Genomic DNA, 57,671 nt, shown 5'->3' with positions numbered 1-57,671 from the left:
GCCGCTGGTAGGCCCATTCCTCGAGCAGGGTGCGGTGGAAGCGTTCGACCTTGCCGTTGGTCTGGGGCCGGTAGATGCGGGTCAGTTTGCCGGTGGCGCCGATCTGGGCGAGGGCGTGTTTCCAGGCCAGGCCCTTGCGGTAGGCCCAGGCGTTGTCGGTGAGTACGCGCTCGATGCGGGTGATGCCGTGCGCGTGGAAGAACGCGGCCACGCGGGTGAGGAAGCCCGCGCAGGTGGCGACCTTCTCGTCGGGGTGGATCTCGCTGTAGGCGAGGCGGGAGTGATCGTCGACGGCGGAATGGATGTAGTCGAACCCCATGCCGCTGCGGGTGGCCCGGCCGGCCTGACGGCCCAGCGTCTTGTGGCCGCCGCCGTCCGGGATCCGGCCGAGCTTCTTGACGTCGACGTGGACCAGCTCGCCGGGGCGGGCGCGTTCGTAGCGGCGGATGACCTGCCCGGTGGGCCGGTCCATGAACGCCAGCCGGTTCAGGCCGTGCCGGGCCAGGACACGGTGCACGGTCGAGGCGGGCAGGCCCAGGATCGGGCCGAGACGGGCGGGACCGAGCTTACGGTCCTGGCGCAGTCGGCACACTCGGGCTTCGACTGCGGCCGCCGTGCGGTGCGGTGTCGTCATCGGCCGGCTGGAGCGGTCGTGCAGCCCCTGCTCGCCCTCGGCCCGCCAGCGGCGGATCCACTTATGGGCCGTGACGCGGGAGATGCCCATCTCGGCTGCGACATGGGCGACCGGGCGACCGGCGCAGACACGTTCGACCAGCAGCCGCCTGCCGTGAACGGTCAGCCGGGCATTACGGTGGGACACGAAGACCTCCATGCGGTGCAGTCCTAGACAGCTCCACCACACCGGAGGTCTTCGCCATGATCAAGCCCGGCCAGCGTTAACAACGCTCGTGATCAATACACCTAGAGCCTGCCCTCCAAGGTGAGCAGCCGCACCTTGCGGTCGAGGCCGCCCGCGTACCCGGTCAGCGACCCGTCGGCCCCGATCACGCGGTGGCACGGGCGGACGACCAGCAACGGGTTGGCGCCGATCGCGCCGCCGACGGCGCGTACGGCGGCCCGGGAGGCGCCGATCCGGGCGGCGATCTCGCCGTACGTCGTCGTGGCCCCGTAGGGAACATCGTCGAGGGCGGCCCAGACCTTCTCCCGGAACTCGCTGCCGGCCGTGCTCAACTCCAGCCGGAACTCCTTGAGTTCGCCCGCGAAGTAGGCGGCGAGCTGCTCCTCTGCCGCGCGGAAGAGCGCGGGGTCGCGCCGCCACCCCTCCTGGACGGTACGGCCGCCCTTCTGACCGGGCACGGAGAGGGAGGTCAGGGCGCCTGTGGCGGGGTCGGCGGTCAGGAGGAGGGGGCCGAGCGGACTGTCGAGCTCGGTCCAGTGGGTCGGGGTCGGGGTGGTCATGGTTACTCCAACTCCCCTGCTGCACGCAGGTGTTGCGAGGCGTAAGAGCGCCAGGGGCGCCAGCTGTCGGGGGCGTCGACGCCGGGCGGGCCGACGTCCGGGTCGCCGAGGGCGCGGCTGCGGATGACGGCGACGGTACGGGCGTCCAGGCCGGGCAGGCCGAGCAGCGCGTCGTACGCCTCGTCCCGGTCGGCGCCCGGGTCCAGCCGTACGGCACCGTCGGCGAGGGCGGCGGTGAGCGCGCCGAGGGGGCCGTCGGGCTCGGCCTCGGCGAGGACGGCCGGTTCGGGGAACAGGTGGGTGAGGCTGCCGCAGGGCGCGTCGAGCGCCTTGCCGTACCGCCGCACCAGCCGCTCGGCCTCCACCGGCCCGACCAGTGCCCGCACCGCCAGCTCCTCCGCGTCGGCGGCACCGGGCGACCGCAGCCCCGGCCGGGCGGCGACCAGGGGGCCGAGCCGGGGATCGGCGCCGAGCCGCTCGTCGACGGCGTACGGATCGGCGTCGAGGTCGAACAGGCGCCGCAGCCGCTGCACGGCGGTGGTCAGGTCGCGCGGGTCGGTGAGGTGGAGGCGGGCGTCGAGCCAGCCGCCGGGGTGGGTGGCGCAGGCGGGGGCGGCCCGGGATGACGCCGCCGGGGTGGCGGGGGCGGCCGACGGGTCCGGTGCGCCCGGGGCCGCATCCGGCGCCGACCGCAGGACCGACGTGCCGGGATCCACGACGGGTGCCGACGCCAGGGACGCCGCCCTCGGGGCCGCGGATGCCCGCCTCCCGGCGCCGCCCAGCCGCTCCTCCACCGCCACGATGGCGGTGCCGTGCGGCAGCCGGAGGGTGCGCCGGTACGTCCGGCGTCCGGGCGGCCCGGCGAGGTCCTCGACGCCGGGCACGGCCTCGCGCTCCAGCAGGTCGAAGACGAGGCCGGCCTGGTACGGCCCGCGGTACGCGAGCCGTAGCGGTATCCCCGCCGACGGGGTGTCCGCACGCCGGGCGCCACGCCCGCCCCTCGGTGCGGCGGCGGCCCGCAGCTCGCTCGGCGTGGACGCGTACACCTCCCGCATCGTGTCGTTGAACTGCCGCACGCTGGCGAACCCGGCCGCGAACGCGATCTCGGTGATCGGCAGCTCGGTGGTCTGCAGGAGCACCCGGGCGGTGTGCGCCCGCTGGGCCCGGGCCAGCGCGACCGGACCGGCGCCGAGCTCGGCGGTGAGCTGCCGCTGGACCTGCCGCGCGCTGTATCCCAGCCGCGCGGCGAGCCCGGCGACGCCCTCCCGGTCGACGATGCCGTCGCCGATGAGCCGCATGGCCCGCCCGACGACATCGGCCCGTACGTTCCACTCGGCGGAGCCCGGCACGGCGTCCGGACGGCACCGCCGGCAGGCCCGGAAGCCCGAGCCCTGCGCGGCTGCGGCCGTCGCGAAGAACCGCACGTTGCGCCGCTTCGGCGTGACGGCCGGGCAGCTGGGGCGGCAGTAGATGCCGGTGGTCTCGACGGCGAAGAAGAACTCGCCGTCGAACCGGGCGTCCCCACTGCGGACCGCTTCGTACCTGGTGTCTTCGTCCATCACGCCCTCCAGTCTCCGCCAGTGCGGAAGGTGCGGCTGGCGGAAATCGGACGTGACGCTGCGCTACCCCCGACGGCCCCGCTTCGCCTCCATGGCCGCCCGCCCCTCGGCCCCCTTGCGCTTCCAGTCCTTGCGGATCTCGGCCCGAAGCCGCGCATCGGTCTTGGCCACGATCCGCTGGTTCTCCCGCAGCAGCTTCCGATAGCTCTCCAGCCGCCGCTGCGGCAGCTCACCGGTGTCGATGGCATCGAGCACCGCGCACCCCGGCTCGCTCTCGTGCGCGCAGTCATGGAAACGGCACCGCTCGGCCAGCGCCTCGATCTCGGAGAAGACCTGCCCGACCCCGGTCCCGGCGTCCCAGAGCCCGACGCCGCGCAGCCCCGGCGTGTCGATCAGTACACCGCCGCCCGGCAGGGCGAGGAGGTTGCGCGTGGTGGTCGTGTGGCGGCCCTTGCCGTCGACGTCGCGCGCGGCCTGGACCTCCATCACGTCCTCGCCGAGCAGGGCGTTCGCGAGCGTCGACTTGCCCGCGCCGGACTGCCCGAGCAGCACGGACGTGCCACCGCCGACGACCGCGGCGAGGACGTCGAGCCCCTCCCCCAGCGCCGCGCTGACGGTCAGCACCGGCACACTCGGCGCCGCCGTCTCCACGTCCTGGACGAGATGGGAGAGCGTCACCGGGTCCGGCACCAGGTCGGCCTTGGTGAGGACCACGACCGGCTGGGCGCCCGACTCCCACCCCAGGGCGAGGAAGCGCTCGATACGGCCGAGGTCGAGCTCGACGGCCAGCGAGACGGCGATGATCGCGTGGTCGATGTTGGCGGCGAGGATCTGCCCCTCGGACCGCTCGGAGGAGGTGGAGCGCACGAAGGCGGTACGGCGCGGCAGATACGCGCGTACGTACTGCGGGTGTCCGGCCGGTTCGACGGCGACCCAGTCGCCCGTGCACACGACCCGCATCGGATCGTGCGGGGTGACGAACGCCGTGTCGGCCCGTACGACCCCGTCGGCGGTGACGACGTCGCACTGCCCGCGGTCGACCCGGATCACACGTCCGGGAAGGAGCCCGTCGGGCTCGTAGGGGGCGAACTCGTCCGCCCATGCCTCGTCCCAGCCGTAGGGAGCGAGAGCGGAGAAAACGGATGAAGCAGCGGAGCTGGAAGTCAAGGGTGACCCTTCACAAGGGCGGCCCCGGCCGTCGCGCGCACGGGCGCGGAAGGAGTGGGTGTGTCAGCCGGTGGCCACGGAGGTGGACTTGATGGATTCCTGAGTGCGGGCAACGCACATCGCAAAGACAGCCATCGGTCGACACCTCCTCGTTCACATCCACTCGACGGCGGCGGCCACCGGCCACCGCCCTGATCCGCCGTCACTCTAGCCCGGCCCCACGAAGTCCCGTCAACCGGTTTTCAGGCGCAGTCGTGCCCGTTCAACGTGAAGTCGTACCCCGGCGAGTTCTTGCCCTCCCACGACGCCAGGAACCCGAAGGCGAGCTCGCCGTCGGCGGGAACCGTCCTGTTGTAGTCGGCGGCCTCGGCCGTGACGCGGGAGCCGTTCTGGGCGAAGCTCGCGTCCCACATCTGGCCGACCTTCTGGCCGTCCCGGAAGGACCAGGCGACGCGCCAGTCGTCGAGGGCCCGTTCGGTGGTGACGGTGACGGTGGCCTGGAAGCCGTCGGGCCATTCGTTGACGAGGTCGTACTCGACGCTGCAGGTCTCCGGTTCGCTCGCGGAGGGGTCCGGGTCGTCCTCGCCGGCCGTGGACGACGTGGTGCCCTGCGGTCCCGGGGCGGGGTTCGTCGGCCCGGGCGAGTCGTCACCCTTCGTGCCGCTCTCCGACGGCTCCGGGGAGCCCGAGGAGGGCCGCGTGGCGGCTGTGACCGGTAGGGAGAACCCGGGGTCGGCCACCGGCTGGCGGTCGGACGGGTCGCCGCCCGCGGTGCCGCCGTCGCCGGTGGGGCCGGCGGGCATCATCGACACCGCGAGGGCGAGCGCGGAGACGAGGACGGCGGCGACGAGGAGGCCGTTGCGCACGACGCGCGCCTTGTGCGCACCGGAGTTCGGCGGGCCGGCGTCCGCGTCCACCGGGTCGGGGCGTCCGGCACCGAGGCGCACCTCGGCGGCTCTGCGGCGCCGCTCCAGATAGGCGAGACCGCCCCAGCCGATCACGCCCCCGGCGAGGGCCCCGGGCAGCCCGCCGCCGTGCAGCCGCAGACAGGCGGCGGCCTCGGCGCACTGCACGCACGTCGCGAGGTGGCGGGAGAGGTCGTCCGGGGTGTCGGCCGCGGTGGAGCGGGTGACCGCGTCGAGGAGGCGCGCGTAGCTGCGGCACTGCGCGTCCATCGGCGTGTCGAGGTGGTTGCGGTGGCAGCGGTCCCTGAACAGGCCCCGGACCTGGATGAGTTCCTCGGAGACGGTGGCCGGGTCGAGGCCGAGCCGGCGGGCCACCACCTGCAGCGGCAGCGCCTCCACCTCGCTCAGCCACAGCAGGGCCGCGTCCGGTTCCTGCATGTCACGCAGTCCGCGCAGCGCGATCGGGCGCTGCAGCGGGGGCCCGGTGTAGCGGGCGGCCTTGTCGGAGTTGAGCCACAGGCGCAGATCGGGGTCGAGCTTGTGGCCCTGCCCGCTCTCCTCCCAGGCGGCCGCCGTGGTGCGTACGGCGGTCAGCAGCAGGGGGATTCGGGGCAGGCGGGCCGGGCGGCGGCCCGCACTTCTGAAGGTCCCGGTCTCGGCCTCGCGGGCCTCGCGTATGCCGGTCGAAAACGCCTCGGCCGCCAGCTGGTTGGCAGCGGCGGAGCCGGCCGTACACAGGTCGGCGTACGACAGCACGGCGTCCCAGCACTCGGAGAACAGCGCGGCCTCGGAGGCGTCCTGGGGAGTCGGCAGGTCGGGCATGGGTCTCCTGCATCCACATGCGAGGTCAACTCGCCATATTGGCAATGGAGTTGGGGGGAACCTCGCGGCAGGACATGAGCCTTTCACGTATTCAACACAACTGACAAGCGCCGTGTTCAATTGTCATGACAGGCCGCGCGCCCCTACAACTCCAGCCACTTGTACGGACGCGGGCCCCGTCTGTCTCACCTACACCGTCGTGGAATCCTCCACCGCGGGCTCCCGCTCCGGAAGGCTGTCCATGAAGGAGCTCACCGAGAACACCGCACGCCCGGGACCGGGCGGGCCGTAGCCGGGGGGCGAGGACAGGCCGAAGTCGTCCATGGTGGCGCGGTAGGCCTCCAGCAGGCGGATGTGGTACTCCAGCGGCGCGCCCTGCGGGTTGGCCTTGCCGAGCGGGGTCGTCGGCTCGGGGCACCAGGTGGTGAACCGGGGCGTGATGCCGTGCGACATGAAGAAGCGCAGGCCCTCGGTGGTGGACGCGATGGCCTCGTCGACGGTCGTGAAGCCGAAGGGCTCCGCCATCTCGACGCCGGCCACGAAGTTGGGGATGACGTTGCGCGCGCCGAAGACGTCGGCCGAGTCGAGGATGCGCTTGTGCCACTCGTCGCGGCCGACGTAGCGCTCCTTGCCCGGGCAGTACATCTTGAAGAGGTACTCGTCCCACACCTCGTAGTTGGGGTGGTAGATCTGCACGCCGTAGTCCTTGAAGCGCTGCACGTCGTCGCGCGGCAGCGCCTGGGCGACGACCTTGCCGATCCAGCGCCCCGGGAAGCGTTCCTCGATGGCCTTGGCGTAGTGCCCGTAGAAGTCGGCCTCGTCCCGTCCGGAGACGGTCTTGGTGATCGCGCCGCCGGTGAGCGTGTAGGCGGTGGAGGCCTTGGCGGTGTCGTACCGGTCGATGATCTCCAGGGCTTCGAGGACCTCCTCGACGTCCTTCACCCCGGTGTAGGGGCGCCCGGCCGCCTTGTGCTGGCGCCAGTTGTGGTTGATGTCGCAGTACTGGCACTCCTCCTTCGCGCCGAAGTACTGGCAGACCCGGAAGACGGTGAGGTAGATCAGGTAGCCCCACTGGATGGTCGGGGCGACCTCCATCACCGACTTCCCGCTCGCGAGGGTGTGCCGGTAGTACTCCGGCATCGGGGGCACGCCGACGTCGGCGATCCGCTTGCCGTCGAGGTAGAGCCCGAGCACGCCCTCCTCGTCGGCGGCCACCCGGTACGGCGAGGTCGGGTTCACGCGCACGGAGACGACGGTGCGCCGCAGGTCGTACGGCCCGCCGGTCAGGATGATCTCCTCCGGCGGGCGGCGCAGCGCGGCCTCGCCGAGCTCGGGCAGGGTGCCGTGGTCGAAGGAGAAGATGAAGTACGACTTCGGCTTGACCTCGCCGTCCTCGTTGTCGCTCAGCGCGGAGGGGTCGAAGGCCACCCCGCCCCGGAGCAGATCCTCCTTGAAGACGGCTTCCCGCGGAACGTGCGGGAATCGCTCCATCAGGTCCTCGACCAGTGCGGTGCGGCTGCCCATCCGTAATCTCCTCCCGGCTCAGGCGTACGACTCCTCACGGTATGCCCCTGCCTGAGCCCGGGCCGCATCGGGTCCCCTCCGGGACGAACGTGTCAGGTGTGCGCGTCGGTCCAGGTCAGCCCACCGTCGGTGGAGCCGCGCAGTGCGGTGCCGGTCGCGCGGGTCGCGCCGGCTGTGGCGGCGGCCCCGCGGACGCTTACGCCTCCCGCTCCAGCGCCGCCGGGTCGACCGGGTACGCCAACCCGCCACCCGCCAGCAGGCGTTCGGCCTCCTCCGCGACCGCCAGGCCCAGGCGGGCAGCCTCGTTGCCCTGGGAACCCGCCAGGTGCGGGGTGATGAAGGCGTTCGGCAGGTCGTACAGGGGGGAGTCGGCGGGCAGGGGCTCGGGGTCGGTGACGTCGAGGATCGCGGAGAGGCGGCCGGTGCGCAGTTCGGCGGTCAGGGCGTCGTGGTCGAGCAGGGCCCCGCGCGCGGTGTTGATCAGGACCGCTCCGTCGGGCATCAGGGCCAGCTCGCGGGGGCCGATGAGGTGGCGTGTCTGCGGGGTCTCGGGGGCGTGCACGGTGACGATGTCCGACGTGCGCAGGAGGTCGTCCAGCGGCAGCAGCGGTACGCCGAGCGCGGCGGCGTCCGCCTCGTCGACGTACGGGTCGGTCAGGCTGAGGGCCAGGTCGAAGGGGCGCAGCAGCTCGATCACCTTGCGGCCGATGCGTGACGCCCCGATGACGCCGACCCGGCGGCCGTGGTTGCCGATGCCGGGGACGAGCCCCCAGCCGGGGAAGGCGCGTTCGGTGCGCAGGCGGTCGCGGGCGGCGAAGAGGTCCTTCCCGGCGAGCAGGATCATGGCCAGCGTGTATTCGGCGACCGGCACGGCGTTCGCCACCGCCGCCGAGCTCACCGCGATACCGCGCCGCCACAGCTCGGGCGTGGCGAGGCCCTTGACCGAGCCGGCCGAGTGCAGCACCGCGCGCAGCTTCGGTGCGGCGTCGAGTACGGCCGCGTCGAGGCGGGGGCAGCCCCAGCCGGTGACGAGGATCTCGGTGCGGGCGAGCGCGTCCTTGAAGCGCGGGTCCGTGAAGTGCTCGCAGTCCTCGGCCACCAGGGCCGGATCGATGTCCACCGACTCCCGCAGCCGCGCCAGCACCTGAGGCGGGAAGACCTGCGGCACGTTCTCGGCGGACATGGCGAACATGGCGTACGGCCGCTGGGTCAAGGACGTGGCCTCCGGCTCGGTGAGTTGGTGGGAGAAAACGGTCTCTACCGTAGGCACCCGCGAATGAGAGGGTCAACGCACACGCACTCACCTTGAAGGACGGCGAGGATGACGGAGACGATCACCAACTGGGCGGGCAACATCACCTACACCGCCAAGGAGCTGCACCGGCCGTACTCGATCGACGCGATCAGCGCCCTGGTGGCGGGGAGCGAGAGGGTGCGGGTGCTGGGCAGCGGGCACTCCTTCAACGAGATCGCCGAGCCGGGTCCCGAGGGCGTCCTGCTGTCGATCGCAAGTCTGCCGCCGGTGATCGACGTGGACCGCACGGCCCGTACGGTCCGGGTCTCGGGCGGCGTACGGTACGCCGAGCTCGCCCGCGCGGTGCACGCGCGCGGTCTCGCGCTGCCCAACATGGCGTCCCTGCCGCACATCTCGGTGGCCGGCTCCGTCGCCACCGGCACGCACGGGTCGGGGGTCGGCAACGGCGCGCTGGCCAGGTCGGTGCGGGAGGTGGAGCTGGTCACGGCGGACGGCTCGGTGGTGACCGTCGGGCGGGGTGACGAGCGGTTCGGCGGTGCCGTGACCTCGCTGGGCGCCCTCGGTGTCGTCACGGCGCTCACCCTCGACCTGGAGCCGTCCTTCGACGTCGAGCAGCACGTCTTCACCGAACTGCCGCTGGACGGGCTGGACCTGGCCGCCTTCGAGACGGTGATGGCGGCGGCGTACAGCGTCAGTCTGTTCACGGACTGGCGCGAGCCGGGCTTTCGGCAGGTGTGGCTCAAGCGGCGCACCGACCAGCCGCTGCCCGGCTTCCCGTGGGCCGCACCCGCCACCGAGAAGATGCACCCGGTGCCGGGGATGCCCGCGGTCAACTGCACCGACCAGTTCGGGGTGCCGGGGCCGTGGCACCAGCGGCTGCCGCACTTCCGGGCGGAGTTCACGCCGAGCAGCGGGGCCGAGCTGCAGTCGGAGTATCTGCTGCCGCGCCGGTACGCCGTCGACGCGCTGCACGCGCTCGACGGGATCCGGGAGACGGTCGCGCCCGTGCTGCAGACCTGTGAGGTACGGACGGTCGCCGCCGACGACCAGTGGCTCAGCCCCTCCTACGGACGGGACACCGTGGCCCTGCATTTCACGTGGGTCGAGGACACGGCTGCCGTCCTGCCGGTGGTGCGGCGACTGGAGGAGGCGCTGGACGCCTTCGCGCCGCGGCCGCACTGGGGGAAGGTGTTCGCGGTGCCCGCGGAGGTGCTGCGCGGGCGGTATCCGCGGCTGGCCGACTTCCGGGCACTGGCGCGGGAGCTGGACCCCGGTCGGAAATTCGCCAACGCCTTCGTGCAGGACATACTGGGTGACTGACACCGGGTGGACTTCGTAAACCCCCTTTCCTAACCCCTTGTCGAAAGCCGACGCACGTCATAGCCTTGCGCCGCGCCGGTGCCGACGACGACCCGGCATGAGCGAAGGGACGGGGCACGCCCGGTGCTGTGTTTTCCCGGGGGACAACCCCCGGACCCCCGGCCGAACCGACAGCAACGGTGCTTGTCAGCGAGGGGAGTTCGATGAAGCGCGGCACATCACGCGACATCCGCACCGCGAACCGCTATGAGGTGCTGCGCCAGATCATCGCCGCGTCGCCCACCTCACGGCAGGAGCTGGCGGCCGCCACCGGGCTCAGCCTCGCCACGGTCGCCACCCTCGTGGGCGAGCTGCTCGACCTGCGGATGATCACGGAGGTCGGGTTCGAGGACTCGGCCGGCGGCCGCCCCCGCGGGCTCGTCGCCGTCAACGCCTCCGGCGGCGCCCTGATCGGCGTCGACATCGCCGAGACGTACGTCCGGGTCGAGCTCTTCGATCTCGCGCTGGACGTCCTGGCCCGCGCCGACGAGGACATGCGCCCCGGCGAGAGCCGCCCCGAGCAGGTCGTCGGCCATGTCGCCGCGGCCGTCGGCTCGGTGGTCGCGCAGGCCGGCGTGGAGGGCGCGCGGGTGCTCGGCGTCGGGGTGAGCGTGCCGGGGCAGGTGGACCGGGACACCGGCGTCTCCGAGTACGCGCCCAACTGGGACTGGCACGGCGTGCCCCTGCTCGACCTGCTCTCCGAGCAGATCGCCTACCCCCTCTACATGGACAACCCGTTGCGCGCCTGCGCGGTGGCCGAGCTGTGGTTCGGTGCCGCGCGCGGCAGCGGGGACGCCGTGGTGGTCAACCTCGGGACCGGGGTGGGCGCCGGGCTCGTGCTCGGCGGCGGGCTGCACCGGGGCGTGAGCAACAGCGCCGGCGAGTGGGGCCACACGACGCTCGTGCTGGACGGACGGCTGTGCCACTGCGGCAACCACGGCTGCGTGGAGACCTATGTCGGCGCACCCGGGATCATGGTGAACCTGCGGGAGCTGGCCGCCGACAGCGCGCTGCTCCACCCCGAGGACCAGACGGCCACGATCGACGCGCTCGCCCGTGGGGTCGCCGCGCACGATCCGGTGGCGCTCAAGGTGGTCCGGGACACCGCCCGCTATCTGGGCGCCGGGATCGCCGACCTGGTGAACCTGTTCAACCCCGAAGTCGTCGTGCTCAGCAGCTGGGTCGCCGCCACCCTGGGCGAGCCGCTGCTGCACGAGGTGCGCGAGGCCGTGGCCCGGCACGCGCTGCGGCGGCCCCTGGCCGCCACCGAGATCGTCCTCTCCCCCATCCCCACCGACCCGGTGTGCCTGGGCGCGGCGACGTTCGCACTCGAGGGTGCGCTGCAGTCGGCCCCGCAGAAGAGGACGCAGCCTGCCGCGAAACGCATCACACCTGTGAGGAGCCGTACCGCACCGCCTTCATGACGGACGTGATTCCCCCTTCCTGAAAGGGAGTTGCCGGTCGCTGGTGCGGCGCCCCGCAATCCCCTCACGTCCGGTATTCCGAACGTTGCACAACGCTTCGTGCAGACTTCGTCCAACCCCTTGCCGAAGCCTTAGTCGAAGGTTAACGTCCCGCACCGCAACCCCATTTGAGCCAACTGGCGCTGAGCCGCTCCAGCCACAGGCACGGGCGCAGAGCCGCAAGCCGTACTCGAGACAAGGACGTCAGCATGTCGGCATTGAGCAACAGGAACTTCGACCGCCGCACCGCACTGCGGGCCGCGCTGGGTCTGGCCGCCGCCGGCGGACTGGCCGCGTGTGGCGGCAACAACGGCCGCGGTGGCGGGTCCGGTTCGGGCACGAACCTCGTGCAGATGTTCCACGCGTACGGCGAGGCGGGCACCGAGCAGGCCATCAAGCGGTACGCGAAGGCGTACAAGGACGCCAACGTGACCACGCAGTGGATCACCAGCTCGGACTTCGAGAGCAAGCTCTTCTCGGCCCTGCTCACCGACAACGCGCCGGATCTCTTCGAGTTCCACCCGCAGATCCAGATGGTCAAGAGCGGCCAGGTGGCGGATCTGACCGACATCATCGAGCCGGTCAAGGACGACTTCAATCCGGCCGACATCAAGTCGCACACGGTCGACGGGAAGATATACGGCGTCCGGATGATCGACGACCCGCAGTTCTTCTTCTACCGCAAGTCGATGCTGGAGAAGGCCAAGGTCGAGGTGCCGACCACGCTCGACGAGCTGATGGAGGCCGCCGCCAAGCTCACCACCAGCAAGGTCAAGGGCCTGTACATGGGCAACGACCTGCACAGCGTCAACGACACGTTGATCTGGTCGGCCGGCGCCCAGCACCTCGACGAGAAGAACCAGATCGCCTATCACACGGACGGCGTCGTCGAGGGCCTGAAGAAGATGCGCACGCTGTTCACCAGCGGCGACCTTCTCCTCGGCGCCCCGACCGAGTCGTGGGACCCCTCCTCGTTCAACCAGGGCCTGTGCGCCATCCAGTTCTGCGGTATGTGGGCGATGCCGGCGATCCAGGACGCGCTCGGCGACGACTGGGGGGTCTTCCCCTTCCCGAAGGTCACGGACTCCGGAAAGGCGTCGGTCTACAACGGCGGCTGGTCGATGTTCGTCAACGCCAAGGGCAAGAACGTCGACGCGGCCAAGGAGTACGTCAAGTGGCTGTGGATCGACCAGAAGGAGTACCAGGAGGACTGGGCCACCTCCTACGGCTTCCACATCCCGCCGCGCACCTCGCTCGCCGAGTCCGCCACCAAGCTCAAGTCGGGCAACGCCGCTGAGGGCGTCAAGCTCTTCAACGAGTTCGGGCACTTCGACAACATCGGCTGGACCCAGGCCATGCGCACCGCCTTCGAGGACGTCTTCGCCAACTGCGTGCGCAAGAACATGGACCCGGAGAAGGCTCTCGACAGGTGCGACGCGGCCGTCAACCGCGAGCTCAAGAAGCTGTTCGGATAGGCCGCGGGACGGACCACGACATGTCGACGACCACCAAGCTCGACCTCGCGAGCTCCGCCACGGCGAAGGCCTCCTCGGCCAAGCCGCGGCGGGGTCTGCGGTCCAGCCCCACCTTCACCTTCTGGCTCTTCACCGGGCCGTTCCTGATCGGTCTGGCGATCTTCGTCTACGCGCCGATCCTCTGGAGCCTGTGGCTGAGCTTCTTCGAGGCCCGCTTCACCGTCACGCCGGACAAGTTCGTCGGGTTCGACAACTACAAGTACATGCTGACGAACGACGACTTCGTCGGCTCGCTCGGCACCTTCACCGTCTTCGCCGCGTTCATCGTGCCCACCACCTGGGCGCTCTCACTGGGTCTGGCCCTGCTGGTGAACCGGATGCGCTTCATGCGGGCGTTCTTCCGCTCGGTCTTCTTCCTGCCGACCGCGGTCAGCTATGTCGCCGCGGCCCTCATCTGGAAGATGTCCATCTTCAGCGGGGTCCGCTTCGGTCTGATGAACACGGTCCTCGGCTGGTTCGGGATCGAGAACATCGCCTGGCTGATCGACCCCAACCCGCCCTGGTACTGGCTGGTCATCGTGACCGCCCGGCTGTGGCTGCAGTCCGGCTTCTACATGATCCTGTTCATCGCCGCCCTGCAGAACATCCCGGACGAGCTGTACGAGGCCGCCGCCATCGACGGCGCCAAGTCGGGCTGGCAGACCTTCCGGTACATCACCCTGCCCCAGCTGCGCGCCACGTCCACCGCGGTGATCCTGCTGCTGCTCGTCGCCGCCTACCAGGCCTTCGACGAGTTCTTCAACCTGCTGTCGAAGACCACCTGGGGCCGCCCGCCCCTCGTCGAGCTGTACTACAAGGCCCTGGGCGAGAGCCAGGACTACGGCGCCGGCAGCGCAGGCGCGCTGATCCTGACCGTGCTGATCTGTGCCGTGACCCTGCTCCAGGGCAAGATCATGGGCTTCGGAAGGGGGGACGAGTCCAAGTGACCACCACCATGCCCAAGGTGCGCAAGTCCGCACCGAAGTCGGACACACCCAGCCGGGTCAAGCGCGGTGGCGGCGTGATGAGCTCCACCGGCCTCTACATCGCCACAGGGGTCGCCGCCTTCCTCTTCCTGATCCCCTTCTACATCCTCGTCCGCAACGCCCTCTCCACCGACGCCGAGATCACCGGAGAGAACTGGAAGTTCTTCCCCACGGACATCCAGTGGGGCAACATCAGCGAGCTCTTCTCCGACGAGACGGTCCCCTTCGCCCAGTCCCTGTGGAACTCGGCGGTCGTGGCCACCCTGCACACCGTCGGCGTCCTGCTGGTGTGCTCCCTCGCGGGCTACGGCCTGGCCCGCATCCCGTACAAGCACGCCAACAAGGTGTTCTACGCCGTCCTGGGCACCCTGATGGTCCCGACCGCGGTCACCTTCGTGCCGAGCTTCGTGCTGGTCTCCTCGCTCGGCTGGGTGGACACCTACCGGGGCCTCATCATCCCCGGCCTGTTCAGTGGTTTCACCTGCTTCCTCTTTCGGCAGTACTTCCTGGGGTTCCCCAAGGAACTGGAGGAGGCGGCACGCATGGACGGCCTGGGCTACTGGGGCGCGTACTGGCGTGTCGTCGTACCCAACTCGCTGAACTTCTTCGCGGCGATGGCGACCATCACCTTCATCGCGGGCTGGAACGCCTTCCTGTGGCCGCTGGTCATCGGGCAGGACCCGAGCTCGTGGACCGTCCAGGTCGCGCTCTCCAGCTACATGACCAACCAGACCGTCGTCTTCCATCTGATCTTCATGGCCACGGCCGTTTCCATCCTGCCCCTGGTGTTCGTGTTCCTCTTCCTCCAGCGCTGGCTGGTGCAGGGGATCGCACAGACCGGCATCAAGGGCTGACGCCCTCTTCCCAAGAGCTGGAGACCGATGTCTTTCCGCACCACCCCCTCCGTCGACTACGTCGAGGACGTCTCCCCGGGCCGCGGGGCCCTCCCGCCCCGCGCCTGGTACGCGTCCTCGGACGCGAAGTCCCTGTCCCTCAACGGCAGCTGGCGCTTCCGGCTGTCCGCGACGGCCGACGCCGAGGACGACTCCTTCGCCGCGGAGGGGTACGACGGCAGCCCGTGGGCCGAGGTCACGGTCCCCGGTCACTGGGTTCTGCAGGGCGACGGCGCGTTCGGTTCGCCCATCTACACCAACCACCTCTACCCCTTTCCGGTGGACCCGCCCCGCGTGCCGACCGAGAACCCGACCGGCGACCACCTGCGGGTCTTCGACCTGCCGGCGGACTGGCCGGCGGACGCCGGGGCGGTCATCCGCTTCGACGGCGTGGAGTCCTGCGCCCGCATCTGGCTGAACGGCACGGACATCGGCGAGTTCAAGGGCTCCCGGCTGCCGCACGAGTTCGCGGTCGGGCAGCTGCTGAAGCCGACCGGCAACGTGCTCGCCGTCCGCGTCCACCAGTGGTCGGCGGGCTCGTACCTGGAGGACCAGGACCAGTGGTGGCTGCCCGGCATCTTCCGTGACGTCACCCTGCTGCACCGCCCGGCGGGCAGCGTGGGCGACTTCTTCGTGCACGCCTCCTACGACCACACCACCGGCGAGGGCACGCTGCGCGTCGACTCCGATGTCGACGGGCGGGTGTCCGTGCCCGCCCTGGACATCGATGTCGCGACCGGCGAGCCGGTGACGGTGACGGTCGAGCCGTGGTCTGCGGAGACGCCGAAGCTGTACGACGGCGAGTTGGTCACGGCGGGCGAGCGCGTGCCGCTGCGCATCGGCTTCCGTACCGTCGTCCTCGAAGACGGTCTGATCAAGGTCAACGGCAAGGCGATCCTCTTCAAGGGCGTCAACCGCCACGAGTGGCACCCCGAGAAGGGCCGCGCCCTGGACCTTGCGACCATGCGCGAGGACGTGCTGCTGATGAAGCGGCACAACCTCAACGCGGTGCGCACCTCGCACTACCCGCCGCACCCGGCCTTCCTCGACCTGTGCGACGAGTACGGCCTGTGGGTCATCGACGAGTGCGACCTGGAGACCCACGGCTTCACCGAGCAGGCCTGGCGCGACAACCCCGTCGACGACGACCGCTGGACCCCGGCCCTCCTGGACCGCGCGGCCCGCATGGTCGAGCGCGACAAGAACCACCCGTCGATCGTCTTCTGGTCCCTGGGCAACGAGGCCGGCACCGGACGCGGCCTGACCGCGATGGCCGAGTGGATCCACGGCCGGGACTCCTCGCGGCTCGTGCACTACGAGGGCGACTGGGACTGCCGGGACACCGACGTGTACTCGCGGATGTACGCCTTCCACGACGAGGTCGAGAAGATCGGGCAGCACCTCGACGGCGGCACCCACAAGCGCCGCGAACTGCCCTTCATCCAGTGCGAGTACGGACACGCCATGGGCAACGGCCCGGGCGGACTGGCCGACTACCAGGAGCTCTTCGAGAGGTACGACCGGCTCCAGGGCGGCTTCATCTGGGAGTGGATCGACCACGGCATCAAGCACCCCGAGCTGGGCTACGCCTACGGCGGTGACTTCGGCGAGGAGCTGCACGACGGCAACTTCGTCTGCGACGGCCTGATCTTCCCCGACCGCACGCCCTCTCCCGGGCTCGTCGAGTACAAGAAGGTCATCGAGCCGGTCCGTATCGAGGGCGACGGCGCCGACGGCACCGTACGGGTGACGAACAGTTACGACTTCGCCGATCTGTCGGGGCTCGCCTTCGAGTGGTCGTACCAGGTGGACGGCGAGACGGTCGAGGCGGGCGCCCTGTCGGTGCCGGCCCTAGCCCCCGGCGAGTCGGCGGACGTGAAGCTGCCGGAGCCGCCCGCTCACGAGCGCGCCGGCGAGACCCAGTGGACCGTACGGGCGCTGCTGGCGGCCGACACCTCGTGGGCGCCGAAGGACCACGTGGTCGCGTGGGGCCAGTTCCCGGTGTCCGCACGGCGGTTGCCGTCGATCGCGGCGAGCGACCGGCCCACCGTGGGCGAGCGGCTGATCACCCTCGGCCCGGCCTCCTTCGACGCCCGCACCGGCGCGCTGAGGACCATCGGCGGCGTCGAGCTGACGGCTCCGCGACTGGACGTGTGGCGGGCGCCCACCGACAACGACGACGGCGCCGAATGGCAGACCGACACCCGCTACGGGATGCTGTGGCGCAAGTACGGCCTGCACCGCATGCGGCACCGGCTGGACGCCGTGGAGCTGGGCGACGACGCGCTGACGGTACGGACCCGGGTGGCGCCCGCCGCCTGGGAGGTGGGCCTCGCCACGGTGTACCGGTGGACCTCGGACGGCACCCGGCTGAAGCTGACCGTGTCCGTGACGCCCGAGGGCGACTGGAAGGTGCCGCTGCCCCGGCTCGGCATCCGGTTCGGGCTGCCGCAGGCGGACGCCGTGCGGTGGTTCGGCGGCGGTCCCGGTGAGGCGTACCCGGACACCGGGACGGCGTCGATGATCGGCCGCTGGCACTCCACGGTGGACGAGCTGCAGACGCCGTACGTCCGCCCGCAGGAGAACGGCGCCCGGGCCGACGTCCGCTGGCTGGAGCTCGGCGGGCTGCGGATCGAGGGCGACCCGGAGTTCTGGTTCACCGCCCGCCGCTGGACCAGCGAGCAGTTGGAGGCCGCCCGGCACCTGACCGACCTCACGGCCGGTGACACGGTCTGGGTCAACCTCGACCACGGCCAGCACGGCATCGGCTCCCAGTCCTGCGGCCCGGGCCCGCTGCCGCAGTACTTCCTGCGGGCGGAGCCGACGGAGTTCTCGTTCGTGTTCTCGACCACCGAGTGAGAAACCTGTAAATCGATTGACCGATTGATCGACTTTCCGACAGTGTCGGAAAGTCCACCCGCGGCCGGTCGGCGCTCATGCCGACCGGCCGCAACTTGCTTTCGGTACAAGGGAGTTGATGTCCATTGAGTGACGCCATCGAGGTTCGCGGCCTGTCCCGAACCTTCCACACCACCGTCCGCCGCCCCGGTTTCGCGGGCGCACTCCGCTCTCTGGTCAACCCGCAGAAGGTCGCCAAGCACGCCGTCACCGACGTGAGCTTCTGCGTCGCCGCCGGCGAACTGCTCGCCCTGCTGGGCCCGAACGGCGCCGGCAAGTCCACCACCATCAAGATGCTCACCGGCATCCTCACGCCCACCGCGGGCGAGGCCCGGGTCGCGGGCGTGGTGCCGTACGAGGAGCGGGAGCGCAACGCCCGCAACATCGGCACGGTGTTCGGGCAGCGCACCCAGCTGTGGTGGGACCTGCCGGTGCGCGAGTCGTTCGCGATCCTGCGCGACATCTACGAGGTGCCGAAGGCCGAACACGCGGCGCGGCTGAAGGAGTTCGACGAGCTCCTGGACCTCTCCTCCTTCTGGGACACCCGGGTCCGCCATCTCTCGCTCGGCCAGCGCGTCCGCTCCGACCTGGCCGCCGCCCTGCTGCACGACCCGCCGGTGGTCTTCCTCGACGAGCCGACGATCGGCATGGACGTGGTGGTGAAGGAGCAGGTGCGCGAGTTCCTGCGGCACCAGGTGGAGCAGCGCGGCCGCACGGTCCTGCTCACCACCCACGACATGACGGAGGTCGAGCGGCTCGCCGAGCGGGTCGTCCTGATCAACCACGGGCGGCTCGTCCTGGACGGCACCCTCGACGAGATCCGCCGCAAGTTCGGCTCGACCTGGCAGGTGCGGGTGACGCTCGCCGACCCGCAGACCGAGGTCGGCTCCCTGCCGGGCATCGCGCTGCTGCGGCACGAGGGCCCGCAGGCGGTCTTCGGCCCGGACGGCCCCGACGCACCGACCGTGCACCAGGCCCTGAAGCAGGTCATCGAGCGGTACGAGGTGACGGACCTCGCCCTCGACGAGGCGGACCTCGAGGACGTGATGCGGGCCGCGTACGTGCACGCCGAGCCCGTCGCAGAAGGAGCCTGAGATGGCCGCCGTACTGCACGGCTGGCGCGCCGCCCGCGTCACCCCGCTCGGCGAACTGCACACGCCGCCCCGGATGACCGCCGTCCTGCTCCGGCTGACCGTGCAGGTGGTCCTGGTGGCGTCACTGTGGCGCGGCCTGTACGCGCAGACGGGCACCACCGCCGGGCTCAGCCGCGACCAGGCGGTCACCTACGCCGTCCTGGCCGTACTCGCCTCCCGGCTACGGGAGTTGGACCAGTCCGCGGGCCGGGACATGGTGCTGCAGCACATGCACTTCGGCACGATCGTCTACTGGTATCTGCGCCCGCTGCCGCCCCAGCGCTACTACGCCCTGCGCGCCCTCGGCGAGCAGCTGTACGGGCTGGCGTGGGCACTCGGCGGATACGTGGTCTGCCTCGCCGCGGGGGTCGTGGAACCCCCCGAGTCGGCCGCCGTGGCAGGGGTGTTCGCGGTGAGCATGCTGCTCGGCCAGTGGGTCCTGTACTACGTGATGCTCGTCCTCGACCAGCTGTGCTTCTTCACCATCCGCAACAACTCCGCGATGCTGATCCTGATCTTCGCGCAGAACCTGCTGTCCGGGGTGTACGCCCCGCTGTGGTTCTTCCCGGACTGGTTCATCACCCTGAGCGGCTTCCTGCCGTTCCAGGCGACGCTGAGCGTGCCGCTGTCGATCTACGTCGGCCGGATCGAACTGTCCGACGCGGGAGCCCAGTTGGCCGTCCAGGCCGCCTGGGTCGTAGTGCTGGCGCTGTTCACCCGGTGGGTGTGGCGGCGCGCCGCGCGGCGCGTGATCTCGCAGGGAGGCTGATGTGTCGGTGAGGGCTGTGAAGTCCCTGCGCATCGTGTGGCGCATCACGCTGCTCAACATCCGTGCCGCGATGGAGTACCGCACCGAGTTCCTGCTGAACATCGCGATCGGCGCGATCTGGCAGGTGTCGGTGATCGTGTTCGCGACGGTGCTGCTGGCGCGGTTCACCGGGATGGGCGGCTGGGACAGCTCGGACGTGCTGCTGATCCCGGCGATCAGGATGCTCGCGCACGGGCTGTTCGTGCTTCTGCTGGGGCGGATGCACTTCATCGGCCGGCAGATCCAGGAGGGAAGGATCGACATCTATCTGCTGCGCCCCATGCCGGTGCACCGCCAGGTCCAGCTCGCCTTCTTCCCGACCAACGCGATCGGCGACCTCACGGTCGCGGCGGGCCTGATGGTGGGCGCGCTCAGCCGCAGCGACCTGGACTGGACGGCGGGCCGGGTGTCGTACCTGATCGCCGCGATCATCGGCGGCATGCTCCTGGAGGCGGCCCTGTTCACGGCGGTGGCCGGTGCCTGCCTGCGCTTCCCGGCCGCGGACTACTGGAGCCGCTGGCTGGAGGAGCTGCTCGGCACGTTCGGCAACTACCCGCTGAACGTGCTCCCGCGAGCGGTGGGCGGCTTCCTGACGTACGCCCTTCCGCTCGCGTTCGTCGCCTACCTCCCGACGGCCGTGCTGACCGGCCACGACCACGACATCGGGGTGCCGTACTGGCTGGCGGCGGCCTCTCCGCTGCTCGGGATCGCCGGGTATCTGGCGGCGCGGCTGGTGTGGCGGTGGAGCCTGAAGCGCTACACCGGCGTGAACGGATGACGGCCGAGCGCCACCCGGCGTGCTGTGCCGGGTGACGCTCGGGTGTCGCGTGCGGCTGTCGGACCGTCGGGGCTACGGACAGCTGATCCGTGTGTCCCCGGTGTCCGTCGTGCAGGTGTCCGTGCCCGGGCCGCCGTTGGCGGTGTCGTTGCCGGAGACGTTGTCGACGGTGTTGAGGCTGTCGTTGCCGTAGTAGCCAATCAGGTTGTCGTTGCCGGGGCCGCCGTTGAGGGTGTCGTTGTTCAGGCCGCCGTCGGCGCGGTCGTTGCCGAAGTTGCCGTACACCGTGTCATTGCCGGCACCGGCGTTGATCGTGTCGTCGCCGCCGAGGCCGCAGATGATGTCGGTGCCGCTGGTGCCGGTCATGGTGTCGTTGCCGCTGGTGCCGATGCGGGTGCACAGGCGGGAGTTGTTGACCGTGGTGGTGACCGTGGCGGTGTTGTCGGCCGTGGCCGGGTCGGTCTGGGTGGCGCTCACGGTGGCCCGCTGGGTGAGGGTGCCGGTGGCCCTGGGCTCGACGACGACGCTGACGGTCGTGCTCGCGCCGGTGGCGAGGGTGCCGAGGGCGCAGGTCGCGCCGGTGGCGGAGGTGGTGCAGGTGCCCTGGCCCGGGGTTGCCGAGATGACGGTGGCGGCGGGGCCGGTGAGGGTGTCGGTGAGGCTGACGCCGGTGGCCGCGATCGTGGTGCTGTTGTTGGTGACCGTCAAGGTGTAGGTGGCCCGGTCGCCGATGCTGACGGTGCCGGGGCCGTACTTGGCGACCGACAGGTCGACCTCAGTGGGCGGCGGGGGTGGCGGCGGGGTGCCGACGCCGCCGAGGTAGCGGGCCAGGGCGCGCAGGCCGTCGCTGTTGCTGCCGAAGGCGACGATCTTCCCGTCGGGCTGGACGGCGAGGCTGTTCACGCGGTCGCCGACGCCGAAGTCGGTGGTGATGCGGCCGTCCGTGCCGAACCCGGTGTCGAGGCTGCCGTCGGCGTTGAAGCGGGCGAGCGCGAAGTCGCCGACCGCCCCGCCGCCGCCGGCGATGATCCGGTCGTCGGGCTGGAGCGCCAGGTCGTACACGCCGGCTGTGCTGCCGAAGTCCGCGGTCGCGACACCTCCGGTGCCGAAGCCGCTGTCGCGGCTGCCGTCGACGTTGTAGCGCACGAGCGTGAAGCGGCCGCCGCTCGATCCGGAGGCGACGATCTTGCCGCTCGACTGCACGACCACGGTCTCGCCCCAGTTGTATCCGCCCAGGTCCGTGGTGACCCGGCCGTCGCCGCTGAAGGTGGTGTCCAGGCTCCCGTCGGAGTTGTAGCGGGCCAGGGCGAAGTCGAAGTTGGTCTCGCCCGAGTAGCCGACCAGGACGATCTTCCCGTCGGGCTGGAGAGCCATGTCCTGCGCGACGGCGCCGCCCACGTCGGAGAACGAGGTGATGCTCACGCCGTCACCGCCCCCGAAGGCGCCGTCCGGGCTCCCGTCGGGCAGGTACCGCACGACCGCGAACGAGCCGCCGGCCCGGGCTCCGGCGACGATCTTCCCGTCGGGCTGCACCGCGACGCCGGCCGCGTCCTCGGCCCCGCCGGCCAGGCCGGGGCTGACCCAGCCGTCGCCGCCCCCGAAGGCGGTGTCGACGCTGCCGTCGGCGTTGTAGCGGGCCACCGTGAACCAGCAGCAGCCCGCGAACTCGTCGTCGGTCTCCTGGTGACGGCCGACCACGACGATCTTCCCGTCGGGCTGGACCGCCACCCCCTGGGCCACGTCCTCGCCGTTCTCGAAGTCGGTCAGCACCTCGCCGTCGCCACCGCCGAAGGAGGTGTCGACGCTGCCGTCGGAGTTGTGCCGCGTGAGGGCGAACTCGGAGTCGAGGAACTCCGCATCCTGCTCCCACCCGACCGAGATGATCCTGCCGTCGGGTTGGATGGCCATGTCCTGGCCCTCGGCGAAGGTGTCGGTGGTGATGCTGACTTTTCCGCCGGTGCCGAACGTGGGGTCCAGGTCACCGGGTGCGGCGAACGCGCCGTGCGGCACGGCGACGACGAACGCCAGCGCCGCGACCAGGGCGGTCACGGCGCGTAGGGATCCCCGTAGGGAAGGAAGGATGGGCATGCTGCCAGACTCCGGATGCGCGCGCGACACGGCGCGACGGCTGGCCAGCGAATCGGCTTACTGGTCCGCAGAGTTCCACCCTGCGGGGTGACCGGTCCGACGATAGTGACAGCCGGGTTTTAGGCCGTCCGGAACGCCGGTCAGGGGCGGCGCCATGCCGTGGTGCTCCCCGGCCCAGGTGAGGACGGCCCCGCCGAACGGGCCCGCCGAGTACTGCGGGGCCGGGACTGGAGGTCTCGGTCACGGACGGGCGTCCCGCCACGGCACCTCAGTGGTCCGCACAACACGGCGTCGGATCCGGCACCTCGAAAGGAACGAGGGTGCCGCCCACGGCCGGCACGGCGGTCAGGACGAGTTCGTCGTCCTGCCAGAGCGGGCGTACGTGGCCCCACGTGACCAGCGGTGTCTCCAGGGCCGGTCGAGTCGGTGAGCCCAGGACCGTCACGCGGTCGATCGCGGAGCGCGTCAGCACGTCCGCGATCGTCAGCGTGCCGGTGAGGGAGGCGACGCCGGGGTAGAGCACCGCCCGGCCCGTCGCGTCCGGCGTGCCGCGCGACACCGCGTGTCCCCGGGCGATGAGCCGCTCCTGGGCGGTACGCAGGAGCGGCTCGGTCGGGAGGGCGAGGGAGACGGCCACGCGTGGGCGGTCTCCCCGCACCAGGTGGGTGCAGCCGAACGTGCCCTCGGGGAGGGCGAGTTCGGCCGCGAAGGTGTGCAGCAGGTGGTCGGCCGCCGGGAGGTCCCGGACGTCTGCGTCCACGGTCAGGGCGTACGGCGTCACGAGGGCAGGACCCACACCGGGTTGGAGTAGAACCACAGGTCGCGCCACGGGTCGGCGTCGCCGACGACGTCGATGGCCGGGCCGGCCGGGTCGACGGCGGCACCCATCGCGCCGACGGCGGTGCGGTTGCCGTCGGTGCCGCGCAGGCGGACGTAGACGGGGTGGTCGACCCTGCCGAGGTCGTAGGTGAGGCGGACCACGCCGGCCGACTTGTTCACCTCGTAGGACTTGACCACCTTCGCCGTCGGCGCGGTGAAGGTGTCCTTGTCCGCGACCGGGCCGGTCACATCGCCCTGGATGACGTCCACGCGGGCCAAGGTGGGGACGAAGCCCGCCCAGTTGGGGCCGCCGGCCGGCGCCACGTCGACCGTCAGTGTGACGTTCGTGCCCTTTCTGACGTGCAGGGCGCCGCCCAGGGTGGCCCAGCGGCGGCCGCCCGTCACGCGGACGTCGAGGGCGCTGATGAGTTGGCCGTGGTCGACCCAGATGCGGCCCGCGCGGATGCCGTCCATGACGGCGGCGTAGGAGAAGCCGTCGGCACCGACATGCGTACGGCTGTACTGGCCGGGCCAGTAGTCGCCCTGGGTGATGTCGATCCGGCCGCCGTAGACCGGGTCCGGGTGGCGGCCTTCGGTGGCGAAGTCGCCGCCGGTGCCGCGCACCGCCGTGTCCGCGTACACCTGGTGGGAGTCGGAGTTGGCGGTGATCCACCACGGCTTGCCCTCGGCGAGGAGGCTGTCCCACAGGCCGCCGACCGTGGCCGTCATCCAGTCGAAGCCGCCCCAGGTGCGGTAGCTCTCCAGCGGGTAGCCGGCGAAGGAGTTGGCGCTGGGGTTGTTGTCGTAGATGCCGCGGGCGCGGGCCATGCCGAGGGGGGCGGGCAGGCCGGCCGCCTGGTGGCCCGGGGCGCCCTCGAAGCCCACGGCGATCTGGCGCGAGGCGCTCGCGTCCCGCCAGCCGCGGATCTCGTGCGGGGAGTCGACACCGCGCCGCGCCGGGTGGTTGGCGAGCATCAGCGCGTCCTTGACCTTGCGCCGTTCCACCTGCTCCGCAAGGAAGTTGAGGCCCGCGACGGCGAGCGCCTCGTTGGCGGGCGTGGAGTCGCCGGCGCCCTTCACGCTGCCGTCGTAGTCGGTCTCGAACTGCTTGAGGACCAGGACCTCGTTCCTGCCGGGGTGCACGAAGACGGTGCCGTGCTCGGCGGCCGGGATGTTCCACTCCAGGCCCTGGAAGACGAGCGTGTCCTCGTAGGCGGCCCGGGCGGCCTGGATGTCCGGGTTGACCTTCTCGACGCCGATCCTGGCGTGGGTCTCGCTGCCGTGGTCGGTGATGACCAGCCAGTCCATGCCGTGCCTGGCCCCCTGGCGGACCTGGTCGACGACCCGGTACTTGCCGTCGCTGCTGTACTGCGTGTGGATGTGGTGGTCACCGGCCAGCCACAGGAAGCCGTTCGCCCTACGGCCGCCGGGAGCGGCGGACGTGGCCGTTGCCGAGGCGGCGGCCGGAGTCGGGGCGACGACGCTGCCGGCGGCCAGCCCGGCGCCCAGCAGACCCGCCCGGCGCAGCAGCGCGCGGCGCGACTGCTGCTCGGGGCTCAGGGCCTCGTCGGGCACGGAGGTGTCGAAGGCGGCGGGCAGGGCGGAGGTCGCCGCGTCGTGCGAGTGGTCGTGGCCATGGTGTTGTCCGTGGTGGTGTCCGTGGTGGTGATGACGACCGTGCGCGTGCCCGTGTCCCATGTGCCCCTCCTGATGCCGCTGCCTTGTGCGGCCTGCCTCCTGCGGCGCTGCTGCGCCGCCTGTGGAGGATCAAGGCGAAACATGAACGTTGAACGAGCAGCGAGTGGCGGCCGGGCGCCCTGGACGCGGCAGAACGCCACGTCCCTCACTGTTTCCCCAACCGCCCTTGTACGTCACCCTGGTTGACACCGAACCTGAGCAGCGCTCACCTTCCTCCCTCTTCCTCACCTACCTCACCCACCCCACTCATCGGAGACACCCCCACATGAGAAGACTGATCGGCACGCTCGCGGCCGCAGCCCTGGCCCTCACCGGCCTCGCCACCACCGGCTCGACCCCCGCGGTGGCCGCCCCCACCGGCACCTTCAACGTCCTGACCTACAACGTCGCGGGCCTTCCGGAAGGCCTGAGCTCCGGCAACCCGGAGAAGAACACCCCGCTGATCTCGCCGCGGCTGGCGGCGTACGACATCGTGAACGTCCAGGAGGACTTCAACTACCACGCGGCTCTGTACGCGGGAGACAACCACCCGTACCGCACCGCGACCAGCGGCGGCGTGCCCTTCGGCGACGGCCTCAACACCCTCTCGGACCGCGCCTTCGAGGACTTCGAGCGGGTGAAGTGGAACGACTGCACCGGCACCAACTGCCTGACCCCCAAGGGCTTCTCGCTCGCCCGGGTCCGCCTCGCCGAGGGCGTCTTCGTGGACCTCTACAACGTCCACACCAACGCCGACGACACGAACGACGCGCTGGCCGCCCGCCGCGCCAACGTCGAGCAGCTGTCGGACTTCATCCAGGCGAACTCGTCCGGCAACGCGGTGATCGTCATGGGTGACACCAACACCCGGTACACCCGCAGCGGCGACAACATCCGCACCCTCGCCGACGAGAACGGCCTGACGGACGCGTGGGTGCAGCTGGTCAAGGGCGGCGTCCGGCCGACGCAGGGCGCGGACGCGCTGCTGTGCCCGACGACGGCGCCGCCGAACGGCTGCGAGGTCGTCGACAAGGTCCTCTACCGCGGCAGCAAGCTCCTGACGCTCGACGCCACCCGCTACAACAACGAGTGGGCGTCCTTCCTGGACTCCGCGGGCGGTAACCTCTCCGACCACTTCCCGCACACGGTCGACTTCTCCTACACCCTCAACTCCGCCCTGAAGGCGAGCGACTTCTTCGGCGGCCCGCACGGCACGGCCTTCAACGACGCGCACAACCTGCCGACGTCGACGTCGGCATCCCCGCGCACCCTGACCCTGCGCGGCAGCTCCCGCCTGGACGCGGTGTCCCTGACGCACGACGGCGGCACGGCCCTCACCCACGGCGGCACGGGCGGCACGGCGACGTCCCTGACCCTGGCTTCCGGAGAACACCTCACCACCGTGAAACTGACGCAGGGTCAGAAGGACGGACGGACGCGGATCTTCTCGGCGTCGTTCACGACGGACAAGGGCCGTTCGCTGTCCGCCGGCACGGCGACGTCGGACGCCAAGACCTTCACGGCGCCGTCCGGTTGGCAGATCATCGGGTTCACGGGGCGGGCGGGCGACGAGGTCGACAAGTTGGGAGTGCTGTACGCGCCGATCGGCTGACGGCTCGTACGACGGCCGCCCACCCCCGCAGCCGTACACGGGTGGGCGGCACCGCACCATCTGAACGGCCGCTGTCCGAACGGCCCTTGTCCGGTGCCGCGCACCTACCGGGTGAGGCGGCGCAGTGCGGCGTGGCCGGGAGGACCCCAGGTGGGCTTGCCTCCGGGCCGGCCCTGGACACCCGCCTCTCCGATGAGGATGCCGCCGAGGGCTCGCATCACCGCCCAGCCGCGGGCCCGGCGCAGGGTCGCGGCGTCCGGGGTCGGCTGGTAGGCGGCGTGGAAACGGTCGGCGGCGCCGTCCGGCAGCAAGACCCAAGCGGCGGCGAGATCGCAGGCCGGATCACCCGCGCAGACCTCGCCGAAGTCGATCACCCCGCAGAAGGTGCCGTCCGCGGTGAGGATGTTGGCCGGGTGCAGGTCGCCGTGGAGCCACAGCGCCGGGCCCGTCCACTCGGGCGCGGCGACGGCGTCCTCCCAGACCGCGCGGACGGCATCCGGGTCGGCGATGAGCCCCATCTCGGTGGCCGAGGCCAAACCTTTGGCGACCCCCTCGGCGTGGTCGGCCAGCGGCCCCCCGCGGCCACGGCCGGCCGGCGCCCCGTCGGGGGCGGGGCGGTGAAGAGCCGTCAGGAAGGCGGCCAAGGCGTCGGCCGCCTCGGCTGCGCGCGTGGCGGGCGCCTGATCGGCGGGCGAGCCCGGGACCCAGGTGGTGACGATCCACGGCCGCGGAAACCGCTCGGACGGCTCGCCGAGGCGCTGCGGGACCGGGACCGGCAGGGGCAGGTGCGGGGCGAGGGCGGGGAGCCAGGCGTGCTCCTTGCGCAGCAGCACGTCCGCGGTCTGCGTCGCCCAGGGCAACCGGACGGCGAGGTCGTCGCCGAGCCGCCACAGCTGGTTGTCCCAGCCCCGTGCGCCGAGCTTCACGGGGCGGTCGGCGAGGTCGGGGTGCTGGTCCCGCAAGAGGTCCCGGACCAGCTCCGCGGTGATTTCGATCTCTGTGGTGGTCATGCGGAGCAACGGTAGTCAGGGAGCCGCCGACGGCTGACCTCATTAGGATGCCCCCTAGGGTCTCCAGGGGCCTGAGGATCCCAGGCCAGGTCACGTATCCGGAGGTCACCCGCCCCATGGCCCGCGCAGGACTCACCGCCGACCGGCTCACCGCGGCCGCGGCCGATCTCGCCGACGAGGTCGGCTTCGAGAAGGTCAGCCTGTCCGCGCTGGCCCGGCACTTCGGGGTGAAGGACGCGAGCTTGTACTCGCACGTCAGGAATCTCCAGGACCTGCGGACGCGGGTCGCGCTGCTGGCCGGCGGCGAGATGATCGACCGGATCGCCGCCGCCGTCGCCGGACGCGCCGGCAAGGACGCGCTCGCCGCCTTCGCGGACGCCTACCGGGAGTACGCCCTTCAGCACCCGGGCCGATACGCCGCGACCCAGATCCGCGTCGACCAGGCCCTCGTCGCCGACTCCCCCGCCATGCGCCGCACCGCCGAGATCACCTACGGCATGCTCCGCGCCTACGGCCTCGAGGAACCCGACCTCACCGACGCCGTCCGCCTGCTGCGCAGCACCTTCCACGGCTACTGCGCCCTGGAGTCCACCGGCGCCTTCGGCGCTCCCCGGGAGGTACGCAAGTCCTGGGAGCGCGCCGTCGACGCCCTGCACGTGGCACTCGTGAACTGGCCACGCAGCGAGCACGACCGGCAGCCGGCCCAGTTGTCCCCCTGACCAGTTGGACTGGAAGCTTCGCGGAGGTCACACGCCGCCGCCCGGCCCGCTCCCCCAGACCTTCGCCTCCGCCCACGGCAGCCTCGCCGACCAGGTGTCCGTCGTGGACGACCCGGAGCTGGCGCCACACGGATGTGTTCACGGCGGCGGGCCCGCATCCGGGCGCGGTGGCGAAGGTGCCGCTGGATGTGCGGGGCTGTCTGGGGGCGTTGAGCGATGTGACGGAACGGCTCAGGGCCTTGTGACGGGTGCCTTGGGAAGGGCCTTGCGACGGCTTGCGGTACCCCGCCGCCCGGCGGCTCTGTGCGCCGGGCGGCGGGGGCGGCACGGGTTACGGGAGTTTCACGAACGGCGACAGGAAGGCTCGGGCGCCCGGGGTGTCCAGGCGGTACGTCACGTTCGTCGCGTAGCACGGGGTGTCCCCGGTGATCGTGGTGGCGGCCAGGACGTTCCTGCCGCCGATCACCGCGAAGTTGGGGCCGCCCGAGTCGCCGTAGCAGGCACCGCCGTTGCCCTGCGGCGCGGTCATGGCAAGGCGTGCCCAGGAGTCGTTGAGGGCGTCGAAGGTGACGGGCGCCTTCATCCGGACACCGCCGCCGGGGTGGGTCTGCCCGCCGGGGCCGTTGGCGGCCTCCTGGGTGCCGTATCCGGCGACGAACCAGTCGGTGGCGTTCAGGCCCCGCGGTCCGAGCGCGCCGAGCTGGTTCGCGGTGGGCAGGGTGGCCGGGGTGAACATCCAGCGGGCCTTGACCTTCGCGGCGGGCAGCTCGATCACCGAGATGTCGTGGGTGTCCGACGCGGGCCCCGGGAAGTCGGGGTGGCTGTGGGCGGTGCCTTGTACGGCGACGGCCCTCGCCTGGGCGGCCGGGTCGCCGGGGTACTTCTTGGCGGCGGCGTCGAGGCCGGCCTGCACGTCCTGGTCCAGTGACACGTAGAACTTCACGTTGTCGGGCCAGTCGGTGGTGCAGTGCGCGGCGGTCAGGAAGGTGTCGGCGTCGATCATGGTGCCGGAGCAGACCCAGTCGACCCGGTCCGGGGTCGCGGGATCGCCGTCGTTGTCCCAGGTGGCCACGAGCGCGCCGACCTCGGTGCGTTCGGGGGCGGGCGTCGCGTTGTACGAGTTGATGGCCGAGGACGGCAGCGCCGTGGCGAGCACGGTCGCACAGGCGGCCGCGGTGACGGCGGTGGCGCGTATGGCTGACAAAAGAACTGACCCTTCTGCAGGTGAGCTGGGTGTTCTCCTGTGGGGGGGGTGCGCCAAGTGAAACGTCTGGGGGCGGCGGCGACAAGAGCGTGCCCGCTCCTCCAGGGTTTTCCCTATGCGTTCCCTATGCGTTCCCTGGCGAGGAAGCTACGGCTCGTCGCTGTGAGGCAGGTCGCCCCGGCGGCTGAGCGCGTCCACGGCACCGTACGACGGGACACCCCCCTGCGGTGTCCGTCCCTCCCTGATGTCCACGACCGCTTCCAGCGCCGCGCCGAGTGCCCGCCGATAGAGCAGCGAGCCGAGGCTGACGCGACGGACGCCGAGGTCGGCGAGGTGGGGGACGGTGGGGCCGGTCGGGGTGTAGAGGATGTTGAGGGGAACATCGAGATGCCTCACCAGGGCGGCGATCCGGCGGGGTTCGGTGAGACCCGGCACGAACACGCCGTCGGCGCCCGCCCGTTGATAGGCGTCGAGGCGTTCGGCGGTCTCCGCTCCGTCACCCAGCCAGTACGTGTCGGTGCGGGCGTTGACGAAGAGGCCGGGTGCCGCCGACTTGACCGCGGCGATCTTCGCGGCGTGCAGTGCGAGGGAGCCGAGGCGGTCCTCCAGGTTGATCCCGGCGGCTCCGACGGCCTGGAGCTGACGGGCGAACTCCCCCACCTGGCCGGGGTCTTCGCTGTAACCGTCCTCCGCGTCCACCGAGACGAGATACGGATCCGAGCCGAGGTCGAGGGCGAGCCGGAGTGTCTCGTCACGGGTGGCCGATGTCCCGTCGGGCAGACCGGCGGCCGCGGCGACACCGAGGCTCGTCGTACCGATCGCGGGAAAGCCCTCGGCGGCGAGCGCCCTCGCCGAGGCGTGGTCCCAGGCGTTGGGGAGCAGCAGGGGCTCGTCGCCGTGGTGGAGGTCGGCGAACGCGGTCATGTGAGGTCCTCCGGGACGGTTGGCGGTCACGACAGGTCTCCTACGGCGTCGGCGTAGTACGTCGAACCTTCCAGGTGGCGGGCGAGTTCGCGGAAGCTCCAGCCTTCGCCGGGTGAGTGGTCGAGCTGGGCGTCGCTGAGGGCGTCCAGCCGGTTCGCCCAGATGCGGGCGAGGCGGGTCAGCCGACTGCGGGCCTCGTCCAGGTCCTGCGGGGTGAAGGGCGCGAGGTCGGTCTCGGTGGTGACGGTGGAGGCGTGCCAGCGGTCGGGCTGGGGCTCCTCGCCGGCCAGCCGGGCCTCCAGCTCGGCCAGGTGGTCGATGAGGTGGTCGGCGACGCGGCGGATCGCCTTGTGCGGGGTGTAGACGCGGTCGTCGACGTGGGCGGGCCTGCCGTCCCAGTTCGGCCAGGTCGCGGCCAGGGTGAGGACGTGGTCGACCATGGCGGTGACGGCGTCGGCGGGGGGACGAGGGACGGTTTCGGTCATGCTCCGAACGCTAGGCGCACGTCGTTTCGGTGCCGGCCGAAGTGATCCGTCCCACACTCTGTGAAACTTCAGCAACATTGTCGGCCGATGCGGCGACCGGGGTACATGACTTCCGCAAGACGCACGACGTCCGCCTCCGCATCCGGCGCGCCCGGCCATCGTCGGGCCCACGCCGCCCGCAAGCCCCTCATCGCGGGCCTCGCCGCCACCGCCGCCCTGGTGGGCGCCTGGTACGCCACCGCGGGCGCCGCCCCGAACGCCGCGCCCAGCCTCACCCCCACGACCACCACGGTGAACCTGCCGGCCAAGTTCCCCTATCTGTCGGCCGGTTACAACAACACCCGTGAGTGGACGCGCACGGCGACGGCGGTGGCCCCGAACGGCACCCTGCGGGTGGCCTGGCCCGCCTCGGACGGCATCCACGTCACGCCGCTGACCGCCGCCGGCAAGCGCTCGGGCGCGGACACGATCGTCAAGGGCACCAAGGAGGTCGGCGGCCTGGTCGCGCACAACGACGGCTTCGCGCTGCTGACCCGGGTCGCCGACACCAACAAGTGGAAGGAGACTGCGGCCGCACTGATCCGCTACACGAACGGCAAGCAGACCTTCCGCACCAAGCTGACCGGCACCTCCTCAAACGACACGGCACCGACCCTCGACGGCCAGCTCACCTGGAACGGCACCAAGTACGGCGCGTACTTCGTCGTGCACGGCGCGGGCGGCTTCGCCGACGGGCACTTCGGCGACAAGCTGTCGTACGTCGGCGCCAAGGGTGCGGGGCTCGGCGGCGGCTGGAGCTGGGGATGCAGCCACAACGAGGGCATCGCCCTCGCCGCCGAGAAGACCGGCGCCTTCACCTCCCTCTGCTTCGACGACTGGCGCTCCGGGCTGTTCGTGTCGACGGGGATCGGCGCACCCGACAACGCCCCGGTCGTGCAGCGCGAGCAGTGCTGGGCGGGCTACTGCGGCGGCACGTTCGCCGGCCGTACCGGTGACCTCGTGAAGTCGGCCTCCGGTCGCTACGCCACCGCCTTCGCCTCCCGCGGCGCCGCGTCGGCCGCGAAGAACCCGGACGACGCGAGCGGCCGCGGCTGGACGGTCAAGCCGAAGACCAGTACGCACCAGGTGGCGGTCGCCTTCCTCAAGAACCGCAACACCCCTGCGGGCAAGGCGATCCGGCTGTCAGCCACCAAGGGCGTCGAACACGTCAACGTCCGCATCGCCCCGTACGGCAAGGACCGCCTCCTGCTGTCCTGGGAGTCCCTGAAGAACGCCAAGTGCGCGAACGGCACCTGCACCGGCACCTTCACGGGGACGTCCTTCCGGCTCATCGACTGGAACGGCAGGTTCCAGAGCGCCACGAAGGTCGTCGGCACCCGGATCACCGGCGACATCGCGGTCCAGAAGGACGGCACACTGACGTGGGCGTACGCCCCGGTCACGCCGTCGTACGCGTCGCCGCTGACCGGCGCGTCCCCCACCTCCACGACACTTCGGATCGCTCGCCTCACGCCCTGAGCGTGCCTGGTCAGCCCGTGATCGAGAAGAAGATCGTGTCCTGCGTGTACCAGTCGATGTTCTTCGTCGCGAACTCCCACTCGGTGTTCTCGAAGTCGAGCTTGTCGATGATCTCCTGGACGTCGTGGCGGAAGTTCGCGTCCATCCGGTCCAGCACCGCACGGTAGGCGTCGGCGGCGGGCTTGGCCTTGGCCAAGGGGAACATGCCTATGTGCGGGCCGTCCACGGGATACGGGATGTGAAAGGGGATCTCCTGCGGCGGCCCGGAGAACAGGTGGTCGTGCAGCAGCAGATCCCCCCTCACATCCAGGCGGCGCAGTTCGTCGTCGAGGAGGCCGAAGAACGTCGAGGGCTTGGAGTACACGCCCAGGTCGGCCGGGTCGGACGCATTGCAGTCGATGATGTGCTGGAGGGCGCGGTAGTACGCACCGGCCGCGTACCCTGCATCCGAACTCGCGTGACCGGCCACCAGGTGCTCGAGTGCGTCGGGGATGGACAAGCCCCAGTCGATGCCCTGGCGTTCGAGTTCGAGTTGGCTCTTGTGCGCCCTTTCGCGCATCATGCCGAGGATGCGCTGCTGGTCGGCGGTGAGGCTCCCGGCGGCTCCGAGGAACCCCAGGACGTCGGCTTTGTCAGCGGTGCTGTACGAGATGATCCGGCTCATGATCACCATGCTGCCAGCCACCACTGACAACCGACCCGGCAGGCTCAGGCGGGCGTGACGCCCACCCCGTTCTCATCCAGCCGGACCCGCCACTCGCGCCCCGAGCTCCAGCGGACGTGGATCTCGCCCGACTCGGCCACCTGTACGGCCACCAGCTCCTGAAGCGGTACGGGGTCCGGCTCGGCGGTGAGGCGGGCGAGAGCGACGAACACGCTGGGACCGTCCCCCGTCAGACCCGGCAGACCCGGCAGACCCGGCAGGCCCATAGGAGCCGTCGAACCCGTCAGACCCGTCGGCTCGGAGTCGCTCAACAGGCCGGACACAGGCACGAGTTCCGCCTCGACGCCCTCCCCCGCAGCCCACCCCGTCACCCGCACCGCCGTCCCGGGAGCCGCGCCCACGACCCGGTGGATGCGCACCTCCACCGCGCCCTCGGCCAGCACCACACTGCCGACCCGGATTCCGTCGCCGACCGAGTGCCGGGAGGCGGCCCACCCCTCCCCCACCCCCAGCGGCACGATGTCCGTGCGGCTCGGATCGTCGCCCACGATCACGCTGTTGTCGTACGACGACGAAGGCTTCGTCACCGTCGAGTAGGCGAGGCGCGTGTAGTAGGGGTCGTAGCGGACGTCCTCGCTGCCGTGGTTGTGGAGGCGGACCAAGCCGTCCGAACTCGTGGACTGCACAAGCCAGTTGGGGGCGGCGATCGGCGTGAGCGCGTTGGCGCGCTCGGACGGGGCGGGCTCCTCGGCCGCCGTCCAGACCTCGTGGTCCGGCGGCAGCAGCAGGCCGAGGAAGGCCTTGCTCGCCCAGTAAGGGGACGCCGGGCCCGAATAGCCCTGCAGGACCGCCTCATCGGGGCCGTGCCAGCCGAGGGTGAGCAGCCCGCGCGCATCCACCGCGCCACGCTCCAGGAAGTACTTCAGCGCGCCGGAGGCCAGCCGCCTCGTCACGCCCGGCGTGAGCGGCGTACGGCCCGTCAGGGCGCCGAGCCACAGCGGGGCCGTGGTCGCGAAACGGTAGGTCAGGGAGCGGCCCTGGTGCATGGGGGCGCCGTCGGCGCCGAACAGGCGGGCGTAGTCCTCCAGATGCCGTGAGAGCCGACCCCCGTACAGCTCCAACAGCCGCTCGTCCTGCGCCAGCCAGGCGTGCAGCACCGGGTACAGGTGCATCGCCCAGCCGTTGTAGTAGTCGAACTTCCGGCCGTCGCCGTCCGTGTACCAGCCGCCACCGACGTACCAGTCCTCGATGCGCTCAAGCCCCCGGTCGATCGCCTTGCGCGACTCCTCGGCCTCGTGGCCGACCTCCTGGAGGAAGCCGCCCACCGTCACCGGGAACAACTCCCAGTTGCAGGGCCAGGCTTCGGCCGTCACCGCGTCCCCGAGCCAGGCCGCCGCCCGCTGCCGCACCCCGTCGTCCAGCCGGTCCCACAGCAGCGGCCGCGTCAGCCGCAGCGCGAGGGCGATCGACGCCGCCTCGACCAGGGGCTGGCTGCGGTCCTCGATACGGGGCCAGACCCCCGACACGCCCGCCGCGAGTCCGTCGGCGTAGCGCTCCAACGCCGTCTCGTCCCGGCGGAAGGCCGCCAGGAGCAGCGTGCGGGCGTAGCCCTCCAGCCCGTCGGAGAGGCGGCCCGACCAGCTCTCGCGGTCGCCGGGGAAGTGGTACAGGGCGCGGTCCTCGGTGGCGTACGGCTCCACCGCGGCGAGCAGGGCGTCGGCGGCCGCCTCCCAGTGGGCGCGGGTGTAGCCGGTGTGCGGGCTGCGGTTGCGGTCGTCGGGGGGCAGGTGCATCGGTTCTCTCTCTTGCCGACTCGGTTCAGACCTGGGGCGCTCCGGTTCCGGTCGAAGCGCCCCAGGAGTTCATCCCACCCGCACCAGGCCCTCGGGCACCAGATGCCGGGCGGCGAGTTCGTCGCGGACCAGGCCCGCGTACACCGTCGCACCATGCACCGAGGTGTGGGTGTTGTCCCGCTTCTCGTTGTAGAGGTACAGCGCCTTGGAGGCCTCGACGCCCAGGGACTCCACCAGCGCCTTCGTCTTCGCCGTCAGGTCGATCAGCGGGACGCCCTCGGCGGCGGCGACCGAGCGGATGACTGCCGGGTGGTCCACGCCGAGGCCGTTCACCAGCAGGGCCGTGCCGTTGTTGAGCGTGCCGTCGGCGTTGAACCAGCGGCGCACGATCGGGGTGACGAGGACCGGCTCGCCGCCCTTCTCCCGCACGCCTGCCACCAGGGTCTCCAGGTTGGCGCGGTAGGTCGCCTCGTCGGTCGTCTTGTCGTTGTGGGCGAGCTGGATCAGGACCAGGTCGCCGGGGCGGATCTGCGGCTGGACGGTGGCCCAGAGCTGCGGGTTCTCCAAGTAGGTGACCGTACTCTCGCCGGAGTCGGCGTAGTTGGCGACGGACACGCCCTTGCGGAGGTACTGCGGCAGCTGCTGGCCCCAGCCGGAGTACGGGTCGCCGGGCTGGTCGCAGACCGTGGAGTCACCGACGAGGAAGACCTGGCGGGCGTGCCGGGCCGGGGTGACCTTGATGTCGGCGAGCGCGGGTGCCGAGCCGCCGAGGACCAGGTCCAGGCCGGGAGTCCCTGCGGGGCCCGTCGGCTCGCCCTCGGGCGTGCGGACGTTCACGGTGAAGCTGCGGGCGACGTGCTCGCCCGCAGGGGCGGCCGTCTCGGGGAGCAGGGCGCGGCGGGTCTCACCGGCGACGCTCGTGCTCGACGCGGCCTCGCCGCCGAGGATGACCTTCACGTCGTACGTGCCGGCCGGGACGTCGAAGTGGCAGGCGGTGGCGGTGCAGTTCTCGATGCCGAGGGGACGCTGAGCGCCGTACGGCTCATGCGCCTGAGCCGGTACGGCCGTCAGGACCGACAGGCCGGTGCTCAGCGTCACCGCCGCCAGAGCGGCACGGTTGAAACGTCTCATTCGTCGGCTCCTCCACAGGACGACATGGCCTGGCGCTGGACCGTACCCGTTTCTGCAAGCGCTTTCTAGACCCCGGTTCGATTTCACAAGACTGCCAACTTCTCCGCGACGAAAGCCCTTTCGCGAAATCGATTCAACTGTCACCCTCGCTCTCACCCGCACCACCCCCACACCTCTCTCGAAGGAGGCACCCCCATGTCCGGATCCGCCAACAGACCGGTCCGACGCCGCACCTTCGTGCTCGGCACCGCGGCCGCCGCCGGCACAGCAGCGCTGAGCGGCACGGCCTCCGCCGCGGCCTTCGGCTGGAGCGACGACGGCTCGAACTACGTCGTCGACACCGGCGCCAACCTCGTCTTCAAGGTCAGCAAGTCCAACGGCGACCTGACCTCGCTGGTCTACCGCGGCACGGAGTACCAGGGCTACGGCGGCATGAACTCGCACATCGAGTCCGGCCTCGGCAGCTCCACGGTGTCCATCAAGCAGTCGGGTTCGACGATCCTGATCTCGGTCGCCTACGGCACGCTGCGGCACTACTACGCGGCCCGCAGCGGCGAGAACAACATCTACCTGTGGACCAACAAGGCCGACACGTCGGTCTCCGCGACCCGCTACATCCTGCGCGTGAAGAAGGGCCTGTTCCTCAACGACCAGCCCGACTCCTACACGTACACGAACAGCACCATCGAGGCCTCGGACGTCTTCGCCAAGTCCGACGGCCAGACCCGCTCCAAGCACTACTCCAAGCTCCGGGTGATGGACTACGACTACACCGGCTGGAGCGGCGGCGGCGTCGGCCTGTGGATCGTGCGCAGCAACCACGAGAAGGCGTCCGGCGGCCCGTTCTACCGCTCGCTGCTGCGGCACCAGAGCGCGGACGGCGGTGGTCTGTACGAGATCCTGTACTACGGCCAGAACCAGACCGAGGCCCAGCGCTTCGGCCTCCAGGGCCCGTACGTCATCGCCCTCACGGACGGCGGGGCGCCCTCCTCGTCGCTGTTCCCGGGCACGCTCACCACGTCGTGGGCGGACTCGCTCGGCATGTCCGGGTACGTCGGCGCGAGCGGGCGCGGCAAGGTGGCCGGCGTCGGGATCTCCGGGCGGAACACGGCGTACCCGTACACCGTCGGGCTCGCCAACTCGGCGGCCCAGTACTGGGGTTCGGCGCGGTCGTCGGACGGCTACTTCTCGATCGGGGGTGTGCTGCCGGGGACGTACACCCTCACCGTCTTCAAGGGTGAACTCGCCGTCCACACGGCCTCGGTGTCGGTCACCGCCGGTGGCACGACCACCCTCAACACGATCGCCATCCCGTCCTCGAACGACCCGAGCAACGCCAGCGCCATCTGGCGGATCGGCGACTGGAACGGCGCGCCCAGCGGCTTCAAGAACGCCGACCTGATGACGTACGCGCACCCCTCGGACGTCCGCGCGGCCTCCTGGACCGGCAACGTGGTGATCGGCAACAACGAGACGGCGTCCTTCCCCTGCTACCTCTGGAAGGACGTCAACAGCGGGATCCTCGTGTACTTCAAGCTGACGGCGGCCCAGGCGGCGGCCGCGCACACCCTGCGGATCGGGGTGACGACGGCGTACGCCAACGGCCGCCCCCAGGTGTCGGTCAACGGCAACTGGACGTCCGCCATCCCCTCCCCGCCCACGCAGCCGAACACCCGGTCGCTGACCAACGGTTCGTACCGGGGCAACAACCACACGTTCACCTACAGCGTGCCGGCGTCCGCCTGGCTGACGGACACCGGCCAGTACAACGTGCTGAAGATCGACGTGGTGAGCGGTTCGGGGACGACGGGCTATCTCAGCGCGGGCACGGCGATCGACGCGATCGACCTGCTCGCCTGATCTCACCTCAGGTTCCGCGCGTCCACTGCTGGTTGGTTCCTCCGTTGCAGGTGTACGTGATGATCGCGGCGGAGTTGGCGGTGGACGCGCCGTTCACGTCCAGGCACTCGCCGGTCGCCCGGGACTTGACGTTCACGTAGGAGCCGGTGGTGGTGAGCGACCACTGCTGGTTGGTCGAGGAGGCGTTGCAGTTCTCCTGGGTGACCGTGTTCGCGTTCTCCTGGACGCACAGGGAGCTGCTCCTGACCATCAGCTGGTAGTAGCCGCTGCCCACCGACTTGAACCAGTACTTCTGGTTGTTGCCGCCGTTGCAGTCGTACTGCTTGATCTGGGCGCCGGCCCACAGCGACTGGCTGGTGACGTCGGCGCACCTGCCGCTGTGTCGTGCGACGAGCGTGTTGTACGTGGCGCTCGTCCCGCTGATCGACCCGGTGGCCGTGTCGATGGTGACCTCCGGGGTCCAGGACATGGACATCGAGGTCGAGGAGGGGAAGGTCAGCGGCAGCCAGACGTAGCGGGAGTCGTTGACGGTGCCGCCGAAGGAGTTGCCCCAGCGGTCGCCCAGGTAGAGGTACGAGGTGGTCGAAGTGCCCTGCACGGGAAGGACGTACGCGGTCTGCGAGCCGTACGTCGTGGAGTCGCCGATGTTCGTCATCGCGGTCCAGGGGCCGGCGATGCTGGTGGCCGTGGCGTACTGCTGCTGGTTGGGGTTCCAGCCGGTGGCGCCCGACGTCAGCATGAAGTAGACGCCGTTCCGCTTGAACAGGGCGGGGGCCTCTCGGTGGCCACCGTGCCAGGGGTCGGCGACCAGGGCCGCGATGCCCGTGTAGTCGCTGGTCAGGCGGTAGATCTGCAGGTCGTAGTTCTCGCGGGCGGCGGAGGCCATGTAGCCGGTGCCGTCGGTGTCGACGAAGACCGTGATGTCACGGGACATGTGCTGGCCGAGCGGGCGGAAGCTGCCCTGCCAGGTGTAGTTGCCGTCGACGGTGTCGGAGACGGCGACGGCTGCGCGGGCCTCGCTGTAGTCGGTGCCGTTCTCCTTGTGCATCCACATCACGAACTTGCCGGTGGAGGCGTTGTACATGACCTTCGGGCGCTCGATGTTGGCGGTGGCCAGCTCCGAGGAGCTCGACTGGGTCAGGACGTGGTTCCTGAACTCCCAGTTCTTCAGGTCGGTGGAGCGGTAGGCGTCCACGTACCGGAAGGTGTTGTCGGCGTTGCGGTGCTCGCCGAACCAGTAGTAGTAGGAGCCGACCTTGATGACCCCGCCGCCGTGCGCGTGCACAGGGTTGCCCGAGGTGTCGGTGAACTGCGTGCCGTTGGTGACGGTCTGGGGCGCCGCCTGGGCGGGGCCGGCGGTGGCCAGGGCGCCGGCCAGGGCCAGACAGAGGGCGAGCAGAACCGCGTACGCACGTCTCATCTTCACGCACTCTCCTTCACGGTTACGGCAGTTGTCCCCGTGGTCGTCCCGGCGGTCGTGTCCGCCGCCGCGTCTGCCACCGGGATGCCGAAGTTCGGGGTGCCGTCCGGGTTCCAGCCGAGCTTCTGGATGCGGGTGTGGCGGTTGGGGTCGTTCAGCGGGTCGCCGACGATCTCCTTGTACTGGCGGGCGTGGTAGACGAGGACGTCGCTGCGGCCGTCCTCGGCGACGGTGAAGCAGTTGTGGCCGGGGCCGTACTGCTTGGTGGTGTCGTTGCTGGTGAAGACCGGGGTGGGGGACTTGGACCAGCTGGCCGGGTCCATGAGCTCGCTGTCGGCGTCGGCGGTGAGCATGCCGACGCAGTAGTGGTAGTCGGTGGCGGAGGCCGAGTAGGTGAGGAAGATCCGGCCGTTGCGCTTGAGGACGTAGGGGCCTTCGTTCACCTTGTAGCCGATGCACTCCCAGTCGTACTCGGGTGTGGACAGCCGTATTTGAGGCCCCGTCAGCGTCCACGGGTTCGCCATCTCGGAGAGGAACAGGCCGGTGTTGTTGTCCATCCCGGGTTCGTGCTGCGCCCAGCACAGATAGCGCGTGCCACGGTGGGTGAAGGTGGTGGCGTCGAGGGAGAACGTCTCCCAGGCCGTCTTGACCTGACCCCTCTCCACCCACGTGCCCTTGAAGGGGTTGGGGTGGGAGTTCTCCAGGACCCAGATGCGGATCTTCCACACGTCCTCGGCGGGCGCGGAGGCGAAGTAGATGTACCACTTGCCGCCGATGCGGTGGAGCTCGGGAGCCCAGATGTGCGCGCCCATGTCGCCGGTGGTGTGGGCCCGCCAGATGACCGACTCGGCGGCCGTGGACAGGCCGTTCAGGGTGCGGGAGCGGCGCAGGATGATGCGGTCGTACTCGGGGGCGGTGGCCGTGAAGTAGTAGAAGCCGTCGGTGTGGCGATGGATGTGCGGGTCGGCTCGCTGCTGGACGAGGGGGTTCGCGAACGGGGCCGCCTTCTGGGGTGCGGCAGGGGCTGCGGGGGCAGCGGCGTGGGCGACGCCGGGGATGGCCGAGGCGGCGGTCAGGGCGCCGGCGGCTGCGGCGCCCTTCAGCAGCAGTCTGCGGCTGGGGACTTCGGGCAGATCGTGATCGCGGCTCATGCGGGTGCCTCTCGGGGGATCACTGAGGGGGGGCTTGTTCGAGATGGCGAACTACATCTGTCATTACGAACGGCTGAAAGCTAAGGGCGCACAACGGGGGAGGTCAACGGGTCGGACGGGACGAGGGCAAGCGGTTTCTCCCATGCCCTCACTCGAACGGTCACTTTAAGGAGCAGGGGTGCGGCGGACGTGGTCGGCTGAGGTCACTGCCGCACCCCCGACACCGAAAGGTGAACCCCGATGAGACCAGCCCGGTTCCTGGCGGCCCTGGTGACCGCCGCACTGGCGACGACGTGGGCCGCCGGTACCGCCCAGGCGCAGCCTTCGCCGGACCACAACTGCGTGTTCGAAGGCATCAACATCAACCAGCTCCTGGGAATCGGCGAGCGGGTCATCGGCCCGCCGCCGTGCCGCGAGGCGCTCGCCGGTGAGCGCTGGGTGCGGGTCGGGCCGAGCTGGCAGACGGCGGGCACGGGCGAGCGCAAGGTCTACCCGCAGGGGTACGTCCCCCAGGACCCCGACCCGATCGACGACTTCAACGCGAAGTTCCAAGGGGCCCGCTACGTCCTGGACCGCGGTACAGCACAGGAGAGGACATTCGTCTACGGCCGGGAGGTGCTGCGGACCGGCTTCGTCGGGGCGGACGGGCGGCCGTTCTCCATCCCTGCCTCACCCCCGTTCGAGCCGCTCAGCGTCGGAGGGCACACCGTCGTCACCTTTCTCCGGTTCAGCGCCGAGCACTGCGACGGCCTGGGCCGCAACCGCGACCAGAACTGTGTGCCCGCGGGTGAGCTCCAATGGACCCCCGACACCCCGCTCACCGTCTTCCCGCGCAGCGCCTGAGGGCCGAAACCCGGAACGCGAATTTCTGTTATCGGCTGCGCCCCCCACACGTCTCCCATGACGTGCGCAGCCATTCCCCCAAAACAGCAGCGGCCATCGGCGCCCTCGCCGTGGTCGCCGCCCTCACCGTCACCGCTCCCCCCGCGGTCGCCGCCGGCCCCCGGGACGTCACCGCCGATGTCCTCGGGGGCCGGGACGTGACGCTCAGCGGCGACACCGTCGTCACCGTGCCGGCCGGGACGACGACGTACGACGGCGTCTTCCGCGGCGAGGGCACGCTCACCGTGCGCGGCAGCGGGACGCTGATCCTGACCAGGGACAGCGACTTCACGCTGCCGAAGTCCCGGCAGCGGCAGAAGGTGAGCGTCCTCGGCGGCAATCACCCGTACGTCACGACGGCCGCCCCGGACCCGCCCGCGATCACCGTCGCCCGCGGTGCGACCCTGCAGTACGGCAACGGCGGCACCACCGGCCTGATCGGGCACTTCCCGTACAACACCCCGGCGTTCCGGCTCAACCAGGACAACATCCGGGTCGACGGCACCTTGCGGCTGTCGCTGAAGAGCGCCTACAACCTGGGCACGATCAGCGGGTCCGGGCTGATCACCCAGCCGCGGTTCCTGTGGGGCACCTGGGATCTGTCGGGCGCCCACTCCTTCTCCGGGGTGATCGACAACGGCACGCAGATGAACGCCGGGAGCCCGGAGTTCGCGACGTCGCTGCCGAACGTGCGCAAGATCCTCAACCAGGGCACGTACACCGTGGACACCCCGCTGGGACAGACCGTCACCATGGGCATGGACTTCTACCAGCGCGAGTACGGCAGCGACATCAACGTCCAGTCCCGGCCGGGCAGCAAGGTCGTCCTGACCGGCCAGTACAGCTGGTCGAACCAGGGCGGTGACACCAACCCCTCGCTCAGCGACCCGTCCCTGAACTGGACACCCGCGCGCAAGAACGTCAACAAGCGCGGCACCAACATCAAGGGCGCGAACGTCCAGTGGGGCGACGGCACGACGAACAAGATCTTCATGCCCGGGACCGCCGAGACCGTCTACATCAACCTGCTGGCGGCACGCTCCCGTTCTCTCCTCACCTTCGACTACAACGGACCGGTGACGCTGGGCGCCCCCATCGGCGGCGGCAGGTTCCACGACACGCTGGCCGCGCCCGGGGCCGGGGACATCGTCATCAAGGGCACGAAGGGCAACGACGTCACCTTCGCCGCCGTGCAGTACTACGACGGCTCGACGACCGTCGAGAAGGGCGCCGTGCTGCGGCTGGGCAGCGGCAGGTCCGGCGGTGACGGTGGGCTTTACACGCAGGGTGACTTGTACAAAGTCATCAACAACGGCTCACTCGTGCTGAACAACACGGCCAAGGCCCTGTCTCTGTCCCGGATCAGCGGCAGCGGATCGCTCACCCAGTCGGGGGCCGCGACGACGACGCTGACGGGAAGCGCGGTGACGTACACCGGCACCACGACCGTCAAGAAGGGCACCCTCGCCCTGCGCGGCGGCGCGACGCTCGCCCGCAGCAAGGCGATCCGGCTCACGTCGGCCAAGTCCCGCCTGGACGCGGGCACTTCGGGACTGCGCGTGGGCGAGGCGAGGACGCTGACCGGCAAGGGCACCGTGAAGGGAGCGGTGACGAACCACGGCGTGGTCGCGAGCGGCCTGACCGTCTCCGGCGCCTACACCCAGTCGGCGAAGGGCGAACTCGTCCTGCGCGACGGCCCGTTGAAGGTGACCGGCGCGGTCCGCCTGGCCGGCGACCTGGACCTCGCGGCCGCTGCCACCTCACCGAAGCCCGCAGGGAAGATCACGATCCTCGACCACCAAGGCCGGGCGAAGACGACCGGCGCCTTCACCGGCCTCAAAGAGGGCAAGAAGCTCCAGCTCGCCGACACCACCTACCGGATCAGCTACCGGGGCGGCGACGGCAACGACGTGGTCCTCACCCCCGTCACCACAACCCCCTCCCCCAGCGCCGACAGCCCCCGCACCGCAGCCGACACGGCCGCCTCCCCCAGCACCCGCACCGCGAGCGCCGCGGGCAACGGCCTCGGCTGGTGGCCGTACGTCCTGGCCGCGGGCCTGCTCCTCGGCCTCGCGATACCGGCGACGAGATTCGGGCGGGGCGGCGGACGACGCCGGGGCGGACGGCACGCGGCCCAGGGCTAGCCAAGCCGGTCAGCGGCGGCCGCTCGGTGGCTCCGGGAAGCCGAGGCGTGGGGCGAGAGCACGCGCCTCGGCCGCCCAGCCGGCGAGGAAGGCGAGGGCCGACCCGCGCTCGCGGTAACGGAGTTCGGCGCAGACCGTGCCTCGGCCGCCGTAATCCCTCTGCTCCTCGCCCGCCCGGGCGAGCATCAGGGCGGTGAGCCAGTCGTACTTCACAGCCGAGGCGCACACCGCCAGCCGTACGAGGTGTTCGTCGCCCCGCCAACCGCTCTCCCGCAGGCCGTGCAGGTACGCCTCGTAAGCCGCCGCCGCGTACTCGGGCAGGTAGTTGCCGAGGTCCTCGCCGAGGGCGCCGTCGCCGGTGAACGCCCAGCCGAACAGGACGTGGTCCGGGCCCGTGGGCGCGGAGGTTGGCGGGCCATTGGTCGAGGTGGCTGAGCGTGCGCGGCAGGGACTCCATGATCTAGAGGAACCACTCGCGGTCGTGGTGCAGCCGGACCATCTCGCGGCGCAGACCGGCCGGGAAGTGGTCCCGGACCAAGGGCTGTTCCCAGGCCTCGTCCTCGTCGAGCAACTCCTGACCGAGGGTGTTGCCGCCGATGTACTCGCGCAGGAAGCGGTGCGAGAACCACGGCTGCGCCGGGCCGGGGACAGCGGCGCCAGGGCGCCGTGCTGAACCTCGCTGGTCACGTTTGGTGATGGTTGCAGCGTGCGCGGCGCCTTGCTGCCCGCCCTCCTCGCCGAGTACCGCGTCATCGGGCCGTGCGGCACGGATGACACCGAGGATCGCCTTCTCGACCTCCACATCGGCGGCGGTGGCGAAGTCCCCGGCCCCCTTGTCAATACGGTCGAGTTGTCGGCCCTACATGGTGCGGACCACGTCCGCGCCGGCCCGCACCCCGGCTATGGCGACTGCGGCATCGTCGGAACTCGCGTATGAGTTGATCACTCCGGGCACACTACCGAGACGAAGCTACCGTCCCGACAAACTTTCCGGTCCGACCTCCACCACCGTCGTCTCCCGCTCATGCGGCTCCTCCTCGCCGCTCCCCGGACGCCTACTTCTCGATGCGGAAGGCCAGGGACTTGAGAGTGTCGAGGGCCGCGGTTCTCCCGGAGGCGTCGCGGGGCAGGACGAGGCCGAACACTGCGGTGATCACCAGCGTGACGCGCGCTCCGTCCACCAGCGCCGACGACTGCGCCAGCCCCGGGATCCACGGCAGCGCGACGGCGGTGGCGAGGAGGACCACCGGAGTCCACATCACCGCCACGATCCTGCGCAGTCGGGAAAGCGTGGTCACCGGCGGAGCGGCCATGGTCAGGGCCTCCCAGTCATCGTCGATCAGGGCGACCACCCCGGACCAGAGGGACTGGGCCACGAGGTCATAGGAGGCTGGGCCACTGGCCCGGGCTATCGGTGCCCGGTGCTGCCGGATGACGGCGGCCACTCGCCGCGCGTCGGCCCGCGCGAGCTGACGCCCGCCGGTGAACAGCCAGGCGGACACGGCCTTCTCCGCCTGGCGGGCGGCGCCCTCGATGGCAGATTGCACCTCGGCCCGTGAGCGCCGCTGCCACCAGGTGTCTCGATGAGTGTCGACCCTGGCACAGGCGTCGATCATCGCGAGGAGCAGTAGGTCGTACGGCCGGAGAATGGGGCGTACCACCCACCCGACCAGTGCCGGAATCACCGTCAAACCCAGCACAAAGCACAGAACTATGATGAAGACGAGCAACAAGACATAGAGCGATATAGCGGACCATCTCGTCAGTATCTGGCGAGCGGCGGGCCACTCACCGCCACGGACGCCTCCGGAGACGGCGAAAAGAAGCGCCGAGGCGGTGACGACCACGAGAGCCAGAGCATGGAGAAGAATCAGCCGTCCGGCACGCACACTCCGTGAACCGCGCGGCCACAGAGGGCTCATCGGTACCGATGTCGCGAAGAACGCGACAATGGTCAGCAGAACAAGTGCGTAGGCAATCCAGAACGACGCGGACCTCGGCGTGGGGGCGTCGTTCGAGTTGATGTGGTGGTGGAGCCACGAGAAGGGGAAGGGCATTCGGAAGGTGGCGTCCTCCGAGATGCGGCTGACCCACATGGCCGGGACAGTGACGAGCAGCGCTCCCACCAGGGTCAGCCGTCCCCAGGTTCCGGTGACCGCCTCGTGGATGGCCTTCCGGGCTGCGGCCCGTGCGGCATGTCTACCGACGAGGGAGACCTCCTCCGCGCTCAGTGCGGTGCCGGAAGAGATCGCGACGCTTCTGCGGTACGCCGCGGCATATGCCCGAACAACGTCGATGGACGGTTCACTCACGGCCACTCCCCCCGTGCCAAGAGGCGTAAGAAGCCCAGCAGTATGCCTGCCTATGGGGTGTCCCGCAATCCGTGGTGGATCAGTGGTGGTTCGGCAGTGGATCGGTGGGTCGTTTCCGACAGCTTGTTCCTTAATCCCTAGTCCCCGTCGGATGGTCACTCTTTGGAGTGGTCGCAGGGCATGACGGCGGCCTTCCTCGTAATCCTGAACTCTGCGACGGAGTACGGGAGTCCATCAGGAAGGTCGGGGGATGAGTGTGGTGTCGCAGGTCGGTGGACGAGATCCGTTCGCCGAACTGTCACGCTTCCGGACGGCCTTCTACAGGTGCCTGTCCGCACGGGCCGACGCCCTCTTCGAGCTGATCGACGCCCTGTTGTGCGCGGACGGACCGACCAGGACACCAGTCGAACTGTCACTGCTGGCCGAGCACCAGCGCGGCTACGGCTCGCTGTACGGCGCCTTGAACCATGGCCGCCTCGACATCGACGCCCTGCGTGACCTGCTGATATCGCTGCCACTCCCGAGGTTCGACGGGCGGATCGTACTCACGGTGGACGTCTCGCCGTGGCTGCTGTCGGACGCCGCCTGCTCGCCCGATCGGCTGTTCTGCCTGGTCCACGGCCGCAACGGCCGTTCGTCGGACCACGTGGTGCCGGGCTGGCCGCACTCGTTCGTCGCCGCACTCACCCCGGACCGCACGTCGTGGACACAGGTCCTGGACGCGGTCCGGCTGGGCCCCACGGAGGATGCCGCGGCGGTCACCGCCGACCAGCTGCGGGCCGTGGTCGAGCGCCTGGTCGCGGTCGGTCAGTGGCAGCACGGCGACAGGCACGTCCTGGTCGTGATGGACGCGGGCTACGACGTGATGCGTCTGGCTTGGCCCCTGCGAGACCTGCCCGTCGAACTCGTCGGACGTCTGCGCTCGGACCGCGTCCTGACGCTGCCGAAACCGCCGCGCGTCTACGACCCGAAAGGCGGCCGGCCGCCCAAGCACGGCAAGGAGTTCAGCCTGGACATCTCTTTGCGCAGGTCACGAGCATGATTCCCGGGCGATGGTCCTGGTTGCCGTTCGCTTTGGCGTCGGTGGACGTGCAGCCGAACGGCAGGAGTGTCAGACGGCTGCCATGAGCGGATCCTGTGCCAGCACCGTCGCTCGGCGGCGGTGCTGGCGGGCGAGCCGGCGCGTCATGAGGGTGATGAAGGCCCACTGGATTAGGGCTTCGGCGTGGGGCATGAGGCGTTCGTAATCAACTCCGCCCGACCGCGCCCGCAGCCCGCAGCCCGCAGCCCGCCATCCTCGCAGCGTGACGAAGGACCGCAAGGATCCGTTGAATCCTGGCGCAACGGGGCGGCAGTGCGGGCCTGCTGCAGGTTCTCAGACGTTCGGCGACAGGTAGAGGGGCTCAGCGTTGGCCTCGCCGTAAGAGTTCACCGGGCCGGAATAGGAGAGGATCTTCCCGAATCACACTGACCACGAGTTCGCCGCGACCCCTGAGTCGTCGCACCTCCAGCTGCCCAGCGAGATATTCCGATGGGGAGGTGTGCAGGTCCATCCATGCGCGGGCGGAGAAAAGCTTGGGTGAATTGTTGCGCACGATCACCGCTCCCTGTACGGAGCTCCCGCTTGACGACCGTATCGCGCACACCTGCGCGGCCACTTGAGTGCCGATCGCTTGGCTGCTGGCGCAACGCCACGTACTGGAGCTGCAGGTGATCGGGTTTGTGTTGCCCCAAGCACGCCAGCTGACAAGGTCTGTTGCGGCGGCAGGTGTCGCGGTGAGTAGCAGGCCTCGGCTGACGATCGCGCCGGTCATGGCCAGGGCGGCCAGTCTCTTCGTAGTGCGTTCCCCTTCGTGGTTTGCCGTCACGACTCATAAGTGCTCGACCATGTTCGGGCGCCACACTGACGCGCAGTACCTCTAACGGTTCAGGTTGAACGTGCGACCTCAATGTGCTGGTGTTCGGCCTGACTCCGAGGGCACGTCCATCGACAAAGCGAACGGCAACCAGGATCATCACCCCGGATCCTGCTCGTGACCTGCGCAAACAGCTTTGACACAACTTCTCAACTTGTCGTTTAACCTTCGGCCTCGACCAGGCCGCGTGGTTGGTCGCCCGGGCAGAGGTAGAAGAGTTCGGGATCGCCTTCGTCCAGGCCATGGAGCAGGCCGACCGGGCTCCAGCCGACGCGCTGCAGCAGCAGTTGCATGGGGTGGTTGGAGACGTTGGTCGAGGTGAACAGCTTCGGGCTGGTGCACGCGGCCTCGGTGGCCTTGAGGAGACGTGCGCCCACGCCTTGTCGGCGGGCGGTGGGCGCGACCATGAGCATGGTGATGAAGCCCTGCTCGAAGAAGGTGTATTCCAGCACGCTGTAGCCCAGGGGGCCGGATGCGTCCTCGGCCAGGAGGACCGAGCCCTGTTCGCACCAGCGTCGGATACTCGCGCGCCGCGCATCGTCGCCCGATGCCGCGGTGGAGTCGATGCCGGCCAACCCGGGCCAGTCCGAGGCATCCGCGTGGCGTATCACCAGTCTGTCGGGGTTCTCGAGATCCATGGGGTGCATCGTGGCAGCACGATGCGTTGGGCTGCTCGTCCATTGCGTTCGGCGGGGCTTGGTGCCCTTTTCTTGTCGTGGGCGGGGCGAGTGTGAGCCTCGCCTGTGGCCAGGACGCGTCCCACGTCGTGGCGCGGCGCCGACCGGCGGTTCCTGTAGCCGGGCGGGCGGCCGAGGCCGGGAGTGGTCGGTTTCGGTGCACGCGCTGGTTAGATCCCCGCGGATGTCCCACATCCCGGACACAGGCCCCGCCTCGACTACCGTCGTCACCATGACCAGCACCATCACCCTCGCCGAAGCCCTCGCCGCCGGGACCGTCGTGCTCGACGGCGGCATGTCCAACCAGCTCGAGTCCGCCGGGCACGATCTGAGCGACGAGCTGTGGTCGGCGCGGCTGCTCGCGGAGCAGCCCGAGGCGATCACCGCGGCCCATCTCGCCTATTTCGAGGCGGGGGCGGACGTGGCGATCACGTCCAGCTACCAGGCCACGTTCGAGGGCTTCGCGAAGCGTGGGATCGATCACGGGCGTGCGGCCGAACTCCTGTCCCTGAGCGTGGAGTTGGCGCGCGATGCGGCACGGCAGGCGGGAGCCGGGGGTGTCACGCGGCCGCTGTGGGTGGCCGCGTCCGTCGGGCCCTACGGGGCGATGCTGGCGGACGGCTCCGAGTACCGGGGGCGGTACGGGCTGAGCGTGGACGAGCTGGAGCGCTTCCACCGGCCCCGGCTGGAGGTGCTGGCCGGGGCCCGGCCCGACGTGCTGGCGCTGGAGACCGTCCCGGACGCCGACGAGGCCGAGGCGCTGCTGCGGGCGGTGCGCGGGCTGGGTGTCCCGGCCTGGCTGTCGTACTCCGTCGCCGGTGACCGCACCCGCGCCGGCCAGTCGCTGGAGGAGGCCTTCGGCCTGGCCGCCGACGCCGACGAGGTGATCGCGGTCGGCGTGAACTGCTGCGTGCCGGAGGATGTCGAGGGCGCCGTCGAGACCGCCGCCCGCGTCACGGGCAAGCCCGTCGTCGTCTACCCCAACAGCGGCGAGGCCTGGAACGCCGAGTCCCGCACCTGGGTCGGCCGCTCCACCTTCGCGGCCCAGCAGGTGCGGGGGTGGCGGGAGTCCGGGGCGCGGCTGATCGGCGGGTGCTGCCGGGTGGGCCCGGAGGCGATCGACTCCATCGCGCGCACACTGGCGGCGGTGGGGTAGCGATCGCGGCGACGTGGCCGGCGGTGGCCACGGACCAGGCCTCCTCTTTCGGGTAGCGCTCACGGGCGTCCGATAGGTTTGCCCGCCATGACTGAACTCGGACCCGTCGCCTGGCCGCCTGCCCCGATACGGACCGAACGGCTCGTGCTCCGCGAGTCCGAGGCCCGGGACCGTGCGGCGTTCATCGAGCTGTTCGCATCGCCGGAGGTGGGCACCTACATCGGCGGCCCTCGACCGCGTGCTGAGCTCGAACGCGCGGTGCCCGAGGTGCCCGGGCGGCGCCCCGGCCTCTTCGTGATCGCTCTCGACGGAGCGATGATCGGCATGATCACGCTCGATCGGCGCGACGCGGAGCGTCCGGGTCACGTCCGTCCGGAGGCCGGGGAGGTCGAGCTCGGCTACCTGTTCCTGCCGGACACCTGGGGATGCGGGTACGCCGCCGAGGCGTGCGCAGCGGCACTCGACTGGTTCGCCGACACGCTTCCCGGCGAGCCTGTGGTGCTCTGCACCCAGACCGCCAACGACCGCGCGATGCGCCTCGCGGCGAAGCTGGGGTTCACCGAGGTGGAGCGGTTCGAGGAGTACGGCGCCGAGCAGTGGTTCGGCGTGTGGTCCTCGGTCACTCAGTCCGGTTGAGCTCGGCCGTTTCTTCCGAAGCAGCCCACGCCCCCGCACAGGGCTCGTCCCCGCCCTCGCCCCGCTGCTAGCCTCCGCATGGGAACCGGTTGCCATCGTGTTGCCGCAGGTTCCCCAGGGGGTGGGCGAAGGTGCCCGGGAGAGGGGCGAGGCAGGGATGACCAGGAAGAGCGAGGACGCGGGGCGCAGCACCATCCGGGACGTGGCGGCCCGCGCGGGAGTGTCCGCGTCGACCGTGTCGCGGGTGCTCGGCGGGGTGTATCCGGTGAGTTCGGCGACGCGTACGCGCGTGATGCGGGCGGTCCGTGACCTGGACTACGTCGCCGACGCACGCGCCAAGGCGGTCGCGGGGGTCGGCACGCCCACGCTGGCGTTCGTGCTGGAGGACATCACCGGGCCGTCGTTCGCGCACATGGCGCACGGGGTGGAGCGGGAGGCCCGACGGCTCGGGCATCTGTGCCTGGTGTGCACGACGGAGGGCGACGTCCAGCACGAGGTGGAGTTCGTCGAGATGATGCGCGCCCAGCGCGCCGCCGCCGTGATCCTGGTCGGCGGCTCCGCCGACACGCCCGAGTACCGCGAGCGCACCCGCCGTATGGCCGACTCGCTGGCGTCGGCGGGCTCCCGGCTGGTGCTGTGCGGGCGGCCACCGCTCGGGCCCGGGGCGCCCGTGACCGTCATCGAGTACGACAACGAAGGCGGCGCCTACGCCCTCGTCGCCCATGTCCTCGCCCAGGGCCACCAGCGGGTTCTGTTCCTCGGCGGCGCGTCCGACCACACCACCGCGCAGGGCCGGGAGCGCGGCTATCTCGCCGCCCACCGCGCCCGCGGCCTGGACCCCGACCCGGCGCTGCTCCTGCACGGCGACTTCACCCGCGACGCGGGGCACTGTCTGATGCGCGAGGCCCTCAAGCAGGGGCTGGAGTTCACGGCCGTGGTCGCCGCCACCGACATGGTCGCCGCCGGCGCGCTCACCGCCCTGCACGAGGCCGGCCTGGACGTTCCCGGCGACGTGTCCCTGGCCGGCTACGACGACATCCCCTTCGCCCGTGACCTGCACCCGGCCCTGACGACGGTCCACGTCCCCTACGAGGAGCTGGGCCGCCTCGCCGTACGCACCGCGCTCAGCCGGACCCCGGATACCACGGACGATCATCTGCTGCTGGGGACGCACGTGGTGGTACGGGACTCGGTGGGCCGGGTCGGCGAGGCCTAGGACCGTCTTGTCGCGGAACTGGCCGTTCCCTATGCTCGCGACGGTAGCAACCGGTTTCTATCTCTGGAGCCCGAGCATGCGCACCGGCCCCCTCCGTCTCACCCCGCAGGCGCACACCGCCCTCCGTCCGGCGGACGCCGCCCGCATCACCGACGGATTCTGGGCCGCCCGCCGCAGAACCAACGCCGAGGTCAGCATCCCGCAGGGCCCGGCGAGACTTCAGGAGGCCGGAAACCTGGCCAACCTCCGGGCCGCCGCCCAGGACACCGGGGTGTTCGCCGGAGACTTCCCCTTCCAGGACTCGGACGTGCACAAGTGGCTGGAGGCGGCGTCCTGGCAGCTCGCCGACCGGTCCGACGACGCCGAACTGGCCGCGCACATCGAGGAGTTGACCGCCCTGCTGGCCTCGGCCCAGGAGGCCGACGGCTATCTCCAGACGTACTACCAGGTCGCCCACCCCGACCGCCGCTGGCAGGAGCTCGGCTGGGGCCACGAGCTGTACTGCGCGGGCCATCTGATCCAGGCGGCCGTGGCCCACCACCGGGCCACCGGACGCCGTGAACTCCTCGACGTGGCCGAGCGGTTCGCCGTACACATCGACTCCGTCTTCGGTCCGGACAAGCGGATCGACGGCGTCTGCGGGCACCCCGAGATCGAGACCGCGCTGGTCGAGCTGTACCGGGAGACCGGGGAGCCGCGGTGGCTGGACCTCGCCGGGTACTTCGTCGACCGGCGCGGCCACGGCCTGCTCGACGCCGACGTCAATCCCCACCTGGGCCGGGCCTACTGGCAGGACCACACCCTGGTGCGCGAGGCCACGTCCGTCGCCGGGCACGCCGTACGGCAGCTCTACCTGCTGGCCGGGGTCGCGGACCTGGCCGCCGAGACCGGCGATGCGCAGCTGCGGGCCACGGCCGAGCGGCTGTGGGAGGCGATGGCGGCCGGCAAGACGTACCTGACCGGCGGGGTCGGTGCCCGGCACGAGGGCGAGGCCTTCGGGGAACCGTACGAACTGCCGCCGGACCGGGCCTATGCCGAGACGTGTGCGGCGATCGCGTCGATCCAGTGGTCCTGGCGCATGGCCCTGCTGACCGGCGAGGCGAAGTACTCCGACCTCGTCGAACGCACCCTCTACAACGGTTTCCTGTCCGGCGTCGGCCTCGACGGCGACAGCTGGCTGTACGTGAATCCGCTCCAGGTGCGCGAGGGGTACGAGGGTGCGAACGAGGCCGACAAGGCGGCCCGCCGCACCCCGTGGTTCCGCTGCGCCTGCTGCCCGCCGAACGTGATGCGGCTGCTGGCGTCACTTCCCCACTACATGGCCAGCGGGGATGCGGAGGGCGTGCAGCTGCACCAGTACGCGACCGGCGTGTACGAGGCCGGCGGTGGCCGCGTCCGGGTGGCGACGGGCTACCCGTGGGACGGGCGGATCGCCGTCACGGTCGAGGAGGCCCCGGCCGCCGACTGGACGCTGTCGCTGCGCATCCCGGCCTGGTGCGGCGACTTCACGGCCGCGGCTCCGGACGGCGCCGCCCCCGCCGTGACGAGCCCCGGCTGGCTCCGCCTGCGCCGCCGCTGGTCCCCCGGCGACACCCTCACCGTCGACCTCGACCTGACCGCCCGCCTGACCCGCCCGGACCCCCGCGTGGACGCGGTACGGGGCTGTGTGGCGATCGAGCGCGGGCCGCTGGTGCACTGCCTGGAGGGCGTGGACCAGCGGCCCGGCATCCCCTTCGACGAGCTCACCCTCCCCGACGGAGCCGAGTTGACCGTCCGGCACGAGCCGGACCTGCTGGGCGGGGTGACGGTCGTCAGTGCCGACGGACGGCGCCGGGGAGGCGCAGCCGCCGTACCACTGACCGCAGTTCCGTACTACGCGTGGGCGAACCGTCGGCAAGGGCCGATGCGGGTGTGGATTCCGCAGGCGTGACGGCGGCGGCCCACAGGGCGAGTGCGGCGTCGCGCGGGCCGTACGCGGTATGTGTCTCGCCGTCGCCGAAGACGCGCACCGGATGCGAGTCGTCCCACGCCTGCCAGCCCGGGTCGCCCTCGACCGCGAACCGCAGCCACGCCCGGTGCATCTCGTCCGCCAGCTCCTGCGGGGCGCCCTCGCCGGCCAGCTTGCGGGACTCGGGGACGTCTCCGGTGTCGAAGACGAAGCCGAGCTCCAGCGCGTGGCAGGCGCCGAGGTAGGGGAGGCTGGAGGGCCAGGCGAACTCGTACACGTACGACGCCCCGGGCCAGGCGTCGGCCAGGCGGTGCAGGGGGACGCGCAGCAGGTGGTCGGTGACCATCTGGCCGACGATCTCGGCGGTGCCGGCCTCCGGGTGCAGGGCGCGGTAGCCGCGGGGCACGTCCGCGCCCACGTGGCAGCGGGCCATGGCGCCGGCCAAAGCGACCCCGCCGAGCCGGTCGAGGCGCTCCAGGAGGCCGCCGGGTACCAGCCACAGCCGGTACTCGTCGCGGGTCCAGCCGGTCATCAGGTCGACGCCGACCGCGGCGTCGCCCTCCGTCAGCGCCTCCAAGGGGTCGCGGGGGACGATGTCGCCGTCCACGACGATCCCGAAGGCGGGCCCGCCCACCACGGGGCTGCTGAGTCGGCCCACCTCGGCCTGGGTGCGCAGGAGCAGCTCGCGGTCGACCTCGGCGAAGGCGGCGGCGGTGGCGGGGATCTTCAGCCGGGTGGCCATACGGCGCACCATCCGCCGTACCTTGTCCCGCTCGGCGGCCTCGGGCGGCCCGCTCTGCAGGACGGCCCGCCGGACCAGGCCCTGGGCCTGCGGGGCGGCGAGCAGCGCGCCGATGCTGATGGCGCCGGCGGACTGGCCGCACAGGGTGATGCGGTCGGGGTCGCCGCCGAAGGCCTCGATGGACTCGTGCACCCACTTCAGGGCGGCGAGCTGGTCGCGCAGGCCGGCGTTGGCGGGGGCGTCCGGGAAGTAGCCGTAGCCCTCGACGCCCAGCCGGTAGTTGACCGAGACGAGGACTACACCGTCGCGCGCGAAGGCCCGGCCGTCGTACACGGGCACACCCGAGGAGCCGCGGGTCAGGGCGCCGCCGTGCACCCACACCAGGACCGGCAGCCGGGCGCCCGGGCCGGGCTCGGGGGTCCAGACGTTGAGGTTGAGGCAGTCGTCGCCGGGCACGACGGGGTCGGACAGGTAGTGCGCGAAGGCTTCGGAGTACGGCGGTTTCGGCGGGGTCGGCCCGAAGGCACCGGCGTCGCGCACGCCGTCCCAGGGTTCGGGCGGCTCGGGCGGCCTGAACCGGCGCGGGCCGAACGGAGGCGCCGCGTAGGGGATGCCCCGGAACACCGCGACGCCACCTTCGTACCGGCCCCGTACGGCACCGTAGGGCGTGCTCACCACGGGGTCTGTCACGGAATCTGTCTGGACTGCTGTCATACGTCCACCAGCCTCCTCACCGCGCTCGTGCACCGTGAAGATCAGAGCAACTCATTGTGGCCCGATATTCCGGTGCACGAGCGGGTGGGTGCGGCCGTTCGGCTTACGGCCGATCGGCGTACGGCTACTTGGCGTACATCAGGGTGCCGAAGCCGAGCTGGTCGAAGCCTCCGCTGTCGGTGCCGTAGTCACCGCCGCCGCCCTCGGGGGCCACCGAGAAGCACATCTGGGAGATGTACTTGTCGTCGAGGAGAAGGCGTCGGCCGTAGTGGTAGTGGAGCATGGCCCAGACCGGGCGGACCTGGCCCCGGGAGGCCGACGAGATGACAGTGTGTGACTGCGGGGCGCAGCTCTGGCCGGTGCCCCAGTTGTAGGTGGTGAACGGGACGCTGCTGCCCAGGTTGTACTTGGCGACGTACTGGGCGGCCTTCATGAAGCGGCGGCCGTCGTAGGAGTACAGGTCGTCGCCCTGGTTCCAGGCCATTTCGCAGAGGGCGCCCATCTGGCCCATGCCCATCATGGTGTGGCCCTGGTCGCGGCCGGACTCCTGCCACTGGCCGAGGTCGTAGCCCTCGACGTTCGCGTACAGGAACGGCACCGCTTTCTGGATGGCGCCGTTGCCGGCGCCGTTCTTGAAGTAGTTGACGGCCTGGTCGTACTTGGCGGCGTTGTCGGTGAGGATCCCGATGGCCATGACCGAGGCCATGTTGCACAGGTCCCAGTTGGCCCAGTAGTTGGTGATGCAGGCGTCGTTGTGGCCGGTGAGGAACTGGTTGTTGAGCGGGTAGAAGACCCTGACCATCATCTCCTGGGCGGCGGCGAGGTCGAATCCGCTGTAGCCGCGCATGAGTTCGCAGGCGTTGGCGAACTGCCAGCCGTAGATGCCGGCCGCGAGGAACCGGTCCGCGTTGCCGGTGACCGTCGTCAGCGTCCTCGACCACGCGTTGAGGATGGTGGCCGCGCACTGGGCGTTGGCCTCGGTGCCGGCGACCCGCCAGCGCAGGGCGTTCTGGTAGGCGGCGGCGATGTCGTTGTAGAGCAGGCCGTAGTTCTGTCCGGTACCGCCGCGGATGATCGTGGCCGTGGCCCGGTTGGCCCAGGTGGACTGGGAGTGGGAGTTGGCGGTCAGCCGGTTCCAGCCGGACAGCCAGGGGTCGGTGCCCGCCGCGACCCGGACCTTGGCCCGGTTGATGTCGCCGGCGTTGTGCAGCATGCCGGGGTGGGTGAAGGTCGCGGGGGCCGCGTCCGCCGTGGGGGCGACGACCGCCGTGGTGACGGCAGACGCGGCACCCAGTGCGACGGCCGCGGTGAGACCGCCGGCGGTCTTCAGCAGACCGCGGCGGCTCAACTCACCGGTGGGGTTGTGCTGGTGATGCTGGTGGGGCTGGTGGGGGGAAGTGCGGCTCATTGTCGTGCACTCCAATCCGTGGGGGGATCAGTCGGTGATGATGCTCACCTCGTCGAACTCGGTGGTGCAGCGGGCCAGGGGGTCGCGGGAGCAGACCACGAGGCCCACGTAGTAGGGGGCGTCACCGAACCCGGGGATCTCGCCGGTGGCGAGGGTGGTCCAGGTGGCGCCGTCATCGGTGGACAGCGCTGCGGTGAAGGCGGTCCCGACGCGCTTCAGCCGCAGCAGGGAGGGCAGAGCGGCCGTGCCGCTGCCGGTGAAGGCCGACTTTCCGGCCACGGTCGTGCGCAGCATGAGCTGCGCGGTGGTCCCGCCGGAGACGATCGCTCCGGCGGCCTGGTCGAAGGGCGACAGCGACTTGGCCATGAGCAGGCCCACCCGGTCGGCACTCGCGCCCGTGCGGGAGACGAGCCGGGCGGTGAACTCGCAGTCGCCGGTGACGGGCCGTCGTACGAACTGGCCCGTCATCCCTTGGTTGTTGGCGGTCAGGTCGACGCCCGCACCGCGCACGGTGAAGGTGCCCTCGTCGTACGACGTGCTGCCCGGGGTGCGGATGGCGACCACGCCGAGCGTCCCGAAGGCGCGGTCGTCGAGCACGGGGTCGCCGAGGTCGCCGTACGTCCAGGGGCCGGGCGGGGGTGTGCCGACGGTGAGGGTGAGCGTGCCGGTGCCGTCGCCGGCCGCGTTGCCGGCGCCGGTCGTCACCTTGAACTCGCCGCTTTCGGTGGGCGTTCCGCAGACCAGGCCGGTGCGCTTGTCGAGGCGGAGTCCGTCGGGCAGTCCGTCCGCGGTGAAGCGGACGGGCTCGTGGGAGGCCCGCAGCAGCTGTCGGAAGGGAACGCCCTTGTTGGCGAAGGCGGTGGTGGCGGAGGTGAGTTGGGGCACGCCGGGCGTCGGCATCTGCGCGGCGGCCGAGTCCGAGAGCGGCCCCCGGCCGCCGCAGCTCGTCTTGGCGACGGCGTAGTGGTACGTCGTCCCGGGCGTGCCCGTCGCGTCGGCGTACCGCACGCGGGCGCCGAAGCCGACCGGGCCGACGCCGGTCGCGATCGTCTCGAACGGGCCGTCGGCGCTCGTGGCGCGCAGCACCTTGTAGCGGGCGCAGAGGTCCGGGTCGGTCCAGGCCAGCTGCACGGCGTCGGCGCCGGCGGTCGCGCTCAGGCCGGTGGCGGTGCGGGCCGGACGCGGCACGGACCAGACCTCGCCCGCCGTCGCGGAGACGACGCTGACGTTGTCGAAGGCGCCGGTGCCGGTCTCGGCGTACTCCTCGTCGACACCGAGGCAGGAGGTGAGGACCAGACCGGCGTAGGCGGTGTGCCCCAGGTCGACCTCGGTGGAGCCGACTTCGGTCCAGCGGATGCCGTC

Annotated in this window: 45 protein-coding genes and 3 pseudogenes (2 of these 48 running past the window's edge); 20 read left to right on the top strand and 28 right to left on the bottom strand. The window is 70.8% G+C overall.

The window, feature by feature from the left end:
• From PBV52_RS38575 to PBV52_RS38545, 7 genes are all read right to left on the bottom strand, one after another.
• A protein-coding gene (locus PBV52_RS38575; RefSeq protein ID WP_274245091.1) for an IS481 family transposase crosses the window boundary here: on the bottom strand, positions 1-820 show its 5' portion. It extends 137 nt beyond the left edge of the window; only the first 820 of its 957 coding nucleotides appear in the window; the start codon lies at positions 818-820; the stop codon falls past the left edge of the window.
• 101 nt (positions 821-921) lie between these two features.
• The gene (locus PBV52_RS38570; protein ID WP_274245090.1) at positions 922-1,419 is read right to left on the bottom strand and encodes a methylated-DNA--[protein]-cysteine S-methyltransferase; all 498 of its coding nucleotides are present in this window, start codon (positions 1,417-1,419) and stop codon (positions 922-924) included.
• A gap of 2 nt (positions 1,420-1,421) precedes the next feature.
• Positions 1,422-2,978 (bottom strand): DNA-3-methyladenine glycosylase 2 family protein, encoded by a 1,557-nt coding sequence (locus PBV52_RS38565; RefSeq protein WP_274245088.1) that lies wholly within the window; start codon positions 2,976-2,978, stop codon positions 1,422-1,424.
• A 63-nt stretch (positions 2,979-3,041) separates the two neighbouring features.
• Entirely contained in the window at positions 3,042-4,145 is a 1,104-nt protein-coding gene (rsgA, locus tag PBV52_RS38560; protein ID WP_274245087.1) for a ribosome small subunit-dependent GTPase A, read from the bottom strand.
• 242 nt (positions 4,146-4,387) lie between these two features.
• Positions 4,388-5,872, bottom strand: coding sequence for a cellulose-binding domain-containing protein (locus PBV52_RS38555; RefSeq protein WP_274245085.1), 1,485 nt, complete (start codon positions 5,870-5,872; stop codon positions 4,388-4,390).
• Between the two features lie 189 nt (positions 5,873-6,061).
• A complete protein-coding gene (locus tag PBV52_RS38550; RefSeq protein WP_274245083.1) occupies positions 6,062-7,396 on the bottom strand; it encodes a radical SAM protein in 1,335 nt (444 codons plus the stop codon).
• Positions 7,397-7,592: 196 nt separating this feature from the next.
• Positions 7,593-8,609, bottom strand: a complete 1,017-nt coding sequence (locus PBV52_RS38545) for a hydroxyacid dehydrogenase (RefSeq protein ID WP_274249849.1) — start codon at positions 8,607-8,609, stop codon at positions 7,593-7,595.
• 108 nt (positions 8,610-8,717) lie between these two features.
• Between PBV52_RS38545 and PBV52_RS38540 the strand changes: the two genes are divergently transcribed.
• From PBV52_RS38540 to PBV52_RS38500, 9 genes are all read left to right on the top strand, one after another.
• The gene (locus tag PBV52_RS38540) at positions 8,718-9,971 is read left to right on the top strand and encodes an FAD-binding protein (RefSeq protein ID WP_274245082.1); all 1,254 of its coding nucleotides are present in this window, start codon (positions 8,718-8,720) and stop codon (positions 9,969-9,971) included.
• 203 nt (positions 9,972-10,174) lie between these two features.
• On the top strand, positions 10,175-11,434 hold the full coding sequence (locus PBV52_RS38535; protein ID WP_274245081.1) for an ROK family transcriptional regulator: 1,260 nt from the start codon (positions 10,175-10,177) through the stop codon (positions 11,432-11,434).
• 248 nt (positions 11,435-11,682) lie between these two features.
• On the top strand, positions 11,683-12,948 hold the full coding sequence (locus PBV52_RS38530) for an ABC transporter substrate-binding protein (protein WP_274245079.1): 1,266 nt from the start codon (positions 11,683-11,685) through the stop codon (positions 12,946-12,948).
• 20 nt (positions 12,949-12,968) lie between these two features.
• The gene (locus PBV52_RS38525) at positions 12,969-13,934 is read left to right on the top strand and encodes a carbohydrate ABC transporter permease (protein ID WP_274245077.1); all 966 of its coding nucleotides are present in this window, start codon (positions 12,969-12,971) and stop codon (positions 13,932-13,934) included.
• Positions 13,931-14,827: a carbohydrate ABC transporter permease gene (locus tag PBV52_RS38520; protein WP_373921963.1), complete on the top strand. Its 897-nt coding sequence runs from the start codon at positions 13,931-13,933 to the stop codon at positions 14,825-14,827. The genes PBV52_RS38525 and PBV52_RS38520 overlap by 4 nt, the downstream gene beginning before the upstream one ends.
• A gap of 27 nt (positions 14,828-14,854) precedes the next feature.
• Positions 14,855-17,725 carry a glycoside hydrolase family 2 TIM barrel-domain containing protein gene (locus PBV52_RS38515; RefSeq protein WP_274245075.1) on the top strand — a complete coding sequence of 957 codons (2,871 nt, stop codon included), beginning with the start codon at positions 14,855-14,857 and terminating at the stop codon, positions 17,723-17,725.
• 125 nt (positions 17,726-17,850) lie between these two features.
• Positions 17,851-18,858: an ATP-binding cassette domain-containing protein gene (locus tag PBV52_RS38510; protein ID WP_274245073.1), complete on the top strand. Its 1,008-nt coding sequence runs from the start codon at positions 17,851-17,853 to the stop codon at positions 18,856-18,858.
• 1 nt (position 18,859) lies between these two features.
• Positions 18,860-19,666 carry an ABC-2 family transporter protein gene (locus PBV52_RS38505; protein WP_274245072.1) on the top strand — a complete coding sequence of 269 codons (807 nt, stop codon included), beginning with the start codon at positions 18,860-18,862 and terminating at the stop codon, positions 19,664-19,666.
• Between the two features lie 70 nt (positions 19,667-19,736).
• A complete protein-coding gene (locus PBV52_RS38500; RefSeq protein ID WP_373922040.1) occupies positions 19,737-20,483 on the top strand; it encodes an ABC transporter permease in 747 nt (248 codons plus the stop codon).
• Between the two features lie 72 nt (positions 20,484-20,555).
• Here the strand turns inward: PBV52_RS38500 and PBV52_RS38495 are convergent, their stop codons facing one another.
• From PBV52_RS38495 to PBV52_RS38485, 3 genes are all read right to left on the bottom strand, one after another.
• Entirely contained in the window at positions 20,556-22,571 is a 2,016-nt protein-coding gene (locus PBV52_RS38495) for a calcium-binding protein (RefSeq protein WP_274245071.1), read from the bottom strand.
• A 268-nt stretch (positions 22,572-22,839) separates the two neighbouring features.
• The gene (locus PBV52_RS38490) at positions 22,840-23,331 is read right to left on the bottom strand and encodes a hypothetical protein (protein WP_274245069.1); all 492 of its coding nucleotides are present in this window, start codon (positions 23,329-23,331) and stop codon (positions 22,840-22,842) included.
• A gap of 17 nt (positions 23,332-23,348) precedes the next feature.
• Positions 23,349-25,088, bottom strand: a complete 1,740-nt coding sequence (locus tag PBV52_RS38485; protein ID WP_274245068.1) for a PHP domain-containing protein — start codon at positions 25,086-25,088, stop codon at positions 23,349-23,351.
• Between the two features lie 265 nt (positions 25,089-25,353).
• On the opposite strand from PBV52_RS38485, the gene PBV52_RS38480 reads away from it, so the two are divergent.
• Positions 25,354-26,679: a jacalin-like lectin gene (locus tag PBV52_RS38480; protein ID WP_274245067.1), complete on the top strand. Its 1,326-nt coding sequence runs from the start codon at positions 25,354-25,356 to the stop codon at positions 26,677-26,679.
• Positions 26,680-26,783: 104 nt separating this feature from the next.
• Here the strand turns inward: PBV52_RS38480 and PBV52_RS38475 are convergent, their stop codons facing one another.
• Positions 26,784-27,689 (bottom strand): phosphotransferase, encoded by a 906-nt coding sequence (locus PBV52_RS38475; RefSeq protein WP_274245066.1) that lies wholly within the window; start codon positions 27,687-27,689, stop codon positions 26,784-26,786.
• Positions 27,690-27,805: 116 nt separating this feature from the next.
• On the opposite strand from PBV52_RS38475, the gene PBV52_RS38470 reads away from it, so the two are divergent.
• Positions 27,806-28,408 carry a TetR-like C-terminal domain-containing protein gene (locus PBV52_RS38470; RefSeq protein ID WP_274245065.1) on the top strand — a complete coding sequence of 201 codons (603 nt, stop codon included), beginning with the start codon at positions 27,806-27,808 and terminating at the stop codon, positions 28,406-28,408.
• 331 nt (positions 28,409-28,739) lie between these two features.
• Here PBV52_RS38470 and PBV52_RS38465 read toward each other — a convergent pair whose 3' ends face one another.
• The 3 genes from PBV52_RS38465 to PBV52_RS38455 all read right to left on the bottom strand — a co-directional run bounded on the left by PBV52_RS38465 (position 28,740) and on the right by PBV52_RS38455 (position 31,021).
• The gene (locus PBV52_RS38465) at positions 28,740-29,612 is read right to left on the bottom strand and encodes a trypsin-like serine protease (protein WP_274245064.1); all 873 of its coding nucleotides are present in this window, start codon (positions 29,610-29,612) and stop codon (positions 28,740-28,742) included.
• Positions 29,613-29,759: 147 nt separating this feature from the next.
• Positions 29,760-30,536: an isocitrate lyase/phosphoenolpyruvate mutase family protein gene (locus tag PBV52_RS38460; protein ID WP_274245063.1), complete on the bottom strand. Its 777-nt coding sequence runs from the start codon at positions 30,534-30,536 to the stop codon at positions 29,760-29,762.
• Positions 30,537-30,562: 26 nt separating this feature from the next.
• Positions 30,563-31,021, bottom strand: coding sequence for a hypothetical protein (locus PBV52_RS38455; RefSeq protein ID WP_274245062.1), 459 nt, complete (start codon positions 31,019-31,021; stop codon positions 30,563-30,565).
• A 105-nt stretch (positions 31,022-31,126) separates the two neighbouring features.
• On the opposite strand from PBV52_RS38455, the gene PBV52_RS38450 reads away from it, so the two are divergent.
• Positions 31,127-32,539 carry a hypothetical protein gene (locus PBV52_RS38450; RefSeq protein ID WP_274245061.1) on the top strand — a complete coding sequence of 471 codons (1,413 nt, stop codon included), beginning with the start codon at positions 31,127-31,129 and terminating at the stop codon, positions 32,537-32,539.
• A 10-nt stretch (positions 32,540-32,549) separates the two neighbouring features.
• Here the strand turns inward: PBV52_RS38450 and PBV52_RS38445 are convergent, their stop codons facing one another.
• From PBV52_RS38445 to PBV52_RS38435, 3 genes are all read right to left on the bottom strand, one after another.
• The gene (locus PBV52_RS38445; RefSeq protein WP_274245060.1) at positions 32,550-33,203 is read right to left on the bottom strand and encodes a hypothetical protein; all 654 of its coding nucleotides are present in this window, start codon (positions 33,201-33,203) and stop codon (positions 32,550-32,552) included.
• A 44-nt stretch (positions 33,204-33,247) separates the two neighbouring features.
• Entirely contained in the window at positions 33,248-34,996 is a 1,749-nt protein-coding gene (locus PBV52_RS38440) for a DUF2264 domain-containing protein (RefSeq protein ID WP_274245059.1), read from the bottom strand.
• A 69-nt stretch (positions 34,997-35,065) separates the two neighbouring features.
• Positions 35,066-36,127 carry a rhamnogalacturonan acetylesterase gene (locus PBV52_RS38435; RefSeq protein WP_274245057.1) on the bottom strand — a complete coding sequence of 354 codons (1,062 nt, stop codon included), beginning with the start codon at positions 36,125-36,127 and terminating at the stop codon, positions 35,066-35,068.
• 195 nt (positions 36,128-36,322) lie between these two features.
• Here PBV52_RS38435 and PBV52_RS38430 point away from each other — a divergent pair, with 195 nt between their 5' ends.
• Positions 36,323-37,987, top strand: coding sequence for a rhamnogalacturonan lyase B N-terminal domain-containing protein (locus PBV52_RS38430; protein ID WP_274245056.1), 1,665 nt, complete (start codon positions 36,323-36,325; stop codon positions 37,985-37,987).
• 7 nt (positions 37,988-37,994) lie between these two features.
• On the opposite strand, the gene PBV52_RS38425 is transcribed toward PBV52_RS38430, so the two are convergent.
• Together PBV52_RS38425 and PBV52_RS38420 are read right to left on the bottom strand one after the other, a co-directional pair.
• Positions 37,995-39,407: an RICIN domain-containing protein gene (locus tag PBV52_RS38425; protein ID WP_274249842.1), complete on the bottom strand. Its 1,413-nt coding sequence runs from the start codon at positions 39,405-39,407 to the stop codon at positions 37,995-37,997.
• A gap of 2 nt (positions 39,408-39,409) precedes the next feature.
• On the bottom strand, positions 39,410-40,558 hold the full coding sequence (locus PBV52_RS38420; protein ID WP_274245054.1) for a glycoside hydrolase family 43 protein: 1,149 nt from the start codon (positions 40,556-40,558) through the stop codon (positions 39,410-39,412).
• Between the two features lie 240 nt (positions 40,559-40,798).
• Between PBV52_RS38420 and PBV52_RS38415 the strand changes: the two genes are divergently transcribed.
• Together PBV52_RS38415 and PBV52_RS38410 are read left to right on the top strand one after the other, a co-directional pair.
• Positions 40,799-41,401, top strand: a complete 603-nt coding sequence (locus tag PBV52_RS38415) for a hypothetical protein (RefSeq protein WP_274245053.1) — start codon at positions 40,799-40,801, stop codon at positions 41,399-41,401.
• 62 nt (positions 41,402-41,463) lie between these two features.
• Positions 41,464-43,584 carry an autotransporter gene (locus tag PBV52_RS38410; RefSeq protein WP_274245052.1) on the top strand — a complete coding sequence of 707 codons (2,121 nt, stop codon included), beginning with the start codon at positions 41,464-41,466 and terminating at the stop codon, positions 43,582-43,584.
• A gap of 9 nt (positions 43,585-43,593) precedes the next feature.
• On the opposite strand, the gene PBV52_RS38405 is transcribed toward PBV52_RS38410, so the two are convergent.
• The 3 genes and pseudogenes from PBV52_RS38405 to PBV52_RS38395 form a co-directional block, all read right to left on the bottom strand.
• Positions 43,594-43,797, bottom strand: a complete 204-nt coding sequence (locus PBV52_RS38405; RefSeq protein ID WP_274245051.1) for a hypothetical protein — start codon at positions 43,795-43,797, stop codon at positions 43,594-43,596.
• A 490-nt stretch (positions 43,798-44,287) separates the two neighbouring features.
• Positions 44,288-44,530 (bottom strand): annotated as a pseudogene (locus tag PBV52_RS38400) (inositol monophosphatase); the annotation flags it as partial.
• Between the two features lie 109 nt (positions 44,531-44,639).
• Positions 44,640-45,896, bottom strand: a complete 1,257-nt coding sequence (locus tag PBV52_RS38395) for a hypothetical protein (protein WP_274245050.1) — start codon at positions 45,894-45,896, stop codon at positions 44,640-44,642.
• Between the two features lie 250 nt (positions 45,897-46,146).
• Between PBV52_RS38395 and PBV52_RS38390 the strand changes: the two are divergent.
• Positions 46,147-46,902 (top strand): annotated as a pseudogene (locus PBV52_RS38390) (transposase); the annotation flags it as partial.
• A gap of 105 nt (positions 46,903-47,007) precedes the next feature.
• On the opposite strand, the gene PBV52_RS38385 reads toward PBV52_RS38390, so the two are convergent.
• From PBV52_RS38385 to PBV52_RS51905, 3 genes and pseudogenes are all read right to left on the bottom strand, one after another.
• Positions 47,008-47,130, bottom strand: coding sequence for a hypothetical protein (locus tag PBV52_RS38385; protein WP_274245049.1), 123 nt, complete (start codon positions 47,128-47,130; stop codon positions 47,008-47,010).
• An 843-nt stretch (positions 47,131-47,973) separates the two neighbouring features.
• Positions 47,974-48,450, bottom strand: a complete 477-nt coding sequence (locus tag PBV52_RS38380) for a GNAT family N-acetyltransferase (RefSeq protein WP_274245048.1) — start codon at positions 48,448-48,450, stop codon at positions 47,974-47,976.
• A 45-nt stretch (positions 48,451-48,495) separates the two neighbouring features.
• Positions 48,496-48,659, bottom strand: a pseudogene (locus PBV52_RS51905) (transposase); the annotation flags it as partial.
• Between the two features lie 62 nt (positions 48,660-48,721).
• Here PBV52_RS51905 and mmuM point away from each other — a divergent pair.
• The 4 genes from mmuM (at position 48,722) to PBV52_RS38360 (ending at position 53,427) form a co-directional block, all read left to right on the top strand.
• On the top strand, positions 48,722-49,645 hold the full coding sequence (mmuM, locus tag PBV52_RS38375) for a homocysteine S-methyltransferase (RefSeq protein WP_274245047.1): 924 nt from the start codon (positions 48,722-48,724) through the stop codon (positions 49,643-49,645).
• 87 nt (positions 49,646-49,732) lie between these two features.
• Complete coding sequence (locus tag PBV52_RS38370; RefSeq protein WP_274245046.1) at positions 49,733-50,281, top strand: GNAT family N-acetyltransferase; 549 nt, start codon at positions 49,733-49,735, stop codon at positions 50,279-50,281.
• 157 nt (positions 50,282-50,438) lie between these two features.
• Positions 50,439-51,497, top strand: coding sequence for a LacI family DNA-binding transcriptional regulator (locus tag PBV52_RS38365; RefSeq protein ID WP_274245043.1), 1,059 nt, complete (start codon positions 50,439-50,441; stop codon positions 51,495-51,497).
• Positions 51,498-51,573: 76 nt separating this feature from the next.
• Complete coding sequence (locus PBV52_RS38360; protein WP_274245041.1) at positions 51,574-53,427, top strand: glycoside hydrolase family 127 protein; 1,854 nt, start codon at positions 51,574-51,576, stop codon at positions 53,425-53,427.
• Here PBV52_RS38360 and PBV52_RS38355 read toward each other — a convergent pair.
• The 3 genes from PBV52_RS38355 to PBV52_RS38345 form a co-directional block, all read right to left on the bottom strand.
• Positions 53,309-54,901 (bottom strand): carboxylesterase/lipase family protein, encoded by a 1,593-nt coding sequence (locus tag PBV52_RS38355; protein WP_274245039.1) that lies wholly within the window; start codon positions 54,899-54,901, stop codon positions 53,309-53,311. The two genes, PBV52_RS38360 and PBV52_RS38355, sit on opposite strands and share 119 nt — an antisense overlap.
• Before the next feature lie 124 nt (positions 54,902-55,025).
• Positions 55,026-56,309, bottom strand: a complete 1,284-nt coding sequence (locus PBV52_RS38350) for an alginate lyase family protein (RefSeq protein WP_274245037.1) — start codon at positions 56,307-56,309, stop codon at positions 55,026-55,028.
• 27 nt (positions 56,310-56,336) lie between these two features.
• A protein-coding gene (locus tag PBV52_RS38345) for an alginate lyase family protein (RefSeq protein ID WP_373921962.1) crosses the window boundary here: on the bottom strand, positions 56,337-57,671 show its 3' portion. The gene runs 1,995 nt beyond the window's last position; 1,335 of the gene's 3,330 nt are visible here — the last part of the coding sequence; its start codon lies beyond the right edge, outside the window; it ends in the stop codon at positions 56,337-56,339.

Origin of the sequence: Streptomyces sp. T12, from assembly GCF_028736035.1 — a bacterium.
GTDB lineage: Bacteria > Actinomycetota > Actinomycetes > Streptomycetales > Streptomycetaceae > Streptomyces.
This window is presented reverse-complemented; position numbering and strand designations above follow the sequence as displayed.

Excerpts from the sequence above, each read along its gene's own strand:
- PBV52_RS38385 (WP_274245049.1), bottom strand. The coding sequence starts at position 47,130 with ATGCCCCACGCCGAAGCCCTAATCCAGTGGGCCTTCATCACCCTCATG.
- PBV52_RS38380 (WP_274245048.1), bottom strand. The coding sequence starts at position 48,450 with ATGGATCTCGAGAACCCCGACAGACTGGTGATACGCCACGCGGATGCC.
- PBV52_RS38515 (WP_274245075.1), top strand. The coding sequence starts at position 14,855 with ATGTCTTTCCGCACCACCCCCTCCGTCGACTACGTCGAGGACGTCTCC.
- PBV52_RS38500 (WP_373922040.1), top strand. The coding sequence starts at position 19,737 with ATGGAGTACCGCACCGAGTTCCTGCTGAACATCGCGATCGGCGCGATC.
- PBV52_RS38455 (WP_274245062.1), bottom strand. The coding sequence starts at position 31,021 with ATGACCGAAACCGTCCCTCGTCCCCCCGCCGACGCCGTCACCGCCATG.
- PBV52_RS38430 (WP_274245056.1), top strand. The coding sequence starts at position 36,323 with ATGTCCGGATCCGCCAACAGACCGGTCCGACGCCGCACCTTCGTGCTC.
- PBV52_RS38475 (WP_274245066.1), bottom strand. The coding sequence starts at position 27,689 with ATGACCACCACAGAGATCGAAATCACCGCGGAGCTGGTCCGGGACCTC.
- PBV52_RS38550 (WP_274245083.1), bottom strand. The coding sequence starts at position 7,396 with ATGGGCAGCCGCACCGCACTGGTCGAGGACCTGATGGAGCGATTCCCG.
- PBV52_RS38485 (WP_274245068.1), bottom strand. The coding sequence starts at position 25,088 with ATGGGACACGGGCACGCGCACGGTCGTCATCACCACCACGGACACCAC.
- PBV52_RS38535 (WP_274245081.1), top strand. The coding sequence starts at position 10,175 with ATGAAGCGCGGCACATCACGCGACATCCGCACCGCGAACCGCTATGAG.
- PBV52_RS38570 (WP_274245090.1), bottom strand. The coding sequence starts at position 1,419 with ATGACCACCCCGACCCCGACCCACTGGACCGAGCTCGACAGTCCGCTC.
- PBV52_RS38495 (WP_274245071.1), bottom strand. The coding sequence starts at position 22,571 with ATGCCCATCCTTCCTTCCCTACGGGGATCCCTACGCGCCGTGACCGCC.
- PBV52_RS38425 (WP_274249842.1), bottom strand. The coding sequence starts at position 39,407 with ATGAGACGTGCGTACGCGGTTCTGCTCGCCCTCTGTCTGGCCCTGGCC.
- PBV52_RS38480 (WP_274245067.1), top strand. The coding sequence starts at position 25,354 with ATGAGAAGACTGATCGGCACGCTCGCGGCCGCAGCCCTGGCCCTCACC.
- PBV52_RS38415 (WP_274245053.1), top strand. The coding sequence starts at position 40,799 with ATGAGACCAGCCCGGTTCCTGGCGGCCCTGGTGACCGCCGCACTGGCG.
- PBV52_RS38435 (WP_274245057.1), bottom strand. The coding sequence starts at position 36,127 with ATGAGACGTTTCAACCGTGCCGCTCTGGCGGCGGTGACGCTGAGCACC.
- PBV52_RS38540 (WP_274245082.1), top strand. The coding sequence starts at position 8,718 with ATGACGGAGACGATCACCAACTGGGCGGGCAACATCACCTACACCGCC.
- PBV52_RS38450 (WP_274245061.1), top strand. The coding sequence starts at position 31,127 with ATGACTTCCGCAAGACGCACGACGTCCGCCTCCGCATCCGGCGCGCCC.
- PBV52_RS38555 (WP_274245085.1), bottom strand. The coding sequence starts at position 5,872 with ATGCCCGACCTGCCGACTCCCCAGGACGCCTCCGAGGCCGCGCTGTTC.
- PBV52_RS38355 (WP_274245039.1), bottom strand. The coding sequence starts at position 54,901 with ATGACAGCAGTCCAGACAGATTCCGTGACAGACCCCGTGGTGAGCACG.
- PBV52_RS38530 (WP_274245079.1), top strand. The coding sequence starts at position 11,683 with ATGTCGGCATTGAGCAACAGGAACTTCGACCGCCGCACCGCACTGCGG.
- PBV52_RS38440 (WP_274245059.1), bottom strand. The coding sequence starts at position 34,996 with ATGCACCTGCCCCCCGACGACCGCAACCGCAGCCCGCACACCGGCTAC.
- mmuM (WP_274245047.1), top strand. The coding sequence starts at position 48,722 with ATGACCAGCACCATCACCCTCGCCGAAGCCCTCGCCGCCGGGACCGTC.
- PBV52_RS38445 (WP_274245060.1), bottom strand. The coding sequence starts at position 33,203 with ATGAGCCGGATCATCTCGTACAGCACCGCTGACAAAGCCGACGTCCTG.
- PBV52_RS38460 (WP_274245063.1), bottom strand. The coding sequence starts at position 30,536 with ATGACCGCGTTCGCCGACCTCCACCACGGCGACGAGCCCCTGCTGCTC.
- PBV52_RS38360 (WP_274245041.1), top strand. The coding sequence starts at position 51,574 with ATGCGCACCGGCCCCCTCCGTCTCACCCCGCAGGCGCACACCGCCCTC.
- PBV52_RS38365 (WP_274245043.1), top strand. The coding sequence starts at position 50,439 with ATGACCAGGAAGAGCGAGGACGCGGGGCGCAGCACCATCCGGGACGTG.
- PBV52_RS38505 (WP_274245072.1), top strand. The coding sequence starts at position 18,860 with ATGGCCGCCGTACTGCACGGCTGGCGCGCCGCCCGCGTCACCCCGCTC.
- PBV52_RS38370 (WP_274245046.1), top strand. The coding sequence starts at position 49,733 with ATGACTGAACTCGGACCCGTCGCCTGGCCGCCTGCCCCGATACGGACC.
- PBV52_RS38525 (WP_274245077.1), top strand. The coding sequence starts at position 12,969 with ATGTCGACGACCACCAAGCTCGACCTCGCGAGCTCCGCCACGGCGAAG.
- PBV52_RS38470 (WP_274245065.1), top strand. The coding sequence starts at position 27,806 with ATGGCCCGCGCAGGACTCACCGCCGACCGGCTCACCGCGGCCGCGGCC.
- PBV52_RS38350 (WP_274245037.1), bottom strand. The coding sequence starts at position 56,309 with ATGAGCCGCACTTCCCCCCACCAGCCCCACCAGCATCACCAGCACAAC.
- PBV52_RS38565 (WP_274245088.1), bottom strand. The coding sequence starts at position 2,978 with ATGGACGAAGACACCAGGTACGAAGCGGTCCGCAGTGGGGACGCCCGG.
- PBV52_RS38420 (WP_274245054.1), bottom strand. The coding sequence starts at position 40,558 with ATGAGCCGCGATCACGATCTGCCCGAAGTCCCCAGCCGCAGACTGCTG.